This is a genomic window from Saccharothrix sp. BKS2, from assembly GCF_047689505.1.
Lineage (GTDB): Bacteria > Actinomycetota > Actinomycetes > Mycobacteriales > Pseudonocardiaceae > Actinosynnema > Actinosynnema lopnurensis.
Genome location: NZ_JAUQOL010000002.1, coordinates 228,203 through 285,873, shown reverse-complemented (window position 1 = coordinate 285,873; position 57,671 = coordinate 228,203). Strand labels below are relative to the sequence as shown.

At 73.9% G+C, this 57,671-nt stretch carries 44 protein-coding genes and 1 pseudogene (2 of these 45 running past the window's edge); 15 read left to right on the top strand and 30 right to left on the bottom strand.

Translation table 11 applies throughout. The features are described from left to right. Window positions 1-49: the 3' end of a leucine--tRNA ligase gene (gene leuS / locus Q5530_RS03920; RefSeq protein ID WP_415360762.1), read on the top strand. The gene continues 2,729 nt to the left of window position 1, outside the view; 49 of the gene's 2,778 nt are visible here — the last part of the coding sequence; its start codon lies beyond the left edge, outside the window; the stop codon is at window positions 47-49. Window positions 50-87: 38 nt separating this feature from the next. Here the strand turns inward: leuS and Q5530_RS03915 are convergent, their stop codons facing one another. Next, window positions 88-723, bottom strand: a complete 636-nt coding sequence (locus Q5530_RS03915) for a hypothetical protein (RefSeq protein WP_415360761.1) — start codon at window positions 721-723, stop codon at window positions 88-90. Window positions 724-851: 128 nt separating this feature from the next. Then, entirely contained in the window at window positions 852-1,595 is a 744-nt protein-coding gene (locus Q5530_RS03910) for a TetR/AcrR family transcriptional regulator (RefSeq protein ID WP_415360760.1), read from the bottom strand. Window positions 1,596-1,718: 123 nt separating this feature from the next. On the opposite strand from Q5530_RS03910, the gene Q5530_RS03905 reads away from it, so the two are divergent. Further along, entirely contained in the window at window positions 1,719-3,824 is a 2,106-nt protein-coding gene (locus tag Q5530_RS03905) for an MMPL family transporter (RefSeq protein ID WP_415360759.1), read from the top strand. 57 nt (window positions 3,825-3,881) lie between these two features. On the opposite strand, the gene Q5530_RS03900 is transcribed toward Q5530_RS03905, so the two are convergent. Together Q5530_RS03900 and Q5530_RS03895 are read right to left on the bottom strand one after the other, a co-directional pair. After that, window positions 3,882-4,883, bottom strand: a complete 1,002-nt coding sequence (locus Q5530_RS03900) for a PQQ-binding-like beta-propeller repeat protein (RefSeq protein ID WP_415360758.1) — start codon at window positions 4,881-4,883, stop codon at window positions 3,882-3,884. Between the two features lie 298 nt (window positions 4,884-5,181). Beyond that, on the bottom strand, window positions 5,182-7,287 hold the full coding sequence (locus tag Q5530_RS03895) for a DUF2339 domain-containing protein (protein WP_415360757.1): 2,106 nt from the start codon (window positions 7,285-7,287) through the stop codon (window positions 5,182-5,184). Window positions 7,288-7,399: 112 nt separating this feature from the next. On the opposite strand from Q5530_RS03895, the gene Q5530_RS03890 reads away from it, so the two are divergent. Both Q5530_RS03890 and Q5530_RS03885 read left to right on the top strand, forming a co-directional pair. After that, window positions 7,400-8,257 (top strand): PfkB family carbohydrate kinase, encoded by an 858-nt coding sequence (locus Q5530_RS03890; RefSeq protein WP_415361168.1) that lies wholly within the window; start codon window positions 7,400-7,402, stop codon window positions 8,255-8,257. 131 nt (window positions 8,258-8,388) lie between these two features. Next, window positions 8,389-10,020: a putative PEP-binding protein gene (locus Q5530_RS03885; RefSeq protein WP_415360756.1), complete on the top strand. Its 1,632-nt coding sequence runs from the start codon at window positions 8,389-8,391 to the stop codon at window positions 10,018-10,020. A 94-nt stretch (window positions 10,021-10,114) separates the two neighbouring features. Here Q5530_RS03885 and Q5530_RS03880 read toward each other — a convergent pair whose 3' ends face one another. The 8 genes from Q5530_RS03880 to macS all read right to left on the bottom strand — a co-directional run bounded on the left by Q5530_RS03880 (window position 10,115) and on the right by macS (window position 17,861). Continuing rightward, entirely contained in the window at window positions 10,115-10,600 is a 486-nt protein-coding gene (locus Q5530_RS03880) for a hypothetical protein (RefSeq protein ID WP_415360755.1), read from the bottom strand. Between the two features lie 86 nt (window positions 10,601-10,686). Continuing rightward, window positions 10,687-11,619, bottom strand: coding sequence for a LysR family transcriptional regulator (locus Q5530_RS03875; RefSeq protein ID WP_415360754.1), 933 nt, complete (start codon window positions 11,617-11,619; stop codon window positions 10,687-10,689). 78 nt (window positions 11,620-11,697) lie between these two features. Next, the gene (locus tag Q5530_RS03870; protein ID WP_415360752.1) at window positions 11,698-12,888 is read right to left on the bottom strand and encodes a glycine C-acetyltransferase; all 1,191 of its coding nucleotides are present in this window, start codon (window positions 12,886-12,888) and stop codon (window positions 11,698-11,700) included. Further along, window positions 12,889-13,923, bottom strand: a complete 1,035-nt coding sequence (gene tdh, locus Q5530_RS03865; protein WP_415360750.1) for an L-threonine 3-dehydrogenase — start codon at window positions 13,921-13,923, stop codon at window positions 12,889-12,891. Between the two features lie 36 nt (window positions 13,924-13,959). Beyond that, on the bottom strand, window positions 13,960-15,429 hold the full coding sequence (locus Q5530_RS03860) for an SDR family oxidoreductase (RefSeq protein ID WP_415360749.1): 1,470 nt from the start codon (window positions 15,427-15,429) through the stop codon (window positions 13,960-13,962). A gap of 53 nt (window positions 15,430-15,482) precedes the next feature. Beyond that, window positions 15,483-16,064, bottom strand: coding sequence for a DUF1707 domain-containing protein (locus Q5530_RS03855; protein ID WP_380639503.1), 582 nt, complete (start codon window positions 16,062-16,064; stop codon window positions 15,483-15,485). Window positions 16,065-16,068: 4 nt separating this feature from the next. Further along, window positions 16,069-16,722: a response regulator gene (locus tag Q5530_RS03850; RefSeq protein WP_380639505.1), complete on the bottom strand. Its 654-nt coding sequence runs from the start codon at window positions 16,720-16,722 to the stop codon at window positions 16,069-16,071. Continuing rightward, the gene (macS, locus tag Q5530_RS03845; RefSeq protein WP_415360747.1) at window positions 16,719-17,861 is read right to left on the bottom strand and encodes a MacS family sensor histidine kinase; all 1,143 of its coding nucleotides are present in this window, start codon (window positions 17,859-17,861) and stop codon (window positions 16,719-16,721) included. Before macS ends, Q5530_RS03850 begins: the two co-directional genes overlap by 4 nt. A 155-nt stretch (window positions 17,862-18,016) precedes the next feature. On the opposite strand from macS, the gene Q5530_RS03840 reads away from it, so the two are divergent. After that, window positions 18,017-19,213: a GGDEF domain-containing protein gene (locus Q5530_RS03840; RefSeq protein WP_415360746.1), complete on the top strand. Its 1,197-nt coding sequence runs from the start codon at window positions 18,017-18,019 to the stop codon at window positions 19,211-19,213. Between the two features lie 118 nt (window positions 19,214-19,331). Here Q5530_RS03840 and Q5530_RS03835 read toward each other — a convergent pair whose 3' ends face one another. Then, on the bottom strand, window positions 19,332-20,522 hold the full coding sequence (locus Q5530_RS03835) for an AI-2E family transporter (RefSeq protein ID WP_415360745.1): 1,191 nt from the start codon (window positions 20,520-20,522) through the stop codon (window positions 19,332-19,334). A 107-nt stretch (window positions 20,523-20,629) separates the two neighbouring features. Here Q5530_RS03835 and Q5530_RS03830 point away from each other — a divergent pair, with 107 nt between their 5' ends. From Q5530_RS03830 to Q5530_RS03820, 3 genes are all read left to right on the top strand, one after another. Continuing rightward, complete coding sequence (locus Q5530_RS03830) at window positions 20,630-22,816, top strand: hypothetical protein (protein WP_415360744.1); 2,187 nt, start codon at window positions 20,630-20,632, stop codon at window positions 22,814-22,816. 173 nt (window positions 22,817-22,989) lie between these two features. Continuing rightward, window positions 22,990-23,859 carry a hypothetical protein gene (locus Q5530_RS03825; RefSeq protein WP_415360743.1) on the top strand — a complete coding sequence of 290 codons (870 nt, stop codon included), beginning with the start codon at window positions 22,990-22,992 and terminating at the stop codon, window positions 23,857-23,859. 198 nt (window positions 23,860-24,057) lie between these two features. Next, window positions 24,058-27,417 carry a beta strand repeat-containing protein gene (locus tag Q5530_RS03820; RefSeq protein ID WP_415360742.1) on the top strand — a complete coding sequence of 1,120 codons (3,360 nt, stop codon included), beginning with the start codon at window positions 24,058-24,060 and terminating at the stop codon, window positions 27,415-27,417. Between the two features lie 136 nt (window positions 27,418-27,553). On the opposite strand, the gene Q5530_RS03815 is transcribed toward Q5530_RS03820, so the two are convergent. The 3 genes from Q5530_RS03815 to Q5530_RS03805 all read right to left on the bottom strand — a co-directional run bounded on the left by Q5530_RS03815 (window position 27,554) and on the right by Q5530_RS03805 (window position 29,805). Further along, entirely contained in the window at window positions 27,554-28,408 is an 855-nt protein-coding gene (locus tag Q5530_RS03815; RefSeq protein WP_415360741.1) for an exonuclease domain-containing protein, read from the bottom strand. Between the two features lie 25 nt (window positions 28,409-28,433). Next, window positions 28,434-28,991 carry a TetR/AcrR family transcriptional regulator gene (locus Q5530_RS03810; RefSeq protein ID WP_415360740.1) on the bottom strand — a complete coding sequence of 186 codons (558 nt, stop codon included), beginning with the start codon at window positions 28,989-28,991 and terminating at the stop codon, window positions 28,434-28,436. A gap of 547 nt (window positions 28,992-29,538) precedes the next feature. After that, a complete protein-coding gene (locus Q5530_RS03805) occupies window positions 29,539-29,805 on the bottom strand; it encodes a helix-turn-helix transcriptional regulator (RefSeq protein WP_380639523.1) in 267 nt (88 codons plus the stop codon). An 83-nt stretch (window positions 29,806-29,888) separates the two neighbouring features. Between Q5530_RS03805 and map the strand changes: the two genes are divergently transcribed. Next, on the top strand, window positions 29,889-30,680 hold the full coding sequence (gene map, locus Q5530_RS03800) for a type I methionyl aminopeptidase (protein WP_415360739.1): 792 nt from the start codon (window positions 29,889-29,891) through the stop codon (window positions 30,678-30,680). 79 nt (window positions 30,681-30,759) lie between these two features. On the opposite strand, the gene dnaB is transcribed toward map, so the two are convergent. The 7 genes from dnaB to Q5530_RS03765 all read right to left on the bottom strand — a co-directional run bounded on the left by dnaB (window position 30,760) and on the right by Q5530_RS03765 (window position 37,470). Next, a complete protein-coding gene (gene dnaB, locus Q5530_RS03795; protein WP_415360738.1) occupies window positions 30,760-33,132 on the bottom strand; it encodes a replicative DNA helicase in 2,373 nt (790 codons plus the stop codon). A 421-nt stretch (window positions 33,133-33,553) separates the two neighbouring features. Further along, the gene (rplI, locus tag Q5530_RS03790) at window positions 33,554-34,009 is read right to left on the bottom strand and encodes a 50S ribosomal protein L9 (protein WP_380639529.1); all 456 of its coding nucleotides are present in this window, start codon (window positions 34,007-34,009) and stop codon (window positions 33,554-33,556) included. 16 nt (window positions 34,010-34,025) lie between these two features. Next, window positions 34,026-34,265: a 30S ribosomal protein S18 gene (rpsR, locus tag Q5530_RS03785; protein WP_344034493.1), complete on the bottom strand. Its 240-nt coding sequence runs from the start codon at window positions 34,263-34,265 to the stop codon at window positions 34,026-34,028. Between the two features lie 45 nt (window positions 34,266-34,310). Continuing rightward, a complete protein-coding gene (locus tag Q5530_RS03780) occupies window positions 34,311-34,814 on the bottom strand; it encodes a single-stranded DNA-binding protein (protein WP_415360737.1) in 504 nt (167 codons plus the stop codon). 14 nt (window positions 34,815-34,828) lie between these two features. Further along, window positions 34,829-35,203, bottom strand: coding sequence for a 30S ribosomal protein S6 (gene rpsF / locus Q5530_RS03775; protein ID WP_380639533.1), 375 nt, complete (start codon window positions 35,201-35,203; stop codon window positions 34,829-34,831). A 126-nt stretch (window positions 35,204-35,329) separates the two neighbouring features. Then, window positions 35,330-36,310: a trypsin-like serine protease gene (locus tag Q5530_RS03770; RefSeq protein WP_415360736.1), complete on the bottom strand. Its 981-nt coding sequence runs from the start codon at window positions 36,308-36,310 to the stop codon at window positions 35,330-35,332. Between the two features lie 149 nt (window positions 36,311-36,459). Next, complete coding sequence (locus Q5530_RS03765) at window positions 36,460-37,470, bottom strand: hypothetical protein (RefSeq protein WP_415360735.1); 1,011 nt, start codon at window positions 37,468-37,470, stop codon at window positions 36,460-36,462. Between the two features lie 150 nt (window positions 37,471-37,620). Here Q5530_RS03765 and Q5530_RS03760 point away from each other — a divergent pair, with 150 nt between their 5' ends. Both Q5530_RS03760 and Q5530_RS03755 read left to right on the top strand, forming a co-directional pair. After that, the gene (locus Q5530_RS03760) at window positions 37,621-38,394 is read left to right on the top strand and encodes a deoxyribonuclease IV (protein ID WP_415360734.1); all 774 of its coding nucleotides are present in this window, start codon (window positions 37,621-37,623) and stop codon (window positions 38,392-38,394) included. Beyond that, entirely contained in the window at window positions 38,391-39,809 is a 1,419-nt protein-coding gene (locus tag Q5530_RS03755; protein WP_415360733.1) for a glycosyltransferase family 87 protein, read from the top strand. The genes Q5530_RS03760 and Q5530_RS03755 overlap by 4 nt, the downstream gene beginning before the upstream one ends. On the opposite strand, the gene Q5530_RS03750 is transcribed toward Q5530_RS03755, so the two are convergent. The 5 genes from Q5530_RS03750 to Q5530_RS03730 all read right to left on the bottom strand — a co-directional run bounded on the left by Q5530_RS03750 (window position 39,793) and on the right by Q5530_RS03730 (window position 52,883). Continuing rightward, on the bottom strand, window positions 39,793-41,379 hold the full coding sequence (locus Q5530_RS03750) for a glycosyltransferase family 87 protein (RefSeq protein WP_415360732.1): 1,587 nt from the start codon (window positions 41,377-41,379) through the stop codon (window positions 39,793-39,795). The two genes, Q5530_RS03755 and Q5530_RS03750, sit on opposite strands and share 17 nt — an antisense overlap. 156 nt (window positions 41,380-41,535) lie before the next feature. Further along, on the bottom strand, window positions 41,536-45,402 hold the full coding sequence (locus tag Q5530_RS03745) for a hypothetical protein (protein WP_415360731.1): 3,867 nt from the start codon (window positions 45,400-45,402) through the stop codon (window positions 41,536-41,538). A gap of 95 nt (window positions 45,403-45,497) precedes the next feature. Continuing rightward, window positions 45,498-48,827: a hypothetical protein gene (locus Q5530_RS03740; RefSeq protein ID WP_415360730.1), complete on the bottom strand. Its 3,330-nt coding sequence runs from the start codon at window positions 48,825-48,827 to the stop codon at window positions 45,498-45,500. A gap of 491 nt (window positions 48,828-49,318) precedes the next feature. Further along, window positions 49,319-51,637, bottom strand: a complete 2,319-nt coding sequence (locus Q5530_RS03735; protein WP_415360728.1) for a transglycosylase domain-containing protein — start codon at window positions 51,635-51,637, stop codon at window positions 49,319-49,321. Between the two features lie 841 nt (window positions 51,638-52,478). Further along, window positions 52,479-52,883, bottom strand: coding sequence for a DUF5318 domain-containing protein (locus Q5530_RS03730; protein ID WP_380643497.1), 405 nt, complete (start codon window positions 52,881-52,883; stop codon window positions 52,479-52,481). Between the two features lie 165 nt (window positions 52,884-53,048). Here Q5530_RS03730 and Q5530_RS03725 point away from each other — a divergent pair, with 165 nt between their 5' ends. Next, window positions 53,049-53,594, top strand: a complete 546-nt coding sequence (locus Q5530_RS03725; RefSeq protein ID WP_380643495.1) for a PadR family transcriptional regulator — start codon at window positions 53,049-53,051, stop codon at window positions 53,592-53,594. A gap of 29 nt (window positions 53,595-53,623) precedes the next feature. Continuing rightward, complete coding sequence (locus tag Q5530_RS03720) at window positions 53,624-54,715, top strand: inositol-3-phosphate synthase (protein ID WP_380643493.1); 1,092 nt, start codon at window positions 53,624-53,626, stop codon at window positions 54,713-54,715. 52 nt (window positions 54,716-54,767) lie between these two features. Here the strand turns inward: Q5530_RS03720 and Q5530_RS03715 are convergent, their stop codons facing one another. Both Q5530_RS03715 and Q5530_RS03710 read right to left on the bottom strand, forming a co-directional pair. Then, window positions 54,768-55,496, bottom strand: coding sequence for an SDR family NAD(P)-dependent oxidoreductase (locus Q5530_RS03715; protein ID WP_380643491.1), 729 nt, complete (start codon window positions 55,494-55,496; stop codon window positions 54,768-54,770). Window positions 55,497-55,506: 10 nt separating this feature from the next. Next, on the bottom strand, window positions 55,507-56,148 hold the full coding sequence (locus Q5530_RS03710; RefSeq protein WP_415360727.1) for an HAD family hydrolase: 642 nt from the start codon (window positions 56,146-56,148) through the stop codon (window positions 55,507-55,509). A gap of 32 nt (window positions 56,149-56,180) precedes the next feature. Here Q5530_RS03710 and Q5530_RS03705 point away from each other — a divergent pair. After that, window positions 56,181-57,089 (top strand): annotated as a pseudogene (locus tag Q5530_RS03705) (MFS transporter); the annotation flags it as partial. Between the two features lie 60 nt (window positions 57,090-57,149). Continuing rightward, window positions 57,150-57,671, top strand: the start of a protein-coding gene (locus Q5530_RS03700) for a PhoX family protein (RefSeq protein ID WP_415360725.1). The gene runs 1,488 nt beyond the window's last position; the window shows 522 of its 2,010 coding nt (coding positions 1-522); it begins with the start codon at window positions 57,150-57,152; its stop codon lies beyond the right edge, outside the window.

Genomic DNA, 57,671 nt, shown 5'->3' with positions numbered 1-57,671 from the left:
GCGCAAGGTGATCGTGGTGCCCGGCCGGCTGGTGAACCTGGTGCTGTGAGGTGGCCGGGGCGGGTCCGCCGGACCCGCCCCGACGCGTCAGGGCCGCGGCAGCTGGGCGGCGACCTCGGCCAGCGCGTCGAGCAGCTCGGGGTCGACCGACCCGGCCGCCGGTTCCGCCTCGGCGATGGCGATCGTGGTGTCCCGGATCTCCGACCAGTAGTGGGCGGCGGTGAACGACACCTCGGCCATGCCGGTCAGCGCGGTGCTGAGGGGCCGCACGTCGCCCGAGCCGTGCGAGCCGATCACCCGGTCGAACTGCCGCGCCTGGTTGCGGCCGGGGAACGTCACCCACGCGACCGACACCACCGAGGCGTTGCCCGCCCCGTCGCCCACGGCCAGCAGCAGCCGGTCCAGGGCCGTGCACGGGTTGCGCGCGAAGAAGTTCCGGACCTCGCCGAACGAGTTCTCCAGGCAGTCCGGCTCCTGCTTGAGCGCCTGCTTGTCGATGCGCACGCCCAGGTGCCGCATCGCGCCCTCGGTGTCGCCGCCGCGGGCCGACCGCTTCGCGTCCCACTTGAGCACGCCGACACTGGTCACGGGCGCCACGCCACCGGCGCCGCCCGCGCCCGAGTTCAGCGCCGCGCCGCCCGCGCCGCCGGCCCCGGCCAGGACGACCAGCACCGCGGCGACCAGGGCGACGCCTCCGCCGCCGGATCCCTTGTTCGAGCCCACGATGATCCCGCCCCGGGGTCGCCACGTCGTTTCGGTCGCCCCATGCAACCCCGTTCCTCGCGGTCCGGTTGCGCCCGATCGGGGAAAAGCCCTCGAACGGACCAGCAGGTGTGCCCGGAAGTCGCAGCTCACCGTCGCGCAGGGAGACCCATATCGCCCAACAGGTCGGCCAGCATGGAGTCGAACAGGGGTTCCGGGTCGGCCACCGCGAAGGGGAAGCGCCCGAACACCTCCAGGGCCACGTGCCCGTACAGGCGCACCCAGGACTGGGTGATCCGGTAGACCACGCCGAGGGTGAGCACGCCCTCGTCCACCTCGACGCCCTGATCGTGGACCGTGGTCACCAGCACCTGCCGGAACGCCGCCAGGTCGGCGTGCAGCTCGGCGGGGACGTCCGCGTCGAGGCCCGGGGCCGGCGGGTGGGCCGCGATGAGCCTCCCGGCGACCCGGAGGAACACCCGGCCGAACTGGTCGCCGACCTGGCCCGCGGCGCCGGCCTCGCACGAGCCGATCTGCGCGTCGGCCGAGGCGAACACCAGCGCGAACTCCTGCGGGTGGCCCAGGCCCCAGCGCCGGAAGCCCCGGCACACCGCGTAGACCTGCGCGGTCACGTCGTCCTCCGGCAGCCCGAGCAGGTCGGCGTCGAGCTCGCGGGCCAGGTCGGTGCAGATGTCGTCGGCGAGCCTGAGCAGCAGGTCCTCGCGCGAGTCGTAGTACCGGTAGAGCGCGGGCGCGGTGACGCCGAGCTCCCGGGCGATGGCACGCAACGTCACGGCGTCCCGGCCGTGCTCCACGAGCAGGGCGCGGGCCTGGCGCCGGATGTCGCGTTCGGTCTCGGCGCGTAGCCGTTCTCGGCGGGTGGCCTCGGTCATACGTCACCCAATCGGGTTGTAAACGGTGTTCACCGGGTATACCTTCCGGGCCTGGTCAGTGAACGGTGTTTACAGAGTTCACGCCATTCACGCAACGGTAGCCCACCAGCCCGGGGAGGACGCGTGTTCGCGAAGTGGGGATCGTTGGCGTACCGGCGCCGGTGGGTGGTGCTGATCGCGACGGTGCTGCTCACCGTCGTGGGCGGCATCTGGGGGCTGGGGGTCTTCGACAAGCTCGGCCAAGGCGGGTACGAGGCCCCCGGCAGCGAGGCCGCGCGGGCCGACCAGGTCACCCAGGACGCGTTCGGCCGCCAGAGCGGTGACGTGCTCGTGGTCTACGGCACCGCCGACCCCGCCCGCCTGGAGGAGATCGGCACGCGGCTGACCGAGCTGCCCGACGACGCCGTGCTGAGGGCGCAGCCGCCGATCCCCTCGCCGGGCGGCGACAAGTCGCTCGTCGTGATCACGCTGCGCTCCGGCGACTCGAACGAGCAGGTCAAGCAGTACGAGCGCATCTCCGGGGAGCTCGTGGTCGACGGCGTGGAGAGCCACGTGGGCGGCCTCGTGCCGACGCAGAAGGCGATCAACGACATGTCCGCCTCCGACCTCACCAAGGCCGAGGCCGTGTCGCTGCCGATCGTGCTGCTGCTGCTCGTGGTCATCTTCGGCGGCCTGGTCGCCGCCTCGCTGCCGGTGCTGGTCGGCGGCCTGGCGATCCTCGGCTCCCTCGGGGTGCTGCACGCGGTCTCCTACGCCGCGGACGTCAACTCGTTCGCGGTCAACGTGGCCAGCCTGCTCGGCCTCGGCATGGCCATCGACTACGGCCTGTTCGTGGTCGGCCGCTTCCGCGAGGAGCTGGCCGCCGGCCGCGCCGTGCCCGACGCCGTCCGCCGGACCGTCATGTCCGCGGGGCGCACCGTGCTGTTCTCGGCCACCCTGCTGGTGATCGCCCTGGCCGGCCTGCTGCTGTTCCCGCACGGCTTCCTCAAGTCGCTGAGCTACGGCGGCATGGCGGCGGTCGCGATCGCGGCCCTGGTCTCGCTGACCCTGCTGCCCGCGCTGCTGGGCGTGCTCGGCCACCGGGTGGACAAGCTCGCCCTGCCGTGGCGCCGGGACAGGGTGCCCTCGGAGGCCGGGTGGCGGCGGCTGGCGGGCCGCGTGATGAAGCGCCCGGTGCTGGTCGCGCTGCCGATCGTGGTGGTGCTGCTCGCGCTCGGCGCGCCGTTCCTCAACGTGAAGTTCGGCGAGGTCACCGAGAAGGTGCTGCCCGAGGGCAACCCGGTGCGCGTGGCCGCCGAGACCATCAACTCCGACTTCGCCGCGCTGTCCAACTCCGGGCTGAAGATCGTGGTCACGGGCGATCCCGCGGCGGACGACGTGCGGCGGTTCGCGACCGAGGTGGGCGCGGTGCCCGGGGTGGGCGAGGCGCAGCCCGCCGCCGAACCGGCCAACGGCACCTGGCTGATCAACGCGGCCCTGGAGCAGGACGCGCTGAGCGACGCGTCCAAGCAGGCGCTGCGCGACGTGCGGGCGCTCGACGGGCCCGGTGACGAGGTGCTCGTCGGCGGCAGCACGGCGATGGTCTCCGACAGCCTCGACGCGATCGCCGACCGGCTGCCGTGGATGGTCGCGCTGCTCGTCGGCGCCACGTTCGTGCTGATGTTCCTCGCGTTCGGGTCGGTGCTGCTGCCGATCAAGGCCGTGGTGATGAGCGCGCTCAGCCTGTCGGCCACGTTCGGCGTGCTGGTGTGGGTCTTCCAGGAGGGCCACGGCGCGTCGCTGCTCGGCGTGACGCCCGCGCCGCTGGAGTCCGGCATCGTGGTGCTGATGGCGGCCGTGGTGTTCGGCCTGTCCACCGACTACGAGGTGTTCCTGCTGTCCCGGATGGTCGAGGCGCGCGGGCGCGGCGCGTCGACCGAGGAGGCGGTGAGCGCGGGCCTGGCCAAGACCGGTCGGGTGATCACCGCGGCCGCGCTGCTGCTGATCGTGGTCACCGGCGCGTTCGCGTTCTCGCAGATCACCATGATGCGGTTCGTCGGCGTGGGCATGATCCTGGCCCTGGCCCTGGACGCCACCGTGGTGCGGGTGCTGCTCGTGCCCGCGGTGCTCAGGCTGCTCGGGGACGCCGCCTGGTGGGCGCCCGGACCGCTGCGGCGCATCCAGCGGCGGGTGGCGATCCACGACGAGGCGCCGGAGGACGAGGACCGGAAGGTCCCGCAACCCGCCTGACCCGGCCGGTCCGGTCGCCCCGGCCGATCCGCACCTGGCCGGGCCCGGCCGGCCCGGTCACCCCGGTTCGAAGGCGACGGCCTCGGCGCGCGCGTCGGGGCCGTCGTCGTCCAGGGTGCCGACCCGGAACGTCGCCAGCACCCGATCATCTGCGGCGTCCAGCACGGTCGTGGTCTTGCCGGTGGCCAGGAAGACGCGGCCGTCACCCGGAGGGATGGCCAGCGACCTGGCCGCGAACGGCAGGTTCCTGGTCGTGCGGGTGGCCGTGTCGACGACGGCGACGGACCGGTCCAGCGCGACGTAGACCCGCCTGCCGTCCGGGGTCACCGCGACGCTGCCCGCGCCCCGGCCGATCGGCGTGGACCACACCACCCCGGCGGTGCTCGGGTCGATCATCGACACCGTGCCGGTGCCCTGCCCCAGGTCCAGCGAGCTGACGTAGAGCGCGTCGCCGCTCGGGCTCGTCGCGACGTGCTGGGGCAGCCCGCCGACCCGGATCGACGTCTCCGCGGTGGCGGCCGCGGTGTCGAGCACGCGGACCGTGCCGTCCTGGGCGTTGGCCACGTACAGGTGACGCCCGTCCGGCGACACCGCGAGGCCGAGCGGCTGACCGCCCACCCGCACCGCGGCGACCAGGCGGAACGACCTCGTGTCCACCACGGCGACGCTGCCGCTGCCGCTGACGTAGAGCCGCTCGCCGTCCGGGCGCAGCACGGCGTGGGCCAGGGGCGCGCCGGCGTGGATGCGGCCGACGACCTCGCCCGAGGCCGGGTCGACCGCGGTGATCGTGCCGGACCAGCCGTGGACCACGTAGGCCCGGCGCCCGCCCCGGCCCACCGCCGTGCTCGTGGTCCGGCCACCGGTGCTCGCGCCGCCGACGACCGTGCCGTCCGAGGTGTCCACGACCTGGAGCCTGCCCCCCTGCGTCACCACGTAGGCGCGCGGTGCGGCGGTGTCGGCCACGGTGACGACCCGGGACCCCTCTTGACCGGCGGAGAGCGCGGCGGCGAGCAGGAGGGCGGCGGTGCCCGTGGCCGCGGTGCGTCGTCGTCCCCACATGGTCGGAAGGGAACACCGTGGCACACCCGGCCTCCACTCGGGAGACACGTGCAGGTGGCATTCTCGCCGGTTCGGGTGATCCGGCTGCCGCCCGCGACGGCGGGACGGGCGGCAGCGGGGAACCCGGTGCGGCCGTGCGCCCGGCGCCGGTCGCTCGGGGGGCGAAACGACCGGCGCCGGACCCCTGCCGGCGCTCGCGCACCGGTGGTCGTGCCCCGACGACGTAGAGAACTACACCAGGTTGACGCAGCCCGTGCGGTTTTGGCTCCCCGGCACGGCGAATCAACCCGAAATGGTCCTACATCCGCCTGGTCGCCACCAGCTTGGCGTAACGGGTGCCCGCGGTCAGCAGCACCAGGCCCGCGCCGATGAACGCCAGCACGCGCGCGATCCCGTCCAGCGCGGCCAGGTCGAACAGCAGCAGCTTCGCCACCGCGGCCCCGACCAGCACCAACCCGGCCACCCGCAGCGACCTCCGGTCGATGCCCCGCACCAGCAGCACCAGCGCGGCGACCGTCCAGGACACCGTCACGATCGTGTGACCGAAGAGGAAACCGGTCACGTCCTGCGACACCAGCAGCGCGGCGCACAGCACCACCCCGGCCGCCGCGTACAGCAGCACCACTCCCGCGACGACCCACGGGAGCGGGCGGCGGTCGAGCGCGCCCAGCTCGGCCGCGACCCACGGCAGCACCACCGCCAGCGCGCCCAGGACCAGCGCGGTGAGCGCGCCGGAGACCAGGAAGCCCGCCGTGTCCGGGTGGCGCGGCGCGTCCAGCAGCAGCCGCGGCGGCACCGCCTCCTCCAGCGCCAGCACCAGGCCGATCGCGCCGAACGCGGTGGCGCCGAGCAGCGGGCCCTTGGAGGACAGGAGCCTGGCCAGGAGCACCAGGACCAGCGCCTCGACCAGGACCACCGCGGCGCGCGTGCCGCCGTCCAGGAACAGGGCGGTCGCCTGGAAGGCCGCGAACACCCCGACCGCGCCCACGCCCGCCCGGAAGGTCACGGGCAGCGCCCGCCGCCCGGCGGCCCACACGGCGATCATCACGACCGCGACGGCCCCGGCGACGGCGGCCCCCGGACCCCGGTCGAGGACCGCGGTGGTCAGCAGGGCGGGCACCGGCGAGCCGACCGCCAGCCCGACCGCGGTCGGGTCGCCGGGCCGGACCCGCGCGGTCAGCACGGCCGCGGCCACCCCGACCACGGCGGCCACCAGCGCGATCGAGGCCAGTGCGACCTGGTCCTCCGGGCGGCCCAGGCACAGGACCGCGGCGAGCAGCGGCGGCACCCCGGCCGTGACCGCGAGCCACGGCCAGTCGCGCCGGAGGTGGACCGGGCTCGCGGCGATCTTGAGGACCAGCAGGAACGCGACGAGCAGCGGGGTGGAGCCGGAGGTCAGGACGGGCGCGCAGGCGGCGCAGGCGGCCACCACGCCGATGGCCAGGACCGACGAGTTCCAGCGCAGCGCGAGGAGCAGGCCGCCGCCCGCGACCGCGAGGCCGGCCACCAGGCCGCCGCCCGGGGGCAGGTACGCGTAGATCGAGGTGGCGGCGACGACGTCGAGGTAGAGGACCGCGATGCCGGTGGCGGCCAGGGCGAACGCGCCCGTGCGGTTGGCGGGGGTGCGGTGCAGGCGCAGGCCGGTGGCGACCAGGGCCAGGCCCAGCGCCGCGCCGCCGAGGACGCGGGGCAGCGGGCCGAGGTAGCCGCGCTGGACCGCGAGGACCAGGAGCAGGACGACGCCCAGGAGGGTGACCGCGCCGCCGACCCAGGCGAGGAGCTTGCTGCCCGCGCCGTCCTGGCCGAGGCGGTCGAGGAGGGAGGGGCGCGGGGGTGGCGGTGACCAGTTGGGGGGTGGGGGCGGGGTGCCCCAGCCCTGGTTCGGGGGCGGTGGGGCGGCGGGGCCGGAGAACGGGCCCGGGGCGGTCGGGGGCCACGGCTGGGTGATCCGGGGTGGGGTCGTGGTCTGGCGCGGGGCGGTGGCGGTGGCGGTGGCGGTGGCGGTGGCGGTGGGGTACGGGGGCTGAGCCGGGGCCGGGTGCTGCGCCGGGTCGGGGTGCGGGGCCGCAGCGGGAACCGAACCCGCGCCCCAACCCGAACCCGCGCCCGAACCCGCGCCCGAAGCCACGGCCGAACCCGCGGTCGACGCCCAGGCCGAGGTCGGGGCCGGGCCGGCGGCGGGGTGGTCGGTGACCTCGGCTCCTGCGACCCCGGCTCCGCTGACCCCGGCTCCGGCGGCCGGGCCCGTCGAGGTGGTGGCCGGGCCCGTCGTGGGGATCGGCGCGGAGGCCGTCCGGGCATCGCCGACCCGGTGCAGCTCGCGCCCCACCACCTCCAGGCGGCGGCCCAGGTCGCTCAGCTCGTCCGCCAACCGTACGAGGGGGTCCTGTCCGATACCGGTCATGTGATCAGGGTCGCCCCCGATCGGTGTATCCGGCATCCGTACCACTACTCAGGTCGCGTGCCGAACCGGTCACACCGCCGCCTCCCGGCCTGGCAGAGTGCGGGGGGTGACGGTGCTCGTGCTCGGCTCGGCCAACGCCGACCTCGTGGTCCCCGTGCCCCGCCGCCCCGGCGCGGGCGAGACCGTGCTCGGGGGCGACCCGGTCGTCCTCCCCGGCGGCAAGGGCGCCAACACCGCCGTCGCCGCCGCGCGGCTCGGGGTCGGGGTGGCGTTCGTCGGCGCGGTGGGGGCCGACCGGTACGGCGACCTGCTGCGCGACTCGCTGGCGGCGGCCGGCGTCCGCACCGACCTCCTGCGCACCTCCACCCGCCCGACCGGCCTCGCCTTCATCACCGTCACCCCGGACGGCGAGAACTCGATCGTCGTCGCGCCCGGCGCGAACTCGGACGTCGGCGAGTCCGACGTGGACGCCCTGACCTGGGCCGGCGTCTCCGTGCTGGCCTGCTCGCTGGAGGTCCCCGTGGGCACGGTGGCGCGCGCGGTCGAGGCGGCCGCCGCGCACGGGGTGCGGCCGGTGCTCAACCTGTCGCCCGTGGCGCCGGTCCCGGCGGCGGCGCTGGCGCTGCTGGACCCGCTCATCGTGAACGAGCACGAGGCGGCGGCCCTGGCCGGCTCGCCGGGAGCCCTGCTCGACCTGGGGCCGAAATCCGCCGTGGTCACCCTGGGTGCGCGGGGCGCGCTCGTCGTCACCCCCGAGGGGGTGACGGAAGTGGGCGCGCCCGAGGTGTCCGTCGTGGACACCACGGGCGCGGGCGACGCGTTCGCGGGCGCGCTGGCGGCCGGCCTGGCGAACGGCGAGCCGCTGCCGGTGGCCGCGCGGTTCGCCGCCCGGGTGGCGGCCCTCTCGGTGACGGCGGCCGGCGCGCAGCCGTCCTACCCGACGCTGGACCGGGTGCGGGAATTCGGGTGAGCCCGGCCCGGGTGTTCGGGATCGTGCGCACGTGGAGGGCGCCGGCGGCAACCGGCTGAGGTGGCGGGCCGGGGCCGGATGGCGTTGGCTCCCGCTTACGTCACGTCCGGTCGAAAGGTATGGTCTAGACCATGTCGAGCGAGCGCCGCAGCGGTGTCGGGGTGAGTTCCGGTCGGGCTTCCGGACCCGTGGTCCTGGTGGCCGAACCCCTGGGCGAACCGCCCGCCGGCCCGTCCCCGACCGACCCGGCGGCCGAGGCCGCGCGCATCGGGCCCGCCGCCGAGGCGGTGGCGCGGCGGCTGGAGGAGCGGGCGGCGTCCGCCTCCGGCGACGCCAAGGCCGTGCTGGAGACCACCGCCGCGATGGCCGCCGACCCGGCGCTGCGCTCGCAGGCCGAGAACCTGGTGACCACCGAGTCGCTGCCCGCCGCCCGCGCGGTGCACCAGGCCGCCGCCGGGTTCATCTCCGCCCTGGAGGCGGCCGGCGGGTACATGGCCGAGCGCGCCCGCGACGTGCGCGACGTGCGGGACCGGCTGGTCGCCGAGCTGCTCGGCGTGCCGGAGCCGGGCGTGCCCGCGCTCGCCGGGCCGTCGGTCCTGGTGGCCCGCGACCTCGCGCCCGCCGACACCGCTGGCCTCGACCCGGCCAAGGTGCTCGCGCTGGTGACCGAGGAGGGCGGCCCCACCTCGCACACCGCGATCCTGGCCCGGTCGCTCGGCATCCCGGCCGTGGTGGCGTGCCGGGGCGTGCTCGACCTGGGCGCGTCGGCGCTGCTCGTGGACGGTGACACCGGTGAGGTGCGGTTGTCCGACGGCGCGGTGCTCGCGGCGAACGTGGGCGGGCGCGCGACGTGGAACGGGGTCGGCGCGCTGCGCGACGGGCACCGGGTGAAGGTGCTGGGCAACGTGGGCTCGCCCGCCGACGCCGTCGCGGCCGCCGCGGGCGGTGCGGAGGGCGTCGGCCTGTTCCGCACCGAGTTCTGCTTCCTGTCGGCCTCGACCGAGCCGTCGGTGGAGGACCAGCGCGAGGCGTACGGGGCGGTGCTCGCGCCGTTCGGGGGCAAACCGGTCGTGGTGCGCACCCTGGACGCCGGCGCCGACAAGCCGCTGGCGTTCCTCGAACCCGACCCCGAGCCCAACCCGGCGCTGGGCGTGCGCGGCCTGCGGGTCGCCTTCGACCGCCCCGAGGTGCTGGAGCGCCAGCTCGAAGCCATCGCCCTGGCCGCCACCGACACCGGGGCCGACGTCTCGGTGATGGCCCCGATGGTCGCCACCGCCGCCGAGGCCGCGTGGTTCGTCGAGCGCGCGCGGGCGGCGGGCATCCGCCGGGCGGGCGTGATGATCGAGATCCCGGCGGCGGCCCTGGTGGCGCGCGAGGTCCTGGCGGTCGTCGACTTCGTGTCGCTGGGCACCAACGACCTGGCCCAGTACCTGTTCGCCGCCGACCGTCAGGTGGGCGCGGTGGCGGCGCTGAACGACCCGTGGCAGCCGGCGCTGCTGCGCCTGGTCAAGCTGGTCGGCGACGAGGCCACGGCCGCGGGCAAGCCGCTGGGCGTCTGCGGCGAGGCGGCCGCCGACCCGCTGCTGGCGTGCGTGCTGACCGGGCTGGGCGCGACCAGCCTGTCGATGAACCACACCGCGCTGGCGGCCGTGGGCGCGAAGCTGGCCACGACCAGCTTCGACCTGTGCCAGCTGGCGGCCCGGGGCGCGCTCGCCGCGGCCGACCCGGCGTCGGCGAAGCTCGCCGCCCGCGCGCCGCACTGATCCCGACCCCGGTGGAGCCCGCTGCGGCAGAGCCACCCCGGCAGAGCCCACCCGTGCGGTGGCCGCGACGAGCGGCCACCGCACGGGCACGCGGTCAGGACACCGGCTCGACGATCGCGGTGAAGCGGAGCGGACCGGCGGTCGGGGCGGGCCACGCGGCCTCGACCCGGCCACCGGCGGGCAGGTCGAAGGCGATCTCCGCGATCGGCGCGACGGGCGCGCCCCCCGCGGGCGCGGCCACGTAGACCACGCCGTGGCGGTGGCCCTCGACCAGCACCTCCTGGAACGGCGGCACCGCCCACGCGTCGTCGACCGGCACGTCCAGGTGCTCACCACCCGCGTCGCGGAACCGGACGTCGCCCAGCGCGCCGCCGACCACGCAGCTCACGCCGTCGCGGGCGGCCAGCGAGATGACGAACAGCCGCTGGTTCGCCACCGGCGCGGGTCGCTCCCCCACCGCCACCCGCACCTGTTCGGCCCCGCACGTCGGCGTCGCCTCGGCGTGCGCGCCGGCGGATCCCGTGACGGCCAGCGCCAGCACGGTGGCCGCGAGCGCCGGTCCTCTGCTCCGGAGTGCCATCGTTCCTCCTGGTGGTTGAAGGGCTACACCCCGTGAAGACGTTCACGAGCCGGTGAGGATGCTCGCCGAACCGAACCCGGGCACCCTCAGCCCCGCCCGGCCACGGGCCGGCAGACCTCCACGAGGGCGTCGCGCACCAGCGCGACCAGCGGGTGGTCCGCGCTGCCCCGCCGCACCGCCGCCACCACCCGGCGCAGCGGGGCCGCGCCCCGGACCGGCACGCCCCGCAGCGCGCCGTCCCCCGCCGGGCCGTCCCCCGCCAGGTCGCACCGCAGCGCGTTGCGCGGCACCAGCGCCACCCCCGCGCCCGCCCGCACCAGCGCCCCGATGGCCCGGAAGTCGTCCGAGGTGTGCGGGATGCGCGGCGCGAACCCGGCCTGCGAGCAGGCCAGCTCGACCACGTCGCGCACGGGGTTGCCCGGCAGCGTGGCCACCCAGTCGTCGTCCGCCAGGTCCGCCAGGTCGACCTCCGCCTTGCCCGCCAGCCGGTGCGCCGCGGGCAGCACCACGTCGAACGGCTCGGTGTAGAGCGGGAACCGGGTCAGCCGCCGGTCGTCCGCGTGCAGCCGGTACCCCTCGGTGATCGCCAGGTCGATCTCGCCGTCCAGCAGCAGCGGCACGCTGGCGTGCCCCTCCACGTCCCGCACCCGCAGCGCCACGTCCGGGGCGCGCGACCGCAGCACCGCCAGCGCCGGCGCCACGACCTGCGTGATCGCCGACGCGAAGCTGCCGACCTCCACCCGCCCGGTGGTGCCCGCGGCGAACGCCGCCAGCGTCGCCCCCGCCCGCTCCAGCTCGGCCGCCACCGCGTTGGCGTGCCCCACCAGCAGCTCGCCGGCCGCCGTCAGCGACACCCGGCGCCCGTGGCGGCGCAGCAGCGCGTGCCCCACCTCGGACTCCAGCGCGGCCAGCTGCTGGGACACCGCGGACGGCGTGAGGTGCAGCGCCCGCCCGGCCGCCGTCACCGTGCCGTGGTCGGCGAGCGCGCGCAGCACCCGCAGCCGTCGTGGGTCGATCACCGGGTCATCCTCGCCGGAGCCGCCCGGGAGCGCAGCGGGTACCCGCCGGCCGGCCGGCCGGGCGAACCCCGGGACCTCCTAGGACCCCCGGGACATCCGGGCGCGGGCGGCCACGAAGGCGTCCACGGCCCGGTGCACGTCGTCGGTCGAGTGGGCCGCCGACATCTGGGTGCGGATGCGCGCCTTGCCGTGCGGCACCACCGGGTAGGAGAAGCCGATCACGTAGACGCCCTGCTCCAGCAGCAGGTCGGCCATCCGCGACGCCTCCGCCGCGTCGCCGATCATCACCGGGATGATCGGGTGCTCGCCCGGCAGCAGGTCGAAGCCCTCCTCGGTCATCCGCGACCGGAACAGCGCGGTGTTCGCGCGCAGCCGCTCCAGCAGCTCGCCGGAGGACTCCAGCAGGTCCAGCGCGGCGATCGCGGCGGCCGTCACGGCGGGCGCCAGCGAGTTGGAGAACAGGTAGGGCCGCGACCGCTGCCGCAGCATCTCCACGACCTCCGCCCGCCCGGAGGTGTAGCCGCCGCTCGCGCCGCCCAGCGCCTTGCCGAGCGTGCCGGTGACGATGTCGACCCGGTCCCGCACGCCGAACAGCTCGGGCGTGCCGCGACCGGTCGGGCCGGTGAAGCCCACCGCGTGCGAGTCGTCCACCATGACCAGCGCGTCGTACCGGTCGGCCAGCTCGCAGATCCGGTCCAGCGGCGCCAGGTAGCCGTCCATGGAGAACACGCCGTCGGTGGCGATCAGCCGGTACCGGGCGTCGGCGGCGTCCTTGAGCTGCCGCTCCAGGTCGTCGACGTCCCGGTTGTGGTAGCGGTACCGGCGGGCCTTGGACAGCCGCACGCCGTCGATGATCGACGCGTGGTTCAGCTCGTCGGAGATGATCGCGTCCTCCGCGCCGAGCAGCGTCTCGAACAGGCCGCCGTTGGCGTCGAAGCACGAGCTGTAGAGGATCGTGTCCTCGGTGCCCAGGAACTCCGAGAGCTTGCGCTCCAGCTCCTTGTGCGGCTCCTGGGTGCCGCAGATGAACCGCACCGAGGCCATGCCGAAGCCCCACCGGTCCAGCGCCTCCCGCGCCGCCCCGACCAGTCGGGGGTGGTCGGCCAGGCCCAGGTAGTTGTTGGCGCAGAAGTTCAGCACCTCGGCCCCGTCGCCCACGCGCACGGTGGCGTTCTGCGGGGTGGCGATGACCCGTTCGGCCTTGTAGAGGCCCGCCGCGCGGATCTCGTCCAGGCCGGCCCGCAGGTCCTCGCGCATCGCGCCGTACATTCAGCGAGCTCCCGTCCAGTCGAGGATGACCTTGCCGCACTTCCCGCCGCGCGCCGTGGCGAACGCCTCGTCGAACGACGTGTGGTCGAACCGGTGCGTGATCACGGGCGCCAGGTCCAGCCCGCGTTGCAGCAGCACCGACATCGAGTACCAGGTCTCGAACATCTCGCGGCCGTAGACGCCCTTGACCTGGAGCATCTTCAGCACCACCGCGCTCCAGTCCACCGCGAACTCCTCGGCGGGCAGGCCGAGCATCGCGATCCGGCCGCCGTGGGCCATGTTGCCGATCATCTCCTGGAGCGCGATCGGCCTGCCGGACATCTCCATGCCCACGTCGAAGCCCTCGGACATGCCCAGCTCGGACTGCGCCTCGGAGACGGTGCGCTCGGCGACGTTGAGGGCGAGGTCGACGCCGACCTCCCGGGCCAGCTCCAGCCGGTGCTCGCTCACGTCGGTGATCACCACGTTGCGCGCGCCCGCGTGCTTGGCCACGGCCGCGGCCATGATGCCGATCGGGCCCGCGCCGGTGATCAGCACGTCCTCGCCGAGGACCGGGAACGACAGCGCGGTGTGCACGGCGTTGCCGAACGGGTCGAAGATCGCCGCCACGTCCAGGTCCACCGGCGCCCGGTGCACCCAGGCGTTCTCCTCGGGCAGCACCACGTACTGGGCGAACGCGCCGTCGCGGTGCACGCCGAGGCCGCGGGTGTTGGCGCACAGGTGCCGCCGGCCCGCCTTGCAGTTGCGGCAGGCGCCGCAGACCAGGTGGCCCTCGCCGCTGACCAGGTCGCCGACCGCCACGCCGGTCACCGCGGGGCCGGTCTCGACGACCTCGCCGACGAACTCGTGCCCGAGCACGAGCGGCGCGTGGACGTTGTGCGCGGCCCAGTCGTCCCAGGAGTCGATGTGCAGGTCGGTGCCGCAGATGCCGGTGCGCAGCACGCGGACGACGACGTCACCTGGTCCGGGGATCGGGTCCGGCACGTCGGTGAGGGAGAGGCCAGGCCCGGCGGTCGCCTTGACCAGTGCTTTCATGGCGCGCAGTCTGCCGCCGGCCGGTGGCGCGGTCCATCAGGACTTTCTGAATTCACTCGTAAGTTCCGCTTCACTGGTGATGTTGCGGACCATGCCCCCGAACACCAGCCCGTGGAACGGCCACACCAGCCACCAGTACGCGTGCCCGGCCAGCCCGCGCGGCACGAACACCGCCCGCTGCCGGTAGGTCGAGCCGGTCGAGCCGTCCGCCGGCGGCAGCACCTGGAGCTCCAGCCACGCCAGGCCGGGCACCCGCATCTCCGCGCGCAGCCGCAGCAGCCGGCCGCGCTCGACCTCCTCGACCCGCCACCAGTCCAGCGCCTCGCCGACGTGCAGCCGCCGGGGGTCGCGCCGGCCGCGCCGCAGGCCCACCCCGCCGACCAACCGGTCCAGCCACCCCCTCACCGCCCAGGCCAGCGGGAACGAGTACCAGCCGTGCTCGCCGCCGATGCCCTCGACCACCGACCACAGCCGCTCGGGCGGCGCGGTCGTGGCCCGCTCCCGCACGTCGAGGTAGGACGACCCGCCCGACCAGCCCGGGTCCGACGGCAGCGGGTCCGAGGGCGCGCCCGGCACCGACGCGCCCGACCAGCGCGTCTCCACGTCCGCGTCCCGGACCCTGGCCAGCGCCAGGGCCACGGCCCGCTCGTAGCCGGTGGTCTCGCCGGGCAGCAGGTCCTCGATGTCGTGCTCCCGGCACACCACCTCGTGCACCAGCGACTCGACCAGCGGCGCGGCGATCGACCGGGGCACCGGTGTGATCAGGTCGACCCAGTGCGAGGACAGGTGCGGCGTGAGGATCGGCACCGGCAGCACGCGGCGCGGCCGCAGCCCCGCGACCCGCGCGTACCGCTTCATCATGTCCAGGTAGGTGAGCACGTCCGGGCCGCCGAGGTCGAAGGTCCGGTTCACGTCGGGCGGCAGCCGCACCGCGCCGACCAGGTAGCGCAGCACGTCCCGGACCGCGATCGGCTGGACGCGGTTGCGCACCCACCGGGGCGCGACCATGACCGGCAGGCGCTCGGTGAGGTAGCGCAGCATCTCGAAGCTCGCCGACCCGGAGCCGATGATCACCGCGGCCTGGAGCACCGCGGCGGGCACCGGGCCGCGCAGGAACACGTCCCCGACCTCCTTGCGGGAGGCCAGGTGGGGCGAGAGCCGGACCCCGGGCGGGTGCAGCCCGCCCAGGTAGACGATCCGGCCCACCCCGGCCTCCGCGGCGGCGCGGGCGGTGTTCTCGGCGGCCCGCCGGTCGGCGTCGGCGAAGTCGGGGTCGTGCAGGGAGTGGACGAGGTAGTGCACCACGTCCACGCCCTCCACCGCCGCCGCCAGCGAGGCCGGGTCGAGCACGTCGCCGCGCACCACCTCGACCCGGTCGACCCACGGCACGTCCCGCAGCTTGCCGGGGTCGCGGACCAGGCAGCGGACCCGGTGGCCCTCCGCGAGCAGTCGCGGCACGAGCCGCCCGCCGAGGTAGCCGGTCGCTCCGGTGACGAGGCAGCGCATGTCCCGATCCTGGGCCGAACGGCCGCGTCCCGCACGACGGGTGGGTCACCCGGTCACGCGTGGCGGAACCAGCGGGTCTTCTTCTTGATCTCCACGCTGCCCGCCCGCACCTGCCCGTGCACCACGAAGTGCGGCCGGCCGTTCGCCCCCGTGCCGACCTTGTCCTTCAGGTTGCTCGCGGCCAGCTCCACGCCGTCCGCGTCCACCGTCGCGCCCTCGGGCAGCACCAGCTTCACCGACCCGGCCGTCACGTCCAGCTCGATGTCCACCACCGCGTGCGGGATGGCGGCCTCCCGGAAGTCCAGGTCGGTCGAGCCCATCCGGTTGTGCACGACCAGCTGCCTCGGCACCGACCACCGGCCCCTGCGGTTGACCGACGACATGGTGGCCCGCAGCTCCTGCCGCTCGCGCACCGGCGTCGCCTCGTCCCGGTGCACCACCCCGGGCAGGTCCATCAGCACCGCGTTGAGCTCGGCCCGGGTCTTGGCCGCCAGCGCCGTGTCGGTGCGCTCCGTGAACTCGTCGAGCGTGATCAGCCCGCGCCCGATGGCCTTCTGCAACAGCTCGACGACGTGCTCGCGCTCCGCGTCCGACACCCGGAAGTTGCGCGGGTTCGCCCGGTCGGGTTCGGTCATGTCCTCAGTCCTCCGGTTCGACGTCGAGCCCGTGCTCGATCGCGTAACGCGCCAGTTCGACGCGGTTGTGCAGCTGGAGCTTGCGCAGGGTCGACTGCACGTGGTTCTCGACCGTGCGGTGCGAGATGACCAGCCGGGTGGCGATCTGCCGCGCGGTCAGCCCCTTGGCCACCAGCCGCAGCACCTCGGTCTCCCGCTCGGTCAGCTGCGGCTTGTCCTCCTCGTCCGGCGCCGCGGCCATCCGCCGGTACTCGCCGAGCACCAGCCCGGCCAGGCCGGGGGTGAACACCGCGTCGCCCGCGGCGGTCCGGCTCACCGCGTCCACCAGCTCCTCGGCCGAGGCCGACTTCACCAGGTAGCCGGACGCGCCCGCCTTCACCGCCTCCAGCACGTCGCTGTGCTCGCCGCTGGCCGACAGCACCAGCACCCGCGTGCCCGGCAGGGCGCCGGTGATCAGCGTGGTCGCCTCCACCCCCGTGGAGGCGCCCAGGTTCAGGTCCATCAGCACCACGTCCGGCCGCACGGTCCGGGCGATGCGCACCGCCGCCGCCGCGTCGCCCGCGGTCGCCACGACCTCGAAGCCGCGCTCGGCCAGGTCCCGCGCGACACCGTCGCGCCACAGGGGGTGGTCGTCCACCACCATCACGGACACGCTCATCGGTGAACCCGCACCTCCCACTCGGTGCCCTCCCCCGGCCCGGTCTGGAGCTCCAGGGTCCCACGCAGTTCCTCGACCCGACCCCGGATCGACTTGGCCACCCCCATCCGGCCCTCCGCCTCGGCCGAGGCCAGCCGCCCCTCGGGGATGCCGGGGCCGTCGTCGCGGACGCTGACCACGACCTCCTCGCCCAGGTCCTCCAGCAGCACCCACGCCCTGGCCTGCGGGCCCGCGTGCTTGTCCACGTTGGACAGCGCCTCGCGCACCACCGCGGCCAGCTCGAACGCCGCCGCCGCGGGCAGCATCACCCTGGTGGCCGGCGTGGACACCTGCACGCGCGAGGTGGCCAGCAGCTGGAGCGCGGGCCGCAGGTCGGCCTCGCCGTCCGGGGTGGACCCGCCGGGCGCGGCGGCCACCAGGGACCGCAGCGCGACCTCCTGCTCCCCCGCCAGCCTGGCCAGCTCCGCGGCCTCGCCGCCCAGCTCGTTGCCGCGCTTGCGCACCCGCGCGAGCACCTGGAGCACGCCGTCGTGGATGGAGCGGGCCAGCCGCTCGCGCTCGGCCGTGGCGGCCTCGGTGCGCAGCGCCTGCGCCAGCCGCACCGCCGAGCGGCGGGCGGTGGCCGACGCCATGCCGATCACCAGGCCCGCGCCGGTCAGCAGCACCGCGTCCCGCACCACGTCCACGCTGAGCGCGCCGCGGTTGAGGTAGGTGACCAGCGCGACCAGGAGCCCCGACAGCGCGCCCGCGAGCTGGCCGCCCAGCGCGGCCGCCGCCACCACCGGGTTGCACGCCCAGATCGTGGTGATCAGCGGGGCGTCGAGCACGAACTGCCGGTCGGTCATGATCAGCGGCGACAGGGACATCAGCCCGCACGCCAGCACCAGGTCCGCCACCACGACCCGGGGGCGCCGCCCGTCCTCGCGGCCGTAGGCGCGGATGGTGAACACCGACCAGGCGAACATCACCGCGACCGCGGCCCACGCCAGCCACACCCGCTCGTAGTCCGCGCGGTGCACCGCGGTGGTGCCCACGGCGAACAGGAACGTCACTACGCGTAGCGCGACCGTTCCCCGCCAGAGGTGGGCGACCGGGTCCTCCGTCGTGGGGGTCCCCTGGTCGGATGGCTTCGTGTGCACGGTGTGCTCCCTTCCCGCGCGATTCTGCCGTGCGGGAGTGGCGCGGCTAACCCCCAGGTGGCCGTCTGTTCCACAGATGACATCTGTGAAAAGCTGACCGGGGTTACTGGGTGTGATCGCGCCCGTCGAACTCCGCGTGGCGAGGGAGGCCCAGCGTGCGCCACTGGCCACTGTGGACGTTGAGGAAGTCCGCCCTGGCCTACTGGCTGCTCGTCGACGCCTGCGCGCTGGCGGTCGTGGTCCACGTGATCGCCTCGTCGGAGCCGCCCGCACCCGATGAGATCGGCCGGTTCGCGATCATCGCGGCCACCGCGGGCGCGGTCGTCATCGGCAGCTCGATCCACAGCCACCGGCTGGGCGAGACCGAGCGCAACCCGTGGGCCGCGCACCTGTGCTACCTGACCGCGGGCGCGGTGGCGCTGCCGTGCAACCTGCTGGTCCTGCTGCTGTTCGGCCCCGCCCTGCACGGCGTGCTGGCGCAGCGCCCCGAGTCGCACCGCTGGGTGTTCACCCTGTCCGCGAGCGCGCTGGCGGTGTTCGGCGCCCGGTACGCGATCGGCTGGGAGCGGCCCGACCCCGACCTGGGCGTGATGGTCCTGGGCGCGACCGTGCTGCTCGTGGTGCACGCGGGGGTGATCGCGATCGGCCTGAAGCTGCGCACCCCGGGCGCCCGCGGCGAGGAGGTCCTCGGCGAGCAGATCGACGTGGTCCTGGGCGTCGTCGCGGTCAGCATCGGCGGCCTGATGGGCGTCGTCGCCCTCGCCAACCCGGTGCACGCCCTGATGGCCGGCCCGCCGCTGGCCCTGCTCGAACGCGCCGCGCAGCTGCCGCACTGGCGCCGGTCGGCGCAGCGCGACGCCAAGACCGGCCTGGCCAACGCCGTGCACTGGGACGACCGGGCGCGCGCCGAGCTGGCCAAGGCCCGCGCCCGCGACCGGCCGATGGCCGTGATGCTGCTCGACCTCGACCACTTCAAGCGGGTCAACGACGAGGTCGGCCACCTGGCCGGCGACTCGGCGCTGAGCGCGGTGGCCCTGCTGCTGTCCGGGACCGTGCGCAGCGGCGACCTGGTGGGCCGCTTCGGCGGCGAGGAGTTCGTCGTGCTGCTCCCCGACGCCGAACCGGCCATCGCCCGCTCGGTCGCCCAGCGGGTCCGGCACGCCGTGGCCGACCTGGCCGTGCCCACGGTCGACACGCACGGCCGGGAGCACCTGCTCACCGGCCTGACCGTGAGCATCGGCGTGGCCACCACCCGGCGCTTCGGCTACGAGCTGCCCGACCTGCTGGTCGCCGCGGACGCCGCGCTGCTGTCCGCCAAGGGCTACGGCCGCAACCTCGTCGAGATGGCCTGACCGATCCCGGTGGGGCCGACCCCGGCGGGCCGACCGACTCCGCCGGGCCGACCCACCTCGCCGGACCGACCGACCCCGCCGGGGTCGACCCACGCCGGGCCGACCCACCCCGCCGGGGTCAGCGCCTGCCGCTGTGGCCGGCGTCCGGCCGCTCGCGGCCCTCGATGTCCTCCACCCGGTCGCCCGCCGTGTCCACCGCGCCGCTCTCCTGCGGTTCGTGCACGTCCACCTGCCGCGGCCGCACGGACCTGTCCGAGTTCGACAGCAGCGACCGGATGCCCGAGTTCAGCACCGCCAGCAGCGGCACCGCCAGCAGCGCGCCCGCCATCCCGCTGACCACCAACCCGGCGGCGATCGCCAGCACCACCGCCAGCGGGTGCAGCTTCACCGCGCGGCCCAGCAGCAGCGGCTGGAGCACGTGGCTCTCCAGCTGCATCACGCCGATCAGCACACCCAGGATGATCAGCGCCTCCACCGGCCCGTTGGCCACCAGCGCCACCAGCACCGCCACCGCGCCGGCGAACACCGCGCCGACGATCGGGATGAACGCGCCGAGGAACACCAGCGCCGACAGCGGCACCACCAGCGGCACGTCCACCAGCCACAGGCCGACGCCCACGCCGACCGCGTCGACCACGGCCACCAGCGCGGTCGCCCGCACGTAGGACACCAGCGAGGCGAACCCGCGCCGGCCCGCCACGTCCGCCCGGTCGCGCACGTCGTGCGGCACGATCCGGACCAGGAACCGCCAGATCCCGTCGCCGTCGTGCAGGAAGAAGATGAGCGTGAACAGCGCGAGCACCAGGCCGGTCAGGATCTCGCCGAGGGTCGCCGCCGTGGTCAGCGCGCCCGAGGTGATCTCGCCCTGGTTCTCCTGGACCGTCTCGACCACGTCGTCCAGGTACTGCTGGAGCTGCACGTCGCTCAGGTGCAGCGGCCCGTCGCGCAGCCAGTCGCGGATGGTGCCCAGGCTGGCGTTCACCTGGTCCTGGAGCTGCGGCAGGCCCTTGGAGAACTCGGTGATCACGAACGTGAGCACGCCGCCGACCACCACCAGGCCGCTGACCAGGACCAGGCCGGTGGACACGCCGCGCGGCACGCCCGCCTGCGTCAGCTGCGACACCGCCGGCGACAGCAACGCCGCCAGCAGCAGGGCGATCCCGACCGGGATGACCACCGAGGCCAGGAACCCCACCACCTGGGCCACCACGTAGAGCGCGGCCACCACCACCACGAACCGCCAACCCAGTGCCGCGCTCACGCGCAGCAGCGGGGGCACCCTGCCGCTCTCCGGCTCTCTCCCCGTCACACGATCACGTTAACCCCGTCCGGGTGGCACCGTGGGATGACGAGCCCCCTGCGACGGAAACCACCAAAACCTGGCGGCGCCCGCACCGGGGGTGATCGGATCGCGGGGTGACCGTGGAGCAGACCGTGCGCGAGGCGTTCGCCACCGGCGGCCGGGTGCGGTTCGACCCGAGGACGCCCCAGCGGGAGCGCACGGTCCGCGGCGAACTGCTGTCGTCGCTGCTGGCCGACCTGCCCCTGGACGGCCTGCGCGGCGCGGCCCTGCGGCTGGTCGGCGCGAACGTGGTCGGCCCGTTCGCGCTGGAGGGCCTGCGCGTCGACCACGTGATCGACCTGCGCGACTGCACCTTCGAGCAGCCGCCGGACCTGCGCCTGGCCCGCCTGGTCGCCCTGCGGATGCGCGGCTGCCGGGTGCCCGGACTGTTCGGCCGCAACCTGCGCGTCGGCAGCGACCTGGTGCTGGAGGCCGGGTTCACCAGCGACGGCGCGGTCGACCTCACCGACGCCTCGGTCGAGGGCACGCTGCGGCTGGCCGGCGCCGTGCTGCGGGCCAAGGGCGACCACGCCCTGCTCGCCGCGCGCGTGCGCGTGTCCGGCTCGCTCCAGGCGATCGCCCTGCGCGCGGGCGGCGAGGTGCGGCTGCGCGGCGCGAACATCGGCGGCAACGTGCACCTGGGCGGCGCGCGGCTGGTCAACGCCGGGCAGAACGCCCTGGACGCCACCGGTGCGACCATCGCGGGCAACCTCTTGTGCGACACCGAGGGCGGCCGGTTCACCGTCGAGGGCCGCGTGCTGCTCGACGGCGCCCGGGTCGGCGGCAGCGCCGTGTTCTCCGGCGCCCGCCTGCACGGCGGCGTGGCCGACCGGCCCGTGCTGGTCATCCCGCGCGGCACCGCGGACGAGGCGGCCGCGCTGGTCGCCGACCGCATCCGGGTCGAGGGCAACGTGGAGCTGGACGACGGCTTCACCTCCTCCGGCACGGTCCGCCTGCCCAACGCCGAGATCGGCGGCTACCTGCGGCTGTCCGGCGCCCGGATCGGCCGCCGCGAGGCCGTGGCGGAACCGGACGACCGGCCCGGCGAGGCGGGCGAGGCGGGCCAGCGCATCCCGGTCGCCCTGCACGCCGACGGCATCCAGGTCCGCGGCGACCTCGAAGCGCGCGGCGCGTCCGACGGCGGTGGCTCCCGGGGCGACGCGCTGTGCGCCTACGGGCAGGTGCGCCTGGTGGACGCGCACGTGCGGGGCAGCGCGTCCCTGTCCGGCGCGCGGCTGCACGGCCCCGGCATCGACGTCCTGTTCGCCGACCGGCTCCGCGTCGGCGGCACCCTGTTCCTGCGCGACCTGCGCGCGCAGGGCTCGCTGCGCCTCCAGAACGCCGAGATCGGCTCCACCCTCGACTGCTCGGGCGCGAGCCTGCTGTCCCCGCGCCGCCGCCCCGACGGCACGGTCAAGCCCTCGCTGGACGCCCGGGTCGCCTCCATCGGCAAGGACCTCCTGTGCAGCCACGGCTTCACCGCCGCGGGCGGCGTGCGGATCAGGCTCGCCGAGGTCGGCAAGATGGCCACGTTCGCGGGCGCGCGGCTGGGCGGGCCGGGCGGCGGCATCGCGCTCAACGCCTACGGGCTGCACGCGCAGCAGCTGGTGCTGCGGCTGGACGAGGAGCACGCCCCGGTGGGCCGGGTCCTGCTCACCCGGTGCGCCGCGACGGCCGTCCAGGACGGGCCGGGGCTGTGGGCCGCGACCGGCGGGGTGGACGTGGACGACTTCACGTTCCGCTCGATCGCGTCCACGCCGCCGGTGGACGTGCGCACCCGGCTGCGGTGGCTGCGCGAGGTGCAGCCGGACTTCGCGCCCGGCCCCTACGAGCAGCTGGCGGCGGTGTACCGGGACGGCGGCGAGGAGGAACTGGCCCAGCTGGTGCAGATCGCCAAGCAGCACCGGCGCTACTCCGAGCTGGGCGTGGCCGGCCGGGTGTGGGGCGCGCTCCAGCGCTGGACGGTCGGCTACGGCTACCGGCCCTGGCTGGCGATCGCCTGGCTGACCGCGTTCGGGCTGTTCGGCGCGCTGTGGTTCCTGGGCCACGAGATGCCCCGGCTCAACGAGGACGAGTCGCCGTCGTGGAACCCGTGGCTGCTGTCGGTGGACCTGCTCGTGCCGATCGTCGACCTCGGGCAGGACGGGAAGTGGCGGTTCAGCGGGGTGTCCCAGTGGATCTCCAGCACGTTGATCGCGGTGGGCTGGATCCTGGCGTCCACCGCGGCGGCCGGCGCGGCGCGCGTGCTCAAGCGGGTCTGACCCCCGTCGCGAAACCCCGTCCCCGTCACACGATCCGGCGAACCAGGCGGCGAAGGAGTGCGAACCCGGCCCGGTTCCTGGCAGGCTCCACGGCGTCGGCTTGATCACGTCGGTCACGACACGTCGATCACGATGCCGGCGAAATCCCAGCGCCTGTGGTGGAGGAACCAGCGATGTCTGCCGTTGACCAGCGAGCGGGAACGGGGGCGAGCCGCGTTCGGCGGCTGCTCTCCCGTGCCGCGCTGGTCGTCGGCGGCGCGCTGGCCGGCACCGCCGCCGCCTGGGCGCTGTCCGCTGCGCCGGCGTCCGCGACCGACCACGAGGTGGTCGGCGGGGTCGCCGCGCACAGCCCGCTGCGCGAGGTCCTGGCCCCGGTCGGCCCCGACGGGCTCGGCCCCGACGGGCTCGGCCCCGACGGGCTCAACCCCGACGGGCTCAACCCCGACGGGCTCCGCTCCACCGGGCTCGGTCAGGCCGTGCGGGAGTTGGACACCGCGCTGCGCACACCGCGGGTGAGGGAGCCGAAGAGCCCCGAACTGGGCCGCGTCGCGGAGGAGATCCGCGGCACCGTCGGGCACGTGGGCACCTGGTTCCGGCCTTCCGCGCCGAAGCCGGTGACCACCACCGACGACGACGGCCCGGTCGGTCGCGCTCCGGCCCACCCCACCCCCGAAACCACCCCCACCACCACCGCCGTGCCGGTTGATGCCGGCACGCCGGTGGTGACCGGGGTGTTCGCCAAGCTCAGCCTGCTCTGGCTGGACCAGGCCCCCGGCACCGCACCGGTGCCAGCGGCCGACCGCGGGCCGTCCCTCCCGGGCGACCCGTCCGGACTCCCGTTGATGCCGTTCGCGCCCCCGCTCGGCGTGCCGGCCCACTGCACCTGCGGTGGCGACGCGTCCGGATCCTCCGGTGGCGGCGGCGGTCAGTACACGACCGCGTCCGCCCACCTCTCCGACACCGCCGTGGCCCGGGCTCTGTTCCCCGCCACCGTGCGGAACGTCGTGATGCCCGGCAAGCAGCCCGGCATCACCCCTGACTGACCAACGCGCGCGGTCCGCGCCGGCTCGCTGACGAGCCGGCCCGGTAATCGACCGTCGCGCCACTCGTGCGCGCTCCCTTCGGTCGAGACGCCGCGCCCCATTCCCATCCCCGAACCGGGGTGGCCGTCGCCTCCGACGCGCCTTGCGCGTCCGGCCACCCCTCACCTCCCGCAAGGGACACCGAACGAAGGAGAAGTCATGCAGACCTGGGCCAAGCGCGGTCTCCAAACCGCACTTGTCACGGGTGGTTTGCTGATGCTCGGTACGGGCATCGCTTCAGCCCAGGAGAACGTCAACCCCGACGCGCGGCCCAACCCGCTCGACGCGAGGGTGCGGGTCCCGGTCGACGTCGACCGCAACAACCTGGGCACCCCGGTGGGCAACCACGACCTGCCCGCCGTCCGCGGCGAGCTGCGCACCCCCTCCCTGGCGGAGACGCCGGCCGGCCGCGTCGCCGACCACCCCAACCCGCTGGTCCGCGGCACCCGGGAGGGCCTGTCCGGCGTCAACCGGACGGGCGTCACCCGCGGCAACACCGTCGGCGCCGACGTCGCGATGCCCGTCAACGTCTGCGGCAACGCGATCGGCGCGGGCGGCAACTCCTACACCGAGGCCGACTGCTCCCGGTCGGCCGAGAGCACCGGCGACGTCCAGACCGACGGCTCCTACGGCTCGCTGTCGGGCAACGCGGCCCGCGCCGCCGCCGCGGTCTCGCCGCAGGTCACCGGCAACGCGATCGCCGCGCTGTCCAACGCCGAGAGCCGCACCACCTCCGACCAGCGGGCCACCGCGGGCGGCGACGTGCGGACCTCGGGCCGCCACGGCTCGCTGTCCGGCAACGTCGCCGCGCTCCAGGGCGCCGCGCCGGTGCAGGTGAACGGCAACGCGCTGGCGGCGGGCGGCAACTCGCACACCACCTCCACCGCGTCCAACCACGTCACCGCGCCGGGTTCGCTGCGCACCGACGGCGACCGCAGCAGCGCCGGCGGCAACGTCCTCGGCGTGCCGCTGGCCCCGGTCGTCGGGGTGAGCGGCAACGGCTTCGGCGCCGTGGGCAACGCGGACGCCAACGCCGACGACCGCTCCTACGCCGACGCGGGCGACACGCACCCCTTCCCGGGCGGCCCGTCGATGTGGGCGGAGACCACCGGCAAGGACGGCACCCTCGCGGGCAACATCGCGCAGCCGTCCCTGGCCGGCCCCGCCTCGGCCGACAACAACGCCCTCGGCGGCGTGGGCAACTCGAACGTCGCCGGCCGGGCGACCAACGACGCGTACGCCGGCGGCAACAGCCGGACCGCGGGCCAGGACTCGGTGCTGTCCGGCAACTACGCCGACGCGCCCGTGGCGCTGCCGGTGGCCGGCTCGGGCAACTCGGCGTCGGGCGTGGGCAACACCTCCTCCCGGCACGCGAACGACGTGGTCACCGTCGCGGGCGGCGACACGTACACCAACGGCGACCGCTCGGTGCTGTCGGCCAACTCGGCCAACCTGCCCCCGGCGGGCGCGGCCGACCTGTGCGGCAACGGCACGGCGGCGGGCGGCATCGCCGACAGCAGCTGCGACAACGACGTGGCCGTGGAGTCCGGCGGCTACAACGGCTCCACGGGCAACGACGGCGTCGTGTCCGGCAACATCGGCCAGGTCCCGGTGGGCGCGCCCGCCGAGGCGTTCGGCAACAACTTCGGCGCGGCGGGCAGCTCGACCGGCCGCACCACCGAGGACAAGACGATCCGCTCGGGCCGCACGGCCAACAGCGTCGACGACAACGGCACGGTGTCCAGCAACGTCGTGTCGGCCCCGACCGTGCTCGGCGGCCAGGCGTTCGGCAACACGGGCGGCGCGGTCGCCAACCCCACCTCCACCACCGACAGCGACACCCGCGTCGACCTCGGCAACCCGCCGCAGGCCAACGGCAAGCACGGTTCCGCGTCGGGCAACATCGTGCACGTGCCGACCTCGAACCCGGCCCAGGTCTTCGGCGACTCGGTCGTCGGCGTGGGCAACGGCTCCTCGGACACCACCAGCAGCCTGTCGTCCCGCTCGGGCGGCGGCGCCGTGACGACCGGTGACGAGGGCTCCCTGTCGGGCAACGTGCTGTCGGTGCCGCAGGCGTCCTCGCCGCAGGCGTTCGGCAGCGCGATCGGCGCGGGCAGCAACGTCGAGTCCGACACCCGCAACGAGTTCGGCTCGTTCTCCGGCGGCGACGTCTACACCTCCGGCGACCGGGGTTCGTTCTCCGGCAACGGCCTGGGGTCCCAGGCGACCCTGCCGCTCCAGGTGTTCGGCGACGCGGTCACCGCCGCCGGCAACGGCTACTCCAGGTCGGACAGCAGCTCCGGCCTGATCGCCGGCGGCAGGCACCTGACCTCCGCCGAGGACGCCTCGTGGTCCGGCAACCTGCTGACCACGCCGGCCGCCCTCGCGCCGTCGGCGCACGGCGACGCGGTCACCGCCGCGGGCCTGGCGGACGCCAGGACCACCAGCGACGCCCACAGCACCTCGGGCGGCGACACCGCGACCACGGGCACCGGCCCGATGACGGCCCGCGACCTGGAGCTGCCCGCCGAGGGCGTGGCCAGGATGTTCGGCGTGCCGGTCGAGGTGGCGGGCACCGCCACCGCCGACGCCGCCGACCGCAGCCGCCTGCGGACCGGCGAGGGCGAGGAGACCGAGCTGGGGCGCGGTGTGGTGCTGCCGATGGGTGTCGACCACCTGATGCGCGTCACCGAGCTGCCGAGCCTGGAGCTGCTGCACCGGCTGCCGGAGTACCGGTCGCCGCTGCGGGCCCCGGGCCTGGAAGAGCTGCGCAACCTGCCCATCCTGGGCCGGCCGCTGCCCGTCGAGGCGCCCCGGGTGGCCTCGCCGACGAGGACCGCGTGGCAGGCCGGTTCGGAGCTGCGCGAAGAGCTGCCCGCGGTGAAGGCGGACAAGCCGGAGGTCGACGCCCGCGACCTGCCGACGAGCGAGCTGCCCAAGCCCGACCTGTCGGACGCCGAGCTGCCCACCGCCCCGCTGTCCGCCCTGATGAAGCCGATGACCGTGATGAAGGCCATGGCCGTCATGAAGCCGGTGAGCGAGCTGCCGACCGGTGTGATGCCGCGCGTCCAGGAGGACGTGCGGGACACCGCCACCAACCGGATGCCCGGCACGGCGCACGTGGCGCGCACCGCCTACGGCCTGCTGCCCGCCACGTCGGGTGAGCGGTCGTTCTCCGGCACCCTGCCGGTGACCGACCAGCTGGACCTGACCCGGCAGCTGCCGGTCGTGACCGACCAGACCGCCGTGCTGCGCGACCAGGCGCTGCCGACCCTGCCGGTCGCCTCCCCGGTGCCGCTGCCGGTCGTCGTGCCGGTCCCGGGCCTGGCCCAGCCGCGCACCGCGCCGGTGCTGCCGCCGGCCGCGCTGAGCGGCCTGGACGTCAACCCGCTCCAGGGCACCGTCGGCACCCAGCCGGTGCCGAGCACGGAGCAGCTGCGGACCCCGGCCCTGGCCGGTCTGGACGCCTTCTCCCTGTTCAACAGCATGGAGCGGACCGCCCAGCTGCCGCGGATCTGACGCACCACCCCTCCCGCGACCGGGCCCCCGGCACTTCGGTGCCGGGGGCCCGGTCCTTTGCGCGCCTGGTGCTTTGTGCATCTGGTGCTGTGGGTCTGGTCCTTCTGCCGCCTTTCGCGCCAGGGGTCCCGCCGCTTCAGTCGAGCTGGTCGAGCATCCCGGTGAAGTCGTCCTCCGACACGATCGGCACCCGGTAGGCCCGCGCCCGCCGCGCCTTGCTCGACAGGGTGCACGGGTCGGCCGCGACGAGCACCCGCGTCGACCGGGTCACGTAGCCCTGGCTGACCAGCCCCGCGCCGCAGGCCCGGTCCACCCACACCTCGCGCGGCGAGCGCATCTGCCCGGTGAACACCACCACGTCACCCCGCACCAGCGGGACCGGCTCGGCGCCGGCCGGCGCCCCTCCCACACCCGCCACCCCCGCCACCCCGCGCCGCACCTCGACCGCGTCGGCGGCGAGCCCCAGCGGCGGGAACGGCGTCCCGGCCAGCGGCCCGAACCGCAGGTAGCGGCGGAACAGCGAGGCCGTGGCGCGGGCGTCGTGCAGGGCGGAGTGGGCCGAGTCGAGCACCACGCCGGCCGCCGCGCAGCAGGCCGCCAGCGACCGCCCGGCGCGCGGTGGCAGGAACCGGTCCGCCAACCGCATCGTGCACAGTCCGGTCACCTCGACCGGCACCCCGGCGCGGTGGAGCTCGGCGGTCAGGAAGCGCGCGTCGAACGCCAGGTTGTGCGCGACGACGACCCGGCCGGCCAACCGGTCCGCGAGCGTCCCGGCGACCGCCGCGAACGCGGGCGCGTGCCACACGTCGGCGGCGCTGATCCGGTGCACGTGCTGCGGCCCGAGGTCGCGCCCCGGGTTGACCAGCGTGCACCACTCGCCGGTGACGCGGCCGTGCCGGTCGAGCTGCACCACCGCGACCTCGACGACGCGGTCGGACCCCCGCGCGGCGAACCCCGTCGTCTCCACGTCGACCACGGCGTACTCGACCACCGGCGAACCCTACTACCGGGGCGGGTCACCCCCGCAGCGCCCGGAGCACCAGGTCCACCACCGCGTCGGCGTGCTCCCCGGACAGCGGCGCGGTCCGCAGCAGCCACCGCTGGTGCACCGGTCCGAGCAGCAGGTCCGCCGCCGCCGCGACGTCCACGTCCAGCCGCACCTCGCCCGCGCGCTGCCCGGCGCGCAACCGCTCCTCCAGCCGCACGCGGCGGGGGGTCAGCAGCAGCGTGAGCAGGTCGGTGCGGGCCTCGTGGACCAGGACCCGGCACACCTGGTCGAACCGCCGCTCGTTCAGCTCCTCCACCGTCGCCCGCAGTTCCAGCCGGAGGTCGGTGGCCAGGTCGCCGCTGGGCCGCGGGTCCCGCTCGACCGGTCCCAGCTCCACGAACGCCTCGAACAGCAGCGGTCCCTTCGACGACCACCACCGGTAGATGGTCTGCTTGCCCACCCCCGCCCGAGCCGCGACGGCCTCGATGGTCAACCGGGAGTAGCCGAGCGCCTCGACCAACTCCAACGCGGCCACGAGGATCGCCCGCCTCGAACGGTCGCTGCGCCGCGCCGCGTCGGGTGGCATCCCTTGATCGTAAGCGCCGCGACGCTGCGCCGATACCGCGTGGAGCGGTCCGTCGACCTCTCGGTGCAGCGCCGTGACCAGGGGATTGCAGAACCGCACAAAGGGTTTGCAGGACCGGGGGAGCACACTCGTCACCGAGGCGGCCCGGTAGCGGTACAGGGGGGCTGGGCCGCCTCCTCGACCACCGGGGTCCGCGAGGATCCCGGGCAGAGCGCCGGCGGCCTGGGGGGAAGGGGGGTCCGGCGGCGGCTCGCGCGATCGGCGGCGGCACCGCGGCCTCCGCCGCCGATCGCGCCACAACCTTTCGGGGTTGCGACTCCCCGGGCCACAACTCCTTGGGCCGCAACCCACCCGGCTGCAACTTCTCGGGTCGCAACCCCTGGGCTAGAACCCCTGAGTCGCAACCTCCCCGGGCCTGCGGCCACAACTCCGGCGGCCCCGATCACCCGGCCGCCCTGCTCACCCGACCACCCGGCGGCAGCGGTCATGCCGGGGCCGTGACCTCGGGTGTTCCACCGTCAGCGGCGCGTGCGGTCGGCGGTGGTCGTCACGACGCCTCTTCGAGCCGCGAGCCGTTGCGCCAGGCGGCGGCCAGGTCCTGGATCGGCAGGTCGAGCACCTCGCTGAGGCAGGCGATCGTGCCGAAGGCGGGGGTGGGGAGCCGGCCGGTCTCGATCTTGCGCAACGTCTCCGGCGACATGCCCGCCGCGCGTGCCACGTCACCCAGGTCCCGGTCCGCCCGCGCTTCGCGCAGCAGCCTCCCGAGACGTCGGCCGGCCTCGATCTGTTCGGGCGTGAGCGGGTTGCGGACCACACCACCAGGGTACGGCTGGTATTTTAATACCAGCAAGTGCTAAGTTGGTATTATTATACCAACGCACGACGGATGAGGGCACCATGATCGAGCTGAAGACGCCTGCGGAGATCGAGCGCATGCACGTGGCCGGGCGTTTCGTCGCCGAGGTCCTCACCGAGGTCGGCGAACTCGCCGACGTGGGCGTCAACCTCCTGGACCTGGAGCACCACGTGCGCGGCATGATCGAGCGGCGCGGCGCGGAGTCCTGCTACTGGGACTACGCCCCCTCCTTCGGCAAGGGCCCGTTCCGCAACGTCATCTGCCTGTCGGTCAACGACGCCGTGCTGCACGGCCTGCCGCACGACTACGTGCTGCGCGACGGCGACGTGCTCAGCGCGGACCTCGCGGTCGGCATCGACGGCTGGGTGGCCGACTCGGCGCGCACGATCGTCGTCGGCACCGCCGCCGAGGAGGACCTGCGGATCATCCGCGCCACCGAGGAGGCGCTGGAGGCCGGGATCGAGGCGGCCCGTCCGGGCAACCGCCTGGGCGACATCTCGGCGGCGATCTGGGCGGTGGCCCGCGCCCACGGCTACCCGGTCAACACCGAGTTCGGTGGTCACGGCATCGGCCGCACCATGCACGAGGACCTGCACGTCTCCAACAAGGGACGGGCGGGCCGGGGCCTGACGCTCCGCCCGGGGCTGACCCTCGCGCTCGAACCCTGGTTCGCCCGCACGACCGACCGGATCGTCTACGACCCCGACGGCTGGACCATCCGCTCGGCCGACGGCTCGCGCACCGCCCACTCCGAGCACACGGTGGCCATCACCGAGGACGGTCCCCTGGTGCTCACCCGGCGCCGACCGGAGGCGGAGCCGGCCACGACATGAGCCGGGGGGCTCGGACGCCGGCCGGCGAAGCGGCACCCGGACCCGGTGCCGGGTGGGGAACCGCCGGGTCGGCCCCTGATCAGCCCTGGGCCAGGTCGGCGAAGCGGCTGTAGTGCAGCTGGTGCGCCACCGTGATGGTGGCCGTCGGGCCGGCGCGGTGCTTGGCCACGATCAGGTCCGCCTCGCCGGCCCTCGGGTCGTCCCGCTCCCAGGCGTCCGGCCGGTTGATCAGGATCACCATGTCCGCGTCCTGCTCCAGCGACCCGGACTCACGCAGGTCCGACAGCTGCGGCCGCTTGTCGGTGCGCTGTTCCGGACCTCGGTTCAGCTGGCTGATCGCGATCACCGGGATCTCCAGCTCCTTGGCGATCAGCTTCAGGTTCCGGGAGAACTCCGAGACCTCCTGCTGCCGCGACTCGGTGCGCTTGCCCGACGACATCAGCTGGAGGTAGTCCACGACCAGCAGCCGCAGGTCGTGGCGCTGCTTGAGCCGCCGGGCCTTGGCCCGGATCTCCATCATGGTCAGGTTCGGCGAGTCGTCCACGAACAGCGGGGCCTCGCTGATCTCGCTCATCCGCCGGGCCAGGCGCGTCCAGTCGTCGTCGCTCATCCGGCCGCTGCGCATGTCGCCGAGCCGGATGCGGGCCTCGGCGGACAGCATGCGCATGACGATCTCGGTGCGCGACATCTCCAGCGAGAAGATGGCGCTGGTCAGGCCGTGCTTCACCGAGCAGGAGCGGGCGAAGTCCAGGCCCAGGGTGGAGTTGTGGGTGGGGATCATCGACCGGCCCGCGAGGTAGAGGTGGTCGCTGTTGTCCACCTCCACGCAGCGCACCGGGACGCTCGGGACCGGCCGCACGGCGACGACGAACCGCGAACCGGTCCGCCCGTCGCCCGTCGCCCGTCGCCGCTCCTTCAGCGCCAACCGCTTGTGCTCCAGGCGGAAGACGTCGTCCCCGGTGTCGAGGACCACGACGCGCCCGGCACCTGCGGCGCACCGGTGGCCCAGGCCCACGACCAGCTCGCGGACGTCCTCGGCCAGGCGCTCGGTGGTCGCCTCGAACCGCACGGAACCACCCCCGGTCACCGTGCCGCCCGCGTCGAGCACGCCGGCGAGCAGGGCGCGCCGCTGCGCGGCGGAGGCGCGGAGGTACCGCTCGGGGATGTGCTCGTCGCCCGGCACGCCCAGCTCCCGCAGCACGCCCTCGACGGCCTCGTCCGACGGACCCGGGTACCCCTCGGCCTCGACGTGCCAGACCGACTCCGGGTCGGTGTCCCGCGAGCCGCCGAGCCGGACGCCGAGGGTGTAGGGGCCGAGCGGCAGCGCGGCCTCGGGCAGGTCGAGGGGGCGGGTGGTGGCCACCGCGTGGGCCGTCCCGCGACGCAGGTCCCCGGCGATCTCCCGGGTGGTGCGCACCCCGGTCCCGCGCCCGACCGGTGCCCCGGACTCCGGGATGTCGAACGCCGGGGTGCCGGGTGCCGGTGCCCAGGACGCCCGGGTGTCGGACGCCGGCGCACCGTGCGCCGGGACGTCGTGCGCCGGGACGTCGTGCGCCGGGATGTCGGTCAGCCACTGGTGCTCGGCGTCGGCCACCAGCACCGAACCGTCGGAGAACTCGACCTCGTAGCACGGCCGGCCGCGCAGGACGTCGGTCGCGGCGACCACCGTCGTGGGCCGCCCGTCCGCGTCGAGCAGCCGGTCCCCCACGGCCACCCGGCCCATCGTGGTCCACCCGGTGGGCGTGGCGAGCGGGGTGTCCAGCGCCAGGGCCTTGCCCACGCCGGGACGGGCCGCGACGATGATCATCTGGCCGGGGTGCAGGCCGTTGGTCAGCTCGTCGAGGTCCGCGAAGCCCGTGGGGATGCCGAGGGAGGCGCCGCCGCGCGAGGCGATGGCGTCGATCTCGTCCATGGTCGGCTGGAGCAGGTCCTCCAGCGCCGCGTAGTCCTCGGTGGTGCGCCGCTCGGTCACCTCGTAGATCGCCGCCTGGGCCCGGTCGACGACCTCGTCGACGTCCGCGCCCTCGGCGCCGTTGTAGCCCAGCTGCACGATCCGCGTGCCCGCCTCCACCAGCCGCCGCAGCACGGCCTTCTCGGCCACGATCTCGGCGTAGTAGGAGGCGTTGGCGGCGGTGGGCACGGTGGCGATGAGCGTGTGCAGGTACGGGGCGCCGCCGACGCGCAGCAGCTCGCCCCGCCGCTCCAGCTCCGCGGACACCGTGATCGGGTCGGCGGGCTCGCCGCGGCCGTAGAGGTCCAGCACGCAGTCGTACACCGCCTGGTGGGCCGGGCGGTAGAAGTCGTTGGGCGCGAGGACCTCGACCACGTCGGCGATCGCGTCCTTGCTCAGCAGCATCCCGCCCAGGACCGACTGCTCGGCGGCGAGGTCCTGGGGCGGCTGTCGTTCGAAGCCGGGCTCGGCCATCATCCCCCGGTCGTCCACCAGCGCCACCGCGCACTCACCCCAATCTGCTGCCGTGCAGGATGTTCTACCCCGTGGGTCCGACATTTTCCGGGCACCACGCCAGGGATTCAGCGACGCTAGAGCCCCCCGGACAGCGTGGGCAACCGAGCTTGTGGACAACCCGGTGGACAGGTTGGGGATGGTTGTCGCGAGCTGACCACAACGCTGGGGAAACCTGTGGACAACCTGGGTACAACTCGGTCGGTGACGGAAGTTTTCCCAGGTCAGAACCTGTGGATAAATTTGTGGAAAAGTCCTTTGTCACACCGTCGGCGTGTCGCGTGCAACAGCCCCTTCGGCGTGTCGCGCACCGGGCGTCACAAGAGTTGTCCACAGCCGGACGCGCGAAGGCGCCGCCCGACCGGGAGTCCCGGTCGAACGGCGCCTCCGACGCCGAACAGGTGGTGCTTCAGCCCGCGGCCGAGACCTCGACGGCCAGCGCGACGGTGACCTCCGGGTGCAGCCGGACGTTGACCGAGTGCTGCCCGACGGTCTTGATGTGGCCGGCCAGCTCGACGGCCCGCTTGTCCAGCGCGGGGCCGCCGGCGGCGCGCACGGCCGACACCACGTCGGACGAGGTCACCGAGCCGAACAGCTTCTTCGAGCCCGACGCGGCCTTGGCCCGCAGCGTGATCGAGCCGAGACCCTCCAGGGAAGCCTTGAGCTCCTTGGCGTGGTCCAGGTCGCGCACCCGGCGGGTGTCCTGGGCGCGGCGGATGACCTCGACCTGCTTGGCCGCGCCCTTGGTGGCGAGGATCGCCAGGCCGCGGGGCAGCAGGTAGTTGCGGCCGTAGCCGTCCTTGACCTCGACGATGTCGCCGGGACCGCCGAGGCCGGTCACGTCAGCGGTGAGGATGAGCTTCACTGTGCCGTCCCCTTTCTCAGCGAGCGGTCGAGGTGTAGGGCAGCAGCGCCATCTCGCGGGCGTTCTTGACGGCGACCGCGACGTCGCGCTGGTGCTGGCTGCAGTTGCCGGTGACCCGGCGGGCGCGGATCTTGCCCCGGTCCGAGATGTACTTCCGGAGCAGGGTGGTGTCCTTGTAGTCGATCATGTTGGCGTTGCGGTCCTTGCAGAACGCGCAGACCTTCTTCTTGGGCTTGCGCACAGGCGGCTTGGCCATGTGTGTACTCCTGGTGACGCGGAAGAGTGGTGGATGCGGTGCGGTCTAGAAGGGGGGCTCGTCGGCGAAACCACCGGAACCCGCCGGGGGCGCGGAGCCCCACGGGTCGTCGGCCGGTGCGCCGCCGCCGCCACCGCCACGGGACTGACCGCCGCCGCCGCCGAAGCCGCCGCCGCCGTCACCCCGGCTCACCTTGTTGACCTTCGCGGTCGCGTAGCGCAGGGAGGGGCCGATCTCGTCGACCTCCAGTTCGATGACCGTGCGCTTCTCGCCTTCCTTCGTCTCGAAGGAACGCTGGCGCAGGCGCCCGGTCACGAGCACGCGCGAGCCGCGGGTGAGCGACTCGGCCACGTTCTCCGCGACCTGCCGCCACACGTTGCACCGCAGGAAGAGGGCTTCGCCGTCCTTCCACTCGCCGCTCTGGCGGTCGAAGGTCCGGGGCGTGGAGGCGACCGTGAAGCTCGCCACCGCGGCACCGGACTGGGTGAAGCGCAGTTCCGGGTCGGCGGTCAGGTTCCCGACCACCGTGATCGTCGTCTCGCCTGCCATGGTCCGGGTAGCCCCTACGCCTTGGCCAGGGCCCTGGCGGCCGACTTGGCCGACTTGACCGACGCCCTCGCGGCAGCCTTGGCCGCGGCCTTGGCGGCCTTGGCGGGCTCGCGCCGCAGGACCTTGGTGCGCAGGATGGTCTCCTGGAGACCGAGCTGGCGGTCCAGCTCCTTCACCGCGTCGGGCGTCGAGGTCAGGTCGAGGATCGCGTAGATGCCCTCGCTCTGCTTGTTGATCTCGAAGCTGAGACGGCGCTTGCCCCAGACGTCGACCTTCTCCACGTTGCCACCCGTGGTGCGGATGACGTTGAGGAACGTGTCGAGGGACGGCGCGATCGTGCGCTCGTCGAGACTGGGGTCGAGGATGACCATCACTTCGTAATGACGCATGTAGACCACTCACCTCCTGTGGACTCGGCGGCCACGGGCTTTCCGTGGCAGGAGGGTCGTCGCGTCAGCAACCCGTCCAGGGTAACAGGCCCCCGGGGGGAGTCCCCGGGGGGCCGTCGCGGCTGCTCAGAGCCTCCAGTTCTGGTAGTTCGCGAACACCGCCTCGGTGATCCGGGTGCCCCGGTTGTGGTCCCCGTGGCCGTACGCGTGCACCGCGATGCCGCAGAACGTCGAGCACCCGGCGGCCCGCACGACCGAGCCGTCCTGCCCGCCCACGGTGTCCAGGTGGTGGGCCAGCTGGCGGGGGTAGGAGGCGCTGATCGAGCTGGTGGTGGACCACTGCGTGCCGGCCGGCTTGTCCTGCGGGTAGCCCGAGCTGCCGACCGCGGTGCCGTCGAGCGACGCGGTGGTCCAGCTCATGCCGTACCAGCCGGTGGTGTCGCCCACGGAGCAGTTGAGCTTGAAGCCCGCGTAGTCGTACTCGGCGTTGGCGTTCTGGGTCCACCCGGTGACGCTGAAGGTGTTGCTCACGCCGCAGCTGCCGAACGGCGAGGAGCCGCCGTCGCGGCCCGGGTGGACGGTGAAGTTCGTGTTCCACGCGCCGCCGCTGCCGCCGGAGTGCACGCAGTGGCCGGCGGTGGCGACCGCGTTCGCCGCGTACAGCCAGCCGGTGCACCAGCCCGTGGAGCCGTTCGGCCTGGTGTAGGTGACGTAGACGTCGGCACTGGCGGGGTAGGCCGTGGTGCCGGTGACCTGCACGCGCCCGTCCGGCGCGATGATCGACTGGACGCCGGTCCCGCCGGGGGCCGTCGCGCGCGGCCCGGCGTCGGCGGGTCGGGCGTCGGCGGGTCGGGCGTCGGCGGGTCGGGCGTCGGCGGGTCGGGCGTCGGCGGGTCGGGCGCTGCCGGCGCCGGTGCCCGCGAACCCGGTGGTGTGGCGGGCGGTGGCGCGCGGGGCCCCGGGTGGCGCGCCGATCCGGCCGTCGCTCGTGACCGGGGTGTCGGGTGGGGGCGGCGCGGTCGCGGCGGGCGCGCGGGCCCCGCCCACCGCGGTCAGGGCCGCGGCGAGGGTGAGTGCGGACAGCGCGGTGAGGGTTCGTCTGGCCATCGGATCCCCTTCGGGGTTCGCGGAGGTGACGACCCGTAACGCTCCCAGCGCAAAGCGTGATCAATCTGCGGGCGAACGCAGCAACCGCGGCCCGCCCGGTTGGGCCTTCTGGCGACTCGAGCACCCCGGCGCGGGGCCGGGGCCACCGCTCAGGCGACCGCTCGGCGCAGCACCCAGGTCCGCACCAGCGCCCCCGTGACGCAGGCCAGCATCAGCACCGCGAGCAGCACCGGGGCCGCGACCCCGCCGCCCATCCGACCCACACCGGGCAGCGCCTGGGCATGACCGGCGGTCTGCACGCCGTCCGAGTCGCCGGCGCTGGGCAGCTCGTAGCCGGGCCGGTAGCCGTCCACCCCGCCGCCGTAGCGCACGCCCGGCGACGGCGCGTACCGGCCGGGCACGGCGAACGGCAGGGAGCCGTAGCCGAACAGCGGCACGCGGCCGAAGTTCCCGCCCCACGGGTTCGAGCCGTACAGCGGCACGTCCAGCGCGCCCACGCCGCCGACCGGGGTGAACGGGCTCCGCGGGTTCGGCGTGCCGCCGGGCGTGCCGGTGCCCGGGTTCGTGCCCGGCTGACCGGCCGGCGGCGGCGTGCCACCGGGGGCGGGGGTCGGCGTGCCGCCCGGCCGGGGCGGCACGACCTGGCCCGCGGCCTGCTCCGAGGCGTCCGCGAGCGCCTTCGACCCGTCCTGGACCGGCGCGGCGACCCCGTTGACGACCTGCACCGCGACGCCGCACAGCCGGGTCAGCTCGGTCCGCACGGAGCCGGTCAGCGTGGTGATGACGGGACCGAGCAGCGGCAGCTTGTCCAGCTCCGCGTTGACCCTGTTGGCGATCTCGCCGCCGGTGATGACCGAGTCGCCCGCCTGGACCGCGCCGATCGGGATCGGCGGCAGCGCGGTGAACGCCCGCTTGAACGGCTCGGCCAGCGGCGGACCGAGCAGCGGCACCGCGCGCACCAGGTCGACCACCGGGTCGAGCACCGCGGCCGGGCTCAGCGCCACCGGCGTGCCCGGCGCGCCCCGCACCGTCGTCGCGCAGCTGCCCACGACCACCGGCTCCGCGGCCGCGGCCGTCCCGGCACTCCCCACGACGCCCGCCGTGCCGGCCGCGAACACCACGGCGACCGCGCCGAACAGCCGGGTGAGCCGGGTCCGCATGTGCTGCCTCCTGGTGCGCCGCACGCCGTTTCCTACTTACAAGTAACGAGCGTAGGTCCTGATGGTGACGCGAACCACCCCCGGGACCGAACGATTTGCTCGTCGGCGGTGGCGGCCGGGAGGTTGCACGTCCCCACTACCCTGCACACCATGCGCATCGGGGCTCACGTTCTCCGCGACGACGATCCGCTCGGCGCGGCCGCCGAACGCGAGGCCGAGGTCGTCCAGCTCTTCCTGGCCGACCCGCAGGGGTGGAAGGCGCCCCCGGTCCACCCCAAGGCCGACGACCTGCTGGCCTCCGACCTGGACGTCTTCGTCCACGCGCCCTACGTGGCGAACGTGGCGTCGCTGAACAACAGGATCCGCATCCCGTCCCGCAAGCTGGTGCTCCAGCACGCCGAGGCCGCCGCGAAGGTCGGCGCCCGGGGCCTCGTGGTGCACGGCGGCCACGTGACCGGCGGCGACGACCCGCTGGACGGCGTGGCCAACTGGCGGAAGATGTTCGAGCGGCAGGCCGAGAAGGGCGGGTTCCCCACCCGGGTCCTGATCGAGAACACCGCGGGCGGCGACAACGCCATGGCGCGGACCTTCGACATGCTGGCCCGGCTGTGGGACGCGGTCGGCGAGTTCGACGCCGGGTTCTGCCTGGACACCTGCCACGCGTTCGCCTCCGGCGAGGACCTGGTGGGCATCGTCGACCGGGTCAGGGCCATCACCGGCCGCATCGACCTGGTGCACCTGAACAACTCGCGCGACCCGTTCGGCTCCGCCCGCGACCGCCACGCCAACATCGCCACCGGCACCATCGACCCCGAGCAGCTCGTCGCGGTGGTCGCCGCCGCGGGCGCGCCGGTCGTGGTCGAGACGCCGGCCGAGGGCCAGGCCGCCGACATCGCGTTCCTCCGCGAGCACCTGGGCCGATGAGCTCGACGCGGGAGGCGGCCGTGCCCGGGCGCGCGGACGCCGGACCGCGGGCGCCGGGGTTCGGCCGGGTCGCGCTCGCCGCGCTCGTGCTGCTGTGCGGCCTCACGCTGTTCGCGGGCTTCCTCAACAAGGACCGCTGCACCGGCCCGGAGTTCGACGCGTGGGGCCGCAGCGCCCCGGACTACGAGGAGCGCAACAAGGCCGACGTCTGCTACTCCGACGTCCAGCACCTGTGGATCGGCCGCGACGTCGACCGCCACGTGTTCCCGTACGTCAACGGCGACATCACCAGCGGGGGCGTGCTGGTCGGCGGGGTGGTCGAGTACCCGGTGCTGACCGGCCTGCTGATCTGGATGGGCGCGTTCTTCGCGCACACCGACGGGGCGTTCCTGCTGTTCTCGGCGCTGCTGATGGCGCCGTTCGGCCTGGCCACCGGGTACCTGCTCGGCAGGCTGAGCCGGTGGCGGGCGCTGATCTGGGCGCTCGGCCCGCCGCTGGTGCTCTACGCGTTCCACAACTGGGACCTGCCGGTCGTGTTCTGCGCCGTGGCCGCGGTGTACGCGGTGCACCACGGCCACGGCCGCCGCGACCGGCCGCTGGTGGACCGGGCGGTGGTCGCGGCGGTGCTGCTCGGCATCGGCTTCGCGTTCAAGCTCTACCCGGCGATCTTCGTGCTGCCCCTGTGCCTGTACGTGCTGACCGGCGGCCCGGGTGGCCGGGAGCTGCCCGCCGGCCGGCGGTACGACCCGGTGGGCGCGACCCGGGTGGCGCTGGTGGCGGTGCTCACCGCGGTGGTGATCAACCTGCCGTTCGCGGTGGCGGGCCCGGAGGGCTGGCGGGCCTCGTTCACGTTCCAGGGCCTGCGGCGGGTGGACATCACCACGAACTCGGTCTGGTTCTGGTCGATGCGGCCGTTCATGGCGGACGAGACCATGCAGTCGGTGGTGTCGGTGCTCTCGCCGGTCACCGTCCTGCTGTCGTTCGCGCTGGCCTGCCGGCTCGGGTGGCGCCGCCACCTGGTCGAGGGCACCTACCCGTGGGTGCCGGTGTCGGCGGCCATGCTGTGCGGGTTCCTGCTGCTGCACAAGGTCCACTCGCCGCAGTACACGCTGTGGCTGGTGCCGATGTTCGTGCTGCTGCGGGTGAACTGGGGCTGGGTGGCGGCCTACTTCGCCGCGGACCTCGCGATGGGCATCGGCATCTTCCGCTGGTACTACGCCATCGAGTCCGGCCAACCGTCCGGCATCTACGACGGGTTCGCGGCGCAGGCCGTGGTCATCGGGGTGTGGGGGCGGGCGGTGCTGCTGGCCGCGCTGTTCCTGGTGTTCCTGCGGGCCGAGGTGACCTTCACCGACCGCCGGCCGGCGCGCCGGCGGCCTCCCGAGCCCGCGGGCGACGTCAGCCCACGGGCGTAGCGGCCGGGGCCGCCTCCACCCGCTCCCGCTCCCGCCCGCGCCCGCGCCCGAACCGCAGCACGAACCGGTCCGGTGCCCCGTCGAGCGGCCCGCCCGCCGGGTCGTCGTCGCCCGACTGCCGCACCTTGTCGAGGTCCGGCCGGTAGATCTCGCGCACGACCAGCACGCACAGCAGGACCACCATCGCGTCCCGGGCCACCACCGTGCCCAGGAACCAGTCGATCGGCAGCCCCTTGTTCTCCACCCCCAGGTAGAAGTACATCCGCGGCACCCACACCAGCGCGTCGACCGCCATCCACGCCAGCAGCAGCCGCCAGCGGGGCAGGGCGAGCACCGCCAGCGGCACCAGCCACAGCGAGTACTGCGGGCTCCACACCTTGTTCGTCAGCAGGAACGCCGCCACCACCAGGAACCCCAGCTGCGCGAACCGCGGCCGGCGGGGGGCGGACAGCGTCACGTACCCGATCGCCGCGCAGCACACCAGGAACAGCGCCGCGCTGACCGCGTTCAGCACCTCCGGCGCCTGCCCCGGCGCCAGCCCGGGGTCGAAGCCCGGCCAGCCGGTCCACTGCGCGACCACGTTGTAGAGCGAGTCCGGGTCCACGCCGCGCTCGGTGTTCAGCCGGAAGAACTCCCGCCAGCCCGCCGGGTAGAGCAGCGCGATCGGCGCGTTCACCGCCGCCCAGGTGACCAGCGTCGCGCCCAGCGTGGTCAGGAACGCCCGCAGCTTCCCCGACCGCCAGCACAGCAGCAGCAACGGCCCGAGCAGGAACAGCGGGTACAGCTTCGCCGCTCCACCCAGGCCCAGCAGCATGCCCGCCAGCAGCGGTTTCTTCCGCGCCCACGCCAGCATGGCCGCCGTGGCGAACGCCGTGGCCAGCGTGTCGAAGTTGGTGAAGGCGTGCACGACGACCAGCGGGGAGACCGCCACCAGCACCGCGTCGTACGGTCTGCGCCTGGCCAGCTGCGACACCGCGAACGCCGTCACCAGCCAGGCCAGCGCCAACCACAACGCGGTGATGTTGAAGTACACGATCACGGTCATCGGGTTCGGCAGCCAGCCCGACTGGGCGATCACCGTCCACCCCTGCGCCATCCGGGCGTTGAGCAGCATGAACATGCCGGTCAGCACCGGGTACTCCATGTACCGGACGTGCGCCGTCGGCTTGCCCTCGTCGTCCACCCACGAGGTCCGGTAGGGGAACGTGCCCGCCTGGTCCAGCCGCTCCGCGGTGTAGAGCGGCACGGTGTCGGAGTAGCACAGGGCGACGAACTGCCTGCTGCCCCGCCAGTCCAGCTGCACCACGCCGTTGTCGTCGACGTACTGCTGGACGCACGGCGACTTCTGGAACCAGGCCAGCGCCAGCGTCACGACCGCGAACAGCAGCACCACCCGCAGCGGCGTCCAGAACCACTGCCGGCCGACCTGGGCGTGCCGGCCGACCGGTCCGCCGACCAGTCTGCTCACCGCCCGCGCGGGCGCCTCGGTCCACGTCGGGTTGACCCGCTCCTCGGGACCGAGGGAGTCGGCGTCGTCGGCGTTCGCCTGGGTGTGCGAGGGACTGGCCACGGGCAGCGATGCTACGGGCACGGGTCAACACCGGCTGTGAGGTCCGCCGCGGGACGTGTCCGCGGTGCCCCCGGTCGACCGGGGCACCGCGACCGGGGGGCACCGCGGACGGGCGGACCGGCGCCCCGCCCGCGACGGGGAGCGGGGCGCCGGGTCTCACAGGCCCAGCCTCCTCAGCGCGTCGGTGAACACCTCCCCGTACAGCTGGTGCCCCTCCCGGGTCGGGTGCATCGACTCGGCGGGCACGGGCTGGCTGGTCAGCGGCTGGTCGCCGTCGGTCCTGGTGGTGACGATGAAGTTGATCCGCGCCGGGTCGCCGCACGCGGCCTTGCCGGCGAACCTGGCCCTCGGGTCGGCGAACTCGACGGGGATCCCGTCGACGTTCAGGTCGAGCACCAGCCCGGCGTACTGGTTGGCGAGCAGGTCCGACATCTCGGCGAGCCAGTCGATCGTGAGCCCCGCGAACGTCACCGCGCAGTCACCGCGCCGCTCCATCAGCCTGGGGTACCCCATCAGCACGATCTTGGCGTTCGGCGCCATGCGGTGGATCTCCCGGACGGCCTTGTCGACCGACGGCATCACCTCGTTGCGGATGCGCTCCGGCGCCGCCTCCCCCAGCGTCTTGCCGTCGCCGTCCATGGTCGCGTTGTAGCAGGGGCCGACGTAGAACAGGCACGTCTTGATGATGTCGGTGAACCGGGCGTCGTTGCCCCCGATGGACATGGTCACGAGCGTGGTGTTCTCGTCGACGAAGCCCCGGTCCAGCTGGGACACCTCGCTGTACATCCCCTCGCCCTCCTGCCCCAGCGAGTCGGTCGGCTTGTCCTCGCCCGCCGAGTGGAACGGCAGGACGTGCCGGGTCCGCGCGCCGCTGCACGCGAGCAGGTGGTAGTCCAGCGTGGGGTCGTTGTAGAAGTCGGCGATCTGGCCGATGGTGTTGCCGCCGTGCGCGGCGAGTTTGCCCTGCCTGGACCAGGCGTGCGGCGACCGGTGGCAGGCGTTGCGCAGGTCCGGCTCGTCGCCGTACACGTTCGTCTCCCGGTAGTAGGCGGCGTTCCCGCCCGCCCCCTCACCGGAGGAGTAGGAGTCGCCCAGCGCCACGACCACGTTCGCGGGCTTGTTCGGCATCGGCTGGAAGGCCACCGCGTCCCAGGCGACGTCCTCCACGCCCAACCCGTCGAACGTGGTGGTCGACAGCCGCACCCGGGGCGTGCCGGCGAACCGGAACACGCCGAGCGAGACCCACTTGTTCGCCTCGGTCCGCTGGAGCACGGTCCGGTGCTTGGTCGCCGTCCCGGTCTCCACCTCGTACCGCGCCTGCCTGGTGTGGGCGCCGTGGTCCGGGATGTGCACCATGACGCGCGCCCACCCGTCGAGCCGGCGGTTCAGCGTCCACGTCCCGGTGACCTTGCCCAGGTTGCCCGCGGCGTCGTCCTTGCGGGTGTGCCCGAACCAGAAGTGGTTGTCGAAGCCGGCGCCGATCTGGTGGAAGTCGATCTTGGCGGACGGGTTGTCGAACTGGAGGCCGAACGTGCCCTGGCTGGTCCAGTCCCGCGTGCAGCGGCGGACGGGGTCGGCCCACTTCGCCGGCAGCGCCGCGGGTGTGGCCGGCAGGTCGTCGACGATCAGGGCGTTCGCGGGCAGGGTGTCCTGCGCGCACCGCGGCGGGTAGTTCGTCCCCCAGCCGGGGGACGGTTCCACGTCGAAGCGGAAGTTCCAGACGCCGCAGGTCAGCTCGCAGTCGGGCTTCCACGTCGCGGGCAGGTTCCACCAGCACTTGAGGTCCCGCTTGCCCGTGGCCGGGTTCCGGTGGTCGCACGGACCCGGCGGCTCCGGGTCGTCACCTGGGCCCGGCAGCACCGACGGGTCGTCGGGCACCCACGCCTGGCCCGGGTGGCAGTCGTTCTGCGCGGTGCAGAACAGGTCGACCGGCGGCTTCACCTGCTCGCGGTACAGGTTCCCGTTCGAGCCCGCCGTGTTCCACCAGGCCGGCTCGAACCCTGGGCCCGTGGGCGTCGAGATCGAGTGCGCGGCCCAGCCCATGATCTTCTCCGGGTACGGCCACAGGTTCGGCCGCACCGCGTCGGCCTGGTTGAACTCCAGGAACGGCAGCCGGTTGGCCGGGTAGCGCGGGTTGACCGGGTTGTTGGTCCACCCCACGCCCCACGGCGAGCCGTCGCCCCGGTTCGGGTTGAACCCCGAGTTGTAGGCCCACACCGCGAAGAACCAGTTCTCGATCTTGCGCGGGTTGCCGTTGTTCACGACGAGGCCGGCCGCCCGGGTCTGGTTCCACTTCTGCTGGAGGATCTGGAGGCCGCGCGCGATGTTCGTCTTGTGGTCCAGCGCGATCGCCCGCTGTTGGGCCGCCGGGAGCGCGGGCGCGTGACCGCCCTCGCGGCCCGCCGTCCTCATGCCGTCGGTGACCTGGGTGATGCCGTAACCGCAGTCGGCGTCGTCCCAGTGGACGTCCCAGTCGTCGCCGCCGTCCTCGTTGTAGATGGCCAGCCCGAAGTAGTTGCCGATCAGCGGGTTGGCGCTCACGCCGGGCAGCGCGAACCGGGCGGCCTGCCACAGGTTCGACTCCTGGGCCATGATGCCGAGGAGGATCTGCGGCGGCACCTTCTCGCCGCCGAGCAGCGGGATCGACGGGAACAGGGCCTGGGCGCCGTCGGTGTTCTCCAGGGTGCCGAGCACGGCGCGGTCCGCCGCCCACTCCGCCTGGAGCGCCGTGGGCTGGGTGGCCATCGCGCCGGCGTCGCCGCGCGGGATCGCGCAGGTGCGCTCGGCGTCCACCGGGTTGGCGAGGTCCGCGTTGGCCCTCATCCCACCGGGCGTCCCGGACCCCGGGCGCGGCTCGCGCCCGCTCGCCGCGTGCGCGCCGACCGAGGTCGTCGGGTCGACGGTGAAGCCCAGGCGCTCCCCGGTGCCGAGGACCTTCAGCTCCACCTCCGCGGGACGCGCGGCGCCGGGGTCGGCCCCCGGCGGGCCGGCCCACCCGGACCGCTCCACCGCCACGCGGCCCTCGGTGGACACCAGCGCGTCCCGGGCCGCGTCGACCTTGACCACGGACCGCGGCAGCGCGCCGACCTCGTCGGCCTTGCCGGTGAGGAACACCGACCCGGCCCGGCCCGAGGTGACGCCCAGGTCCCGGATCCCGCCGGTGGCCAGCGTGGTCACCCTCGCCCGCGGGTCGCCGGGCAGCGCGCGCCGCGCCCGCACCCGGTCGCCCAGCCGTTCCAGGAACACCACGCCGCCGTCGGCGTCCGGCCGCACCATGAACGGCGACCCGGTCGCGGCGGTGACCCGGGTGCGGTTGCCGCTGTCGTCGATCCTGACCAGCGCCGAGCCGGAGGCCGCCACCACCCCGGCGGCCGTCGGCACGGCCGAGGTGACCTGACCCTCCACCTCGACCGGCTTCGCCAGCGCGGAGGTGCCGGCGTCGAGCTTGGTCAGCCGCGTCCGGCCGAGGTCGTCACCCTCCTCGGTGAACACGGCGCCCTCGCCGGCGCCGCACCCCGGGTTGAAGTAGGCCAGGCTCGACCGGACCGGCAGCTTGGTCACCGCGCCGGTGTCCAGGTCCACGGTCGCGCCGAACCCGCCCCGACCGGCCAGCTGGTCCCGGTTGGTGAAGATCCGCGGCGCGTAGACGACGACCGCGCGCTTGCCGGACCCGGTCACGCAGGCGTTGCCGATCCACTGGTCGGCCTCGAACCCCGGTTCCGACAGGGTCGCCGCGGTGCGCCACGTGTAGCCGGTCGAGGCGTCGGCGACCAGGACGTGGAAGCCGTCCCCGTCACCGCTGGTGGTCCAGGCCCGGTCCGTCGACCGCTGCCACCCCGCGCCGAGCACCCGGTCCCGCCGGGCGGGGTCGGTGGTGTTCGGCGCGGCCGGTTCGGCGGTCGCGGGTTGCTGCCGCACCGGCGGTGCGGCGGGTGTCGCGGTGGCGGTCGGCACGGTCGGCGCGAGCAGCGCCAACGACACCGCGGAGGTGGTCAGCAGGAGCCGACCTCGTCTTCTGTTCATCTCTCCTCGATCTCCCGTCTAGCGGTGGACCCGGTCGGTGGGGGGCGGGCACGGGCGCCCGGCGGGGTGCCCGTGCCCGGACCCCTACGGCCCGGTCACCACTTGAAGTACGGGGTGGTGCCGGAACCCCAGGTCTTCACCACGAGGGGCGTTCCCGCGGCCGTGCCCTCGCCGTCCGGCTGGATGCACGGGACCGGCAGGTGGAGGCTGCAGATGGCCGAGCTCTGCGGTTGGTTCATGTCCTTGTCCGGGCCCGACAGGGAGGTGGCGGTCCAGAGGGCCGACGTGTCCGTCTTCGGGTCGGGACCGCACTGCCTGGCCTCGACGACGTACTTGTTCGTCGCCGAGTCGTGCCGGGCGGCCATGCACAGCCCGGTGGACCGCTGGACCAGTCGGTACTCCTTGGCGTTCCGGGAGTTCACGGTGCCCGGGACGAGGCGGACCAGCCAGTCCTCGTTGAACTCGCCCAGGCACTCCTGGAGCGTGACCGGCGCCGGGTAGGTCAGGGTCGACGCCGTGGGGCACCTGTTGCTGGCGATGTGGGTGAACCCGCCGGCGATGACGTAGTCGTCGTCCTGCTGGTACTCGGTCAGCGGGGCGAACATGAGGGCGTCGAACGCCACCACGTTGCCGCTCGCGCCGTCACCCGTGAGCGTGCTCAGGGTGACCTTCGGGATGTTGTCGAAGTCGAAGTTGCCCAGGGGCATCCACCGACCGCGGTAGTCGCGCTGGTTCTTCGTGACGGTCTGCCTGCCCAGCGCGGTCTCCAGCTCGTAGACCGCCGCGGTCGTCTTCGCCGAGGCGTGCATGGGGATGTAGGCCCAGACGCCCGCGCGGGTGCGCAGCTTCTTGCCGAGTGTCCAGTCGACCGTCGCGACGGCCTTCAGCTCGGCCGGGGTGTTCTGCTTGGTGTGGCTGATCCAGGAGTGCCCGTTGAAGCCGGTGCCGAGCTGGTGCAGGTCGACCCACGCCCCCGGTTTGTCGTAGCGGAACGACATGACACCGTCCGACGGCACCCTGTTGGCGCACTCGGGTCGGCGCGTCGGCGCGTCGTGGTCGACGACCAGGCTCCGCGTGCTGTGCGGCAGCTCGACGTCCTGCGGGCAGTAGGGCGGCCAGCTGCCGCCGTTCGCGGGCTCCGCCGAGTTGAGCGGGTAGTCGTACCGCGTGTACTCGACACCGCAGGTGTTGCAGTTCGGCTTCCACGCCGCCGACGCGTGCCACCAGCACTTGAGGTCGTACTGGCCGGCGCCGTTCTTGTGCGCGCACGGGCCCGTGTCGCGCTCCGGGTCGTCGTCCACCGCGGGGTCGGTCGGCGTGAACCTGCCGCCGGGCACGCAGTCGTTGGCGGCCGTGCAGAACAGGTGGCGGTCCGGCTTCACCCGGTGCTTGTTGTACGCGGCGCTGCCCGGCTCGTCGATCCCGCCGACACCGCCCGGCCACAGGCCGTAGAGGAAGAACGGCACCTCGGTGTACGGGTCCTCCCAGCCGCTCGGCGGGTTGGCCGCGAAGCCGAGCACCTTCTCCGGGTAGGGCCAGTCCTGCGGGTGCGCGAAGTCCCTCGGGTCCTCGCCGAACGGCTTGCGGTCCGGGTCGTAGTTCGGGTTCGCGGGGTTGTTGGTCCAGCCCAGGCCCCAGGCGCCGGTCGGGTCACCGCCCTGCGGCTTGAAGCCGGAGTTGTAGGACCAGGCCGAGAAGAACCAGTTCTCGATCATGTCGGGGTCGTTGTTGTTCAGCGTCATGCCGGCGGCCTGGAGCTCGTTCCACTTCTCCTGGAGCTTCCGCAGGCCGGCGGCCGTGTTCGCCGCGTAGTCGGTGGCGATGGCGAGCTGCTGGTCGTACGGCAGGGCGTTCCCGGCGCCGGGCTTGCGCATCCCGTCGGTCATCTGGGTGACGCCGTAGCCGCAGTCGGCGTGGGAGAAGTCGATGTCCCAGTCGTTGCCCTCGTTCGTGTCGTAGAGCTCCTGGCCGTAGTAGTTGCCGATCAGCGGGTTGCCCGTCTCGCCGGGCAGGACGAACCGGGCGGCCTGCCACAGGTTCGACTCCTGGCCGGTGATGCCGAGCATGACCTGCGCGGGCACCTGACCGCCGTTGGCGTTGGCCATCGGCAGGGGCGGGAACATCGTCTGCGGTCGGTAACCACCCGGGTGACCGCCCCAGCCGGCGGGCCGGTGGACGTCCAGGTGACCCTTCACCGCCATGTCCACCGCCCACTCCACCTGCTTGGGCTTGGGCTGGAGCACCTGCCGCTGCACGTCGTTGCGGGGGATGGCGCAGGTGTAGCCGGGGTCGACCTCGCGCGGGGTGAGCGCGTTCGCGGGGTCGACCCCGAAGCCCATCTCCCGGCCGGTCTTGAGGCTGCGGGCCCTGACGTTCCACGGCTGGGACAGGGCCTCGCGCGAGGTCTTGGCGGGGGTCAGCCCGGTGATCACGGCCTCGGCGGCGGTGGACACCGAGGAGCCCGCCGGCACGTCGAGCGCGGTGACGACCGGGGGCAGGCCCTCCAGCCGCGCCTCACCGGTGATGAACACCCGGCCGCTGCTCGCGGTGGTCAGGTCGACCCGGCCCACGGCGCCCCGCGCGAGCAGGGAGATCTTGCCCCGCACCCCGGTGGAGCGCTGGACGTTGACCGTCTCGCCGTCCTCGGCGGCCATGAAGACGACGCCGCCGTCCCGGTCGGCCCTGAGGTTGAACGGGACGCCGGCGTTCTTGGCGATCCGCTGCTTCTTCCCGTCCCGGCCGACGTGCAGCACGCCCGTGCCGCCCGCCACCGCGAAACCGTCCCGCAGCGGGACGGCGGAGGTGAGCTGGCCGTCCAGCTCGGTGCGCCCGCTGAGCCGGCCGGTCGCCGCGTCGACGGTGCGCAGACCGGTCTTGACCAGGTCGGTGTCGCCCGCCTGGGTGAGCGCGACCTCCTCACCGAGACCGCAACCGGGGTTGTAGTAGGCCAGCGTGGTGCGGACCGGCAGGTCGGTGACGGCGCCGGACACCAGGTCGACCACCGCGGAGAACCCGCCGCGGGCGAAGAGCTTCTCGTCGTTGGTGAACGCCCGCGGCGCGTAGACCACCACGGCCCTGGTCCCGGAGCCGGTCACGCACGCGTTGCCGACCCACGCGTCCGCCTCCAGGCCCGGCTTGCGCAGGGTGGCCGCGGTTCGCCAGGAGTACCCGGTCCTGGCCTCGGCCACCAGCACGTGGAAGCCGTTGGCGTCACCGCTGGTGGTCCACAGTCGGTCGCCGGACGCCTTCCAGTCGGCGCCCAGGAGTTCGCCGCGCCGCTCGGCCGCCACCGCGGGTGGTTCGACCGGCGCCGCGGGCGCGGCCGGTGCCCGGTCGGGCGCCGGTTCCGCCGCGGCGACCGGGACCGGCGCCAACGAGGCCAGCAGCGCTATCGCCGCGGGCAGCAGTATTTTCTTCCTTCGCACGGGCCCACCATTCTTCGAGGTGATCGCAGGGGAATCCGGCCGGGCGCGCGGAATTGGGCGCGCTCGACTGGCGAGCACCCGAGCGGGTGCTCACCGGTGGTGCGGGTGTGGTTCGACGCCGCGGTGGCGCGGTGCGTCCGCAATGCGTCACGGGGAACGTTCCGCGCGGCAAAGGCGCAGGTGATGACCTGCGGGCTGCGACGGAACCGGAAACGACGACCTGGGTGACCGCCTGGACGAGGCGGGGTCACCACCGGTCTGCTAGATCATGGCGAAGAACTTGCCCACTTGTGCCCCCCTGGCTGCGTGAACCTTCAAAACGAGAGAACTACAGGGTGCATCCGAAGTCAATTGACCCGGTTCGTGGTGCAGATCACCCTCGTCTTTTCGGGTGAACAAAAGCACTTCGTTGACAGATTTCCCGGACAAAGCAGAAGGGCCCGGCGGGGAGCCGGGCCCTTCTGCTCAGGGATGAACTTCGCGGGGGTGGATCAGCCGCCGCCCGGTGGTCGGACGTTGTTGCCCGGCCCCGGGTCGGGGTCGTTCTCGTCCGACGTGGTCGGCGCGGTCGGCGTGGTCGGGCAGACCAGCCCCGTGCACGGCCGCGGCGGCCTGGTGGTCGTCGTCGGGGGCGTGGTGGTGGTCTCCTGGGTCGTGGTGCGGTCCCGGCTGCGGTCCGGGTTCTCCGACGGGTTCGTCGACGGGTTCGTGGTGGTCACGACGGGTCGCGGGTTGTCGTACTGACCCATCGGCTTGGCCTTCGGGAAGCGCCCGGACTCCGACCCCGCGAGGGCGTTGTCCATGAACTTCTTCCAGATCTGGCCCGGCAGCCCACCACCGAAGATCGGGTTGCCCCTGGCGTCCTGCAACGCCTTGTTGCCCTCGTTCTTGCCCATCCACACCGACGCCGACAGCGTCGGCGTGTAGCCCACCATCCACGCCTTCGAGTTCTGGCCGGCGTCGTCCGGGAGTTCGTGCGTGCCGGTCTTGCCCGCGCACTCGCGCCCGCCCGCGCACTCGAGCCGCGAGTACTTCAGGACCGGCCGCAGCGCCTCGGTCACGTTGTCCGCGATGTTCTGGCTCTTGGTCGGGTCCGCGTCGAACGCCACCCGGGACACGTCGACGTGCTGGTAGATCGCCTCGCCGTCGTCCTTGGTGATCTTCGAGACGAAGAACGGCTCGTGGTAGACGCCGCGGGCGGCGAACGTCGCGTAGGCGGAGGCCATGTCGAACGGCCGCACCTGCGCCTCGCCACCGCCGAGCGCGATGCCGATGTTCGGCGGCCCGCCGGTCTCGTTGGACAGGAGCTTGCGCTCCTCCCCGTACACGTTCACCGTCTTCGGGATGCCGGCCTCGAACGCCGCGTCGGCGACCGGCTGGGTGCCGATCTCCAGCACCATCTCGTAGAAGACGGTGTTCAGCGACATCTCCATCGCCTTGCGGACCGGGCACTGCTCACCGCACGAGTTGCCCCGGTCCGAGGCGTTGCGGATCACCAGCGGCTTGTCCGTGCCGATGTCGAAGGACTTCGGCGACCGGCCGTCGTAGGTGCTGCCCAGGCCCTTGCCCGCCTGGAGGGCGGCCACCAGGTCGAACGGCTTGAACGACGAGCCGGCCTCCTGGAGCGTCTCGCGGGCGTAGTCCTGCCCGGCGCCGTCCTCGCCCGCGTAGTAGGCCCGCACCGCGCCGCTGGTCGGGTCGACCGCCGAGAGGGAGGTCTTGAGGTCCTCCGGCTGGCCGTCGAGCACCTGGTTGACCGCGTCCTCGGCGGACTGCTGCATCTTCGGGTCGATCGTGGTGTGCACGGTGACGCCGATCTTCTGGACCTTCTCCTGGTCCCAGCCGACCCTGGCCATCTCCTCCAGGACCTGGTCCCGGATGTGCAGGCGCGGACCGCTCAGACCGGACTGCTCGGTCAGCGAGATCCGCTCGGGCACCTTCTCGGTCTCCCGGTAGGTCGAGTCGATCCAGTTGAACCGGAGCATCTGGTTCATCACGTAGTTCCAGCGCTCCTCGACGTACGGGAGGTCCTCCGACCGGCTCGGGCTCTGGATCATGCCCGCCAGCACGGCCGCCTGCGCCGGCGTGACCTGCTGGAGGTCGTCGACGCCGAAGTACGCCTTCGCCGCGGTCTTGACGCCGTACGCGCCGCGGCCGAAGTAGACCGTGTTCAGGTACGCGGTGAGGATGTCGTGCTTGTCCTGCTGCTCCGACATCTTGTAGGCGGCGACCATCTCGTTGAACTTGCGGGCCAACGTGGCGTCGGACTGGTCGGTCGCCTCTTTGACGTACTGCTGGGTGAGGCCCGAGCCGCCGGACTCGCGACCGGTGGCCTGGTACCAGACCGCGCGGGCGATGGCCCGCATGTCGAAGCCGAGGTTCGTCTCGAACGTCGGGTCCTCGGCGGCGAACACCGCGTTCTTGATGGAGTCCGGCAGGTCCTCGTACTTCACCAGCGTGCGGTTGGCCTCGCCGAGCGCGATCCGGGCCATCTCCGAGCCGTCGGCGTAGCGGATCGAGATGACCTTGCTCTGGTCGGCGGCGACCTGCTCCGGGTTGGGCACCTCGACCACCTGGTAGGCGATGGCGAAGGCGACGACCGGGGCGAGCAGCATCAGGCCGAGCGCCACGTAGGTGGTCCGGCGGACGCGGCGCCAGAGCTTCTTCCGGCGCACGGCCTTGGCCTCCGCCTCGGTGAGCTCGTAGTCGTACCCGTCCTCGTCGTAGAACGGTTCCAGCTCGACCTCGTCCTCGCGGTGCGTGAGGAGCTCGGGCTCGCGGGGGAGGCTCTGGTGCACCGGCACCAGCATCTCCGTCGGCTCCTCGCCGGGGCGGCGCTCGGTGGCGCCGCCGGGGCGGCGGGGACCGGCGGGGCCGCCCGCGGGGGGACGGCCGCCGGGCGGCGGCGGACCGGCCGGGCCGCCGGGGCGGCGCAGGCCACCGGGAGGGGTGTTCGGGCGCTGGGGCGGACCGCCGGGCACGCTGCCCGCGGCCGCGCGGGTGTCCGGGGCGCCGGGGCGACCGCCGGGGCCGCCCGGGGCGTTCGGGCCACCGGGGGCGTTCGGGCCGCCGGAGCTGCCCGGACCGCCGGAGCCGTGGGGGCCGCCGGAGCTGCCCGGACCGCCCTGACCACCGGAGCCGTGGGGGCCGCCAGGGACGTTCGGGCCACCTGGACCGCCGGGGGCGTTCGGACCACCGGGGCGACCGGGGCCGCCCTGACCGCCGGGCGCGGCGAAGCCGCCCGGACCACCGGGGCCGCCGGGACCACCAGGACCGCCGGGTCCGTTCGGCCGGCGCGGTGGCTGCGCACCCGCCCGCGGGACACCGCCGGGCGGCGTGCCGGGTGCCGGGGGACGCGCGAACCCACCGGGGGGCGTCCCGTGCCGCGGGCCGGGTCCGTCCGCCGGGGCGCGCGCGAACCCACCGGGTGGTGTGTTCGGTCGTTCCGGCTGGTCACCGGCTCCGCGTCGGTTGGGGTGCGCGCCGCCGTCCGGGTCCTCCCCGGTCGGCCACTGCGGCTCCCCGCCGCGATGCCTCTCGTCGTGCTGGTCGTTCACGAAATGGCCTCCCAGACCGGCGTGCGGGCGCACGCGGTTCGGTGGTCGTACGCCGTCGCTCCCTGGTGGGGCGACGTCCGGGGCCGGCGCGGTTTCACTCGGCCGCGGTCCTCCTGCGCGGCTTGCGGGTGTTCACGCCACGCGTTCCCAGGACGTACGACTGCACCAGGTGGTTCCAACTACAGGTGCGGCAAACCTCGACCACGTACACGGTGAACTCCTCGAAGAGGGTCGCCATGCGGGTGAGCTCCTCGACGGTGCGCGCGGAGCCGGCCGCGTGCTTGAGCTCGTCACCGTAGACCCAGGACACGTGGGTGAGGGGCTCCCTGCGGCACACCGGGCACGTCACGTCGCTCGGTCGGCCGTGGAACTTCGCAGCTCGCAGCAGGTACGGGCTGGCGTCGCACACCTCCATCGTGCCCACTCGACCCGCGTAGACCTCCGCCAGCAGCGCACGGCGCTGCAGGGCGTAGTCCACGACCTGTCGTTGGGTCAGCACGCGACCAGAGTACGTGGCGGCCCAACCCCGTCGATGGGCCGTTCAGGGCAGTGGCCCCGGACCGGTGAGCGACTGTGGGGCACGCGACACTTCTGGGGCGTGCTCGGATGTATCGCACCGATATAGTGGGCGAACCCATCGGCGCTCATCGAGCGGAGGTGTTCCGTGCTGGAGTTCGCGATCCTCGGCCTGCTGCACGAAGCACCCATGCACGGCTATGAGCTGCGCAAGCGCTTGACCGAGCTGCTGGGGGCGTTCCGCGCGTTCTCCTACGGGACCCTGTACCCCACGTTGCGCCGGTTGCAACGCGGTGGCCTCATCGTCGAGGAGGTCCCCCAGGAGGACGCGGCTCGTTGGGGGCGCAGGGCCCGCAAGGTCTACAAGCTCACCGCGGAGGGCAAGGAGAGGTTCGCCGAACTGCTGGCCAACGCTGGCCCCCAGACGTGGGACGACGACTCGTTCGGCGTCCACGTGGCCTTCTTCTCCCGCACGCCCGCCGACGTGAGGATGCGGATCCTCGAAGGGCGCCGCAGGCGGGTGGAGGAGCGCCGGGAGGGGCTGCGCACCTCGTTAGCGGCGACGAGCGAGCGGATCGACAAGTACACCCGGGAGCTGCACCGGCTCGGCCTGGAGAGCACCGAGCGCGAGGTGCGGTGGTTGAACGAGCTGATCGCCGGCGAACGGGCCGAGCAGCACGAGCGGGACGAATGACTCAAGCAGAACGAGAAGGAGGACTCGGCATGGGCGACAACCGCCGCAGCGTTCGAGTGGCCATCGTCGGGGTCGGCAACTGCGCGGCGTCGCTGGTGCAGGGTGTCCACTACTACCGCGACGCGGACCCGGCGACTCGCGTGCCCGGTCTCATGCACGTCCAGTTCGGGCCCTACCACGTGCGCGACGTCGAGTTCGTGGCCGCGTTCGACGTGGACGCGAAGAAGGTCGGCACGGACCTGTCCGAGGCCATCGGGGCCAGCGAGAACAACACGGTCAAGATCGCGGACGTGCCGCCGCTGGGCGTGGTCGTGCAGCGCGGGCACACCCTCGACGGGCTCGGCCGGTTCTACCGGGAGACCATCGAGGAGTCCGACGAGCGGCCCGTGGACGTGGCGCAGGCGCTGCGCGACGCCGAGGTCGACGTGCTGGTGTCGTACCTGCCGGTGGGCTCGGAGGAGGCCGACCGCTTCTACGCGCAGGCCGCCATCGACGCCGGTGTGGCGTTCGTCAACGCGCTGCCGGTGTTCATCGCCTCCGACCCCGAGTGGGCGGAGAAGTTCCGCGCGGCCGGCGTGCCGATCGTGGGCGACGACATCAAGTCGCAGGTGGGCGCCACCATCACCCACCGCGTGCTGGCCAAGCTGTTCGAGGACCGGGGCGTCCAGCTCGACCGCACCATGCAGCTCAACGTGGGCGGCAACATGGACTTCCTGAACATGAAGGAACTGGAGCGGCTGGAGTCCAAGAAGGTCTCCAAGACCCAGGCCGTCACCTCCCAGGTGGACCGCGACCTCGGCAAGCGCAACGTCCACATCGGCCCGTCGGACTACGTGGCCTGGCTGGACGACCGCAAGTGGGCCTACGTGCGGCTGGAGGGCCGGGCGTTCGGCGACGTGCCGCTGAACCTGGAGTACAAGCTGGAGGTGTGGGACTCGCCGAACTCGGCGGGCATCATCATCGACGCGGTGCGCGCGGCGAAGATCGCCCTGGACCGGGGGATCGGCGGCCCGATCCTGTCGGCCTCGTCCTACTTCATGAAGTCCCCGCCGGAGCAGTACTCCGACTCGGTGGCCCACGAGGCGGTCGAGGCGTTCATCCGCGGCGACGTGGAGAGCTGAAGCCCGAGGGTGGTGGTCCCTGCCCCGGGCCGGGACCACCACCCGGGCCGCCTCACCTCTTGGACAGCCGCAGCGACCGCCACGACCCGTCGGCGGTCCACCCGCCGTCCACCGGCAGGGCGACCCCGTTGACGAACCCGCTCCGCCCCGGGTCGGCGAGGAACGCCACGGCCTGCGCGATGTCGTCCGGCGAGGCGAACCGGCCCACCGGCACGTGCTCGGTGATGTCCTCGTCCGAGTAGTGCCCGTCCGCCTGGGCGGCCACGTCCATCTCGGTCTTCACCCACCCGGGGCACACCGCGTTGACCCGCACCCCGCGCCCGCCCCACTCGACGGCGAGCGTGCGCGTCAGGCCGATCAGCCCGTGCTTGGTGGTGTTGTACGCGGCCCGGTCCGCCACGCCCCGCAGGCCCGCCACCGAGGCGATGTTGACCACCGACCCCGCGCGGCGGGCCAGCATGAGCCGGCCCAGCGCCCTGGTGAGCAGGAACGGGCCGGTCAGGTTGACCGCGAGCATCCGCTCCCACTGCTCGGGCGTGGTGTCCTCGAACGCGCCGATGCCCGCGATGCCCGCGTTGTTGACCAGCACGTCGACCCGGTCCCCGACGCGCTCGGCGAGCCTGGCCACGTCGTCGACCGAGGTCACGTCGCCCACCACCCCGCCGGGGGTCTCCAGCAGGTCGAACCCGACCACCTCGTACCCGTCCGCGGTCAGCACCTGGGCGACCCGCCGCCCGATGCCCTGAGCCGCCCCGGTGACCACCGCAACCCGTTGTCCCATGGCGCTCAAGCTAGGCGTCGGCGAGGGCGTCCGGAAGCTCGGCCAGCTCGCGCAGCACCGTCACCCCCGCCAGCACCGCCGGGTCCGGCGGGAAGTGCGGGTTCGGCACCGCGTACACCGCCATCCCGGCCGCCAGCGCCGAGCGCAGGCCGTTGGTCGAGTCCTCCACCGCCGCGCACCGCCCCGGAGCCGCGCCGAGCCGGGACGCGGCCAGCAGGTAGACGTCCGGCGCGGGCTTGCCCGCGCCCGCCTCCTCGCTGGACAGCGCGACCGGCACCACGTCCACCAGCCCGGTCGCGGTCAGGAACGACCTGATCAGGGCGGGTGGCGACGAGCTGGCGATGGCCACCGGCCACCGGTCGGCCACCGCGCGCACGACCCGCACCGCGCCGGGCAGCACCGGTGGTCCCTGGGCGTACCGCCGCTCCATCTCGGCGACCACGCCGGCCGCCACCTCCTCGGGGGTCAGCCGCACGCCCACGGCCTCCACCAGGTACGACGCCCACTCGGGCGTGCTCATGCCCTGCATCGCCCGGGTCGCGGCGGGCGTCCAGGCGCCGCCGTGCGCGGCCGCGAACGCCCGCCTCACCTCGTCCCACACCGTCTCGGAGTCCACCAGCACGCCGTCCAGGTCGAACACCACCGCATCCACACCGCCGACCGTAGTGTGAGAGCCATTGCTTCGCTGCCACGCTGCTCTGCGCCCTCGCCGGCAGCATCGGCCAGCTGGTCGGGCTGCGCGCGGTCTGGGGCCTCGGCAACGCCTTCTTCATCGCCACCGCCCTGAGCGTCATCGTCGGCGCGGACAGCGGCGGCCAGAAGGGCGCGGTCCTGCTCTACGAGGCCGCGCTCGGCCTCGGCCTGAGCGTCGGCCCGCTGCTGGGCGCCCTGCTCGGCGGCATCTCCTGGCGCGGCCCGTTCCTCGGCACCGCCGTGCTGATGGCCGTCGCCCTCGTGCTCTGCTCGGTCTTCCTGGCCGACGACCGGCCGCGGCACGGCATCCGCCTGCTCGACCCGCTGCGCGCGCTGCGCCACCCCGGCCTGCTGCGCACCGTCCTCGGCTCCGCCCTCTGCACGGCCGCGTTCTTCGCCGTGCTGGCCTGGTCGCCGTTCGTGCTCGGCTGGGGCGCGGTCTCGATCGGCCTCGTCTTCTTCGGCTGGGGCGTCTGCGTGGCGATCTCCGGCGTCTGGCTCGCGCCGCGCCTGGCCGACCGCTTCGGCGACCGCCGCACCACCGTCGTCGCCGTGCTCGCCTACGCGGTCCTGATGCTGCTCATGGCCGTGCCGAGCAAGCCGCTGCTGGTCGTCGCGGTGATCGTCTCCGGGGTCGTCTCCGGCCTGCTCAACACCCTGTTCACCAGCACCGCGATGAGCGTCAGCCCGGCGCCGCGACCGGTGGCGAGCGCGGGCTACAACTTCCTGCGCCGGCTCGGCGGCGCGCTGGCCGCGACGTTCGTCGGCCACCTGCCGCAGCCGTTCGTGGTCGCCGCCGTCGCCTGCGCCCTCGCCGCGGCCCTGCTCGCCGTCGGCCGCGCGGGGCGGCGCGCCGTGCCCGCGGAGGCGGTCCTGGTCGGTGAGGAGATCGCCGGTTAACAAGGAGTGATCATCAGATTACGGTCGGGTGAACCGGGACCGATCGTAGGAGGCGCTCCAGTGCGACACCTGCCCCTGTTGCCGAACCACCGCGCCGCGCGCGCGGCCGTCACCTGCCGCTACCGCTGCGGTGACGCGTGCTTCCACGACGTCCCCAACACCTCGGCCAACCCCCGCTTCGACGACCTGATCAGCCGCCGCGCCGCCCTCCGGGCCGGGGTGGTCGTCGCGGCGGCCGGCGTCGTCGGGACCGGGACGGCGGCCTGCGGCACCGCGAACGCCCCCGCCGAGCGGCGCGCCGCGGGCCTGGACTTCGACCCCGTCGCCCCCAACGAGCTGGACGAGGTCGTCGTCCCACCGGGCTACGAGCAGGCCGTGGTCGTCCGCTGGGGCGACCCGCTGTTCCCCGACGCCCCCGGGTTCGACTTCGACCGGCAGACCGCCGCCGCGCAAGCCCGCCAGTTCGGCTTCAACTGCGACTTCGCCGCCCTGCTGCCGCTCGACCGGACCGGCGGCGCGCACCTGCTGGTGACCAACCACGAGTACACCAGCGAGCAGTTCATGTTCCGCAGCTACGACGGG

Excerpts from the sequence above, each read along its gene's own strand:
- Q5530_RS03860 (WP_415360749.1), bottom strand. The coding sequence starts at position 15,429 with ATGCGCTGCCTCGTCACCGGAGCGACCGGCTACCTCGGCGGGCGGCTC.
- Q5530_RS03900 (WP_415360758.1), bottom strand. The coding sequence starts at position 4,883 with ATGTGGGGACGACGACGCACCGCGGCCACGGGCACCGCCGCCCTCCTG.
- Q5530_RS03765 (WP_415360735.1), bottom strand. The coding sequence starts at position 37,470 with ATGCGGACCCGGCTCACCCGGCTGTTCGGCGCGGTCGCCGTGGTGTTC.
- Q5530_RS03825 (WP_415360743.1), top strand. The coding sequence starts at position 22,990 with ATGTCTGCCGTTGACCAGCGAGCGGGAACGGGGGCGAGCCGCGTTCGG.
- Q5530_RS03760 (WP_415360734.1), top strand. The coding sequence starts at position 37,621 with ATGCGCATCGGGGCTCACGTTCTCCGCGACGACGATCCGCTCGGCGCG.
- Q5530_RS03770 (WP_415360736.1), bottom strand. The coding sequence starts at position 36,310 with ATGGCCAGACGAACCCTCACCGCGCTGTCCGCACTCACCCTCGCCGCG.
- Q5530_RS03885 (WP_415360756.1), top strand. The coding sequence starts at position 8,389 with ATGTCGAGCGAGCGCCGCAGCGGTGTCGGGGTGAGTTCCGGTCGGGCT.
- Q5530_RS03910 (WP_415360760.1), bottom strand. The coding sequence starts at position 1,595 with ATGACCGAGGCCACCCGCCGAGAACGGCTACGCGCCGAGACCGAACGC.
- Q5530_RS03870 (WP_415360752.1), bottom strand. The coding sequence starts at position 12,888 with ATGTACGGCGCGATGCGCGAGGACCTGCGGGCCGGCCTGGACGAGATC.
- Q5530_RS03715 (WP_380643491.1), bottom strand. The coding sequence starts at position 55,496 with ATGGGACAACGGGTTGCGGTGGTCACCGGGGCGGCTCAGGGCATCGGG.
- Q5530_RS03850 (WP_380639505.1), bottom strand. The coding sequence starts at position 16,722 with ATGAGCGTGTCCGTGATGGTGGTGGACGACCACCCCCTGTGGCGCGAC.
- Q5530_RS03880 (WP_415360755.1), bottom strand. The coding sequence starts at position 10,600 with ATGGCACTCCGGAGCAGAGGACCGGCGCTCGCGGCCACCGTGCTGGCG.
- Q5530_RS03820 (WP_415360742.1), top strand. The coding sequence starts at position 24,058 with ATGCAGACCTGGGCCAAGCGCGGTCTCCAAACCGCACTTGTCACGGGT.
- rpsR (WP_344034493.1), bottom strand. The coding sequence starts at position 34,265 with ATGGCCAAGCCGCCTGTGCGCAAGCCCAAGAAGAAGGTCTGCGCGTTC.
- Q5530_RS03780 (WP_415360737.1), bottom strand. The coding sequence starts at position 34,814 with ATGGCAGGCGAGACGACGATCACGGTGGTCGGGAACCTGACCGCCGAC.
- Q5530_RS03855 (WP_380639503.1), bottom strand. The coding sequence starts at position 16,064 with ATGACCGAACCCGACCGGGCGAACCCGCGCAACTTCCGGGTGTCGGAC.
- Q5530_RS03735 (WP_415360728.1), bottom strand. The coding sequence starts at position 51,637 with ATGCTGGTGCCGGTGCACCAGAGCCTCCCCCGCGAGCCCGAGCTCCTC.
- Q5530_RS03720 (WP_380643493.1), top strand. The coding sequence starts at position 53,624 with ATGGGCGACAACCGCCGCAGCGTTCGAGTGGCCATCGTCGGGGTCGGC.
- rpsF (WP_380639533.1), bottom strand. The coding sequence starts at position 35,203 with ATGCGTCATTACGAAGTGATGGTCATCCTCGACCCCAGTCTCGACGAG.
- map (WP_415360739.1), top strand. The coding sequence starts at position 29,889 with ATGATCGAGCTGAAGACGCCTGCGGAGATCGAGCGCATGCACGTGGCC.
- Q5530_RS03810 (WP_415360740.1), bottom strand. The coding sequence starts at position 28,991 with ATGCCACCCGACGCGGCGCGGCGCAGCGACCGTTCGAGGCGGGCGATC.
- Q5530_RS03755 (WP_415360733.1), top strand. The coding sequence starts at position 38,391 with ATGAGCTCGACGCGGGAGGCGGCCGTGCCCGGGCGCGCGGACGCCGGA.
- Q5530_RS03745 (WP_415360731.1), bottom strand. The coding sequence starts at position 45,402 with ATGAACAGAAGACGAGGTCGGCTCCTGCTGACCACCTCCGCGGTGTCG.
- Q5530_RS03895 (WP_415360757.1), bottom strand. The coding sequence starts at position 7,287 with ATGACCGGTATCGGACAGGACCCCCTCGTACGGTTGGCGGACGAGCTG.
- tdh (WP_415360750.1), bottom strand. The coding sequence starts at position 13,923 with ATGAAAGCACTGGTCAAGGCGACCGCCGGGCCTGGCCTCTCCCTCACC.